The organism is Mesorhizobium sp. AR10 (genome assembly GCF_024746795.1).
Taxonomy (GTDB): Bacteria; Pseudomonadota; Alphaproteobacteria; order Rhizobiales; family Rhizobiaceae; genus Mesorhizobium.
This window is the reverse complement of record NZ_CP080524.1, coordinates 4268781-4323707: the sequence shown is the minus strand read 5'-3', so window position 1 is coordinate 4323707 and position 54927 is coordinate 4268781. Positions and strand designations below refer to the sequence as shown.

Here is a 54927-nt window from a genome sequence, read left to right as displayed (position 1 = left end):
GATGCCTTCACCCATGGCTGCCACCTCGCGGCGAACAGCCTGTCCGACCATCATGACGCGATCCTGAGCAAGGCTTTCCGGCTCGGCCAGGCGGAAGGCCACTTCCGTCATCGATTGGGCGGCGATGCGCATTTCCTGCGCGCGCCGGATCATCGCCGCGAAGGCCCAGAACAGGATGACCGGTACGATCGCGGCGACCGCCAGCCCGATCAATTCGGGGCGAGCCAGGAACTGGTCAAACGTACGGATTTTCCAGATGCTCGGCCCGAACAGCAGATTGGCCAGACCGCCTGCGCCCGCAATCCAGGCCAGCGAAACGAACGCCACGACCCAGTAGATCGTGTTGGAGGCGCGCCGATTGAGGCTGTGCAGGAGAGTCTTGTAGTCTTTTTGACGATCGTCGTTGGCTGGCGCGAAACCAGCCGGCTGCGAGCTGTTGCGTGTTTCCACAGGACGCAGCTCGGCAGGCTTGGCCTTGGCTGCGGGTTCTGCGCTCTGGCTCTGGTTGGCTGCTGGGGCTGGTCCCTGGCTGCGGCCTTCGCGCGCCAGTTCGTCCGCGGCTTGGGATATCTGCGCTTCCAGATCTTCCATCGACGCCGCGATATCGAGGTCGCCGGTGCCATCTCCACTCAGATCCAGATCAAGTGCCTTTTCGAGTTCCCTGGCTACGTCGCTGTCGAGATTTCTTGTCGTCGTTGGTTTCTTCGCCATGCCTTCGCTACCCTGTACTAGCTGCCGTGGGACTTATGATTTTGGTTGTCTTATCCCACGCAGGAGGCTGAAAATGGACCCCTCGTATCGTAATGACACACTGGGGTAAAGAAAACCTGCATTCCGCGAGATACGTAAAACTTTAAATATAAGGTTAACAAAAACGTGATTCCGCTGCCGCTGCGGCAACATTTTTCCAAGCCAGTCATTAACCGGTTGGCTACGGGAATCGCCTAGGTTTTTCGAGCGATCGAAGGTTTGGGCGATCGAGAAAAGGAGTTGTAAATTGATGCGCGGCGAAAGTGGCATTGCCTTTTCAATGCCCGGCGGCGATGTGTCGGGAACGGGCCGATCGCGGCCGGTGGATCTGGCCCATCTTGCACGTCAGACGTTGGGTGACCGGGGCCTCGAGCAGGAGGTGCTGGCGCTGTTCGTGCAGCATGCGCTTTCCGTCCGCGACAAGATAGTCGATGCCGATGTGAGGGAACGGTTGCTTCTGGCGCATGGGCTCAAGGGCTCGGCGCGCGGGGTTGGCGCCTTCGCCATAGCCGACTGCGCCACCGCGATCGAGCATCAGCCCGAAGACGCCCGCGCCCTCAAGCGTCTTGGTGTCCTGATCGAAGAAGTGCGCGAATTCATCGCCGCCATCCATCGCTAGAGCATGGTCCCGAAAAGTGGGAACCGGTTTTCGGAGAAGATCACGCCCATACAAAAAGATAGAGCCCCATCCCGATTCCATCGGGATGGAACAGCTCAAGCGCTGCTTTTCCGAAAAAACGTCACCGAGAGGCGCTTTCGCGCCGCAGTTGACTTGTCTGCCGGAGTGATTATCTCGGCTGGGACTCCCTTCAGGTGACAAATGACCAAGCTGACCTTCATTGCCCATGACGGCACTCATTTCGACGTGGATGCCGAAAACGGCTCGACCGTCATGGAAAACGCAATCCGCCATGCGGTGCCGGGGATTGAGGCTGAATGCGGCGGCGCCTGCGCCTGCGCGACCTGCCATGTCTATGTCGACGAGGCATGGACGGCTGAGGTCGGCGAGCCGGAAGCGATGGAAGAGGACATGCTGGACTTCGCCTACGAGGTCCAGCCGAATTCGCGGCTGTCCTGCCAGATCAAGGTACGCGACGCGCTTGACGGGCTGGTCGTCCGCGTCCCCGCCCGCCAGGGCTAAGCTCGGCTTTTTTCCGGCAGCCGCTTGGCAGCGGGCCTATGGTCATGCAGTGTCGCGCCATTCCGCATGAAGGCGCATGGCATGACCGATATCATCAAGACGGACGTACTGATTGTCGGGGCAGGGCCCGTCGGCCTGTTCGCCGTGTTCGAACTCGGCCTCTTCGACATGAAGTGCCATCTGATCGACATCCTCGACCGTCCTGGCGGGCAATGCGCCGAACTCTATCCGGAAAAGCCGATCTACGACATTCCGGGCTGGCCCTCGATTTCAGCCCAGGGTCTGGTCGACAAGTTGCTTGAGCAGATCGCTCCGTTCAAACCCGAATTCAGCTACAACCGCATGGTTTCGAGCCTCGAAAAGCTGGAGGACGGCAGCTTTCGCGTCACCACCGACGAGAACGAGGTGTTCGAGACCAAGGTGGTGGTGATCGCCGCCGGCGGCGGATCGTTCCAGCCGAAACGACCGCCGATCCCGGGCATCGAGCCCTATGAGGGTAAAAGCGTGTTCTATTCAGTCCGTCGCATGGAGGAATTCCGCGGCCACGACCTCGTCATCGTCGGCGGCGGCGATTCAGCGCTCGACTGGACACTGAACCTGCAGCCGGTGGCCAAGAGCGTGACGCTGGTCCACCGGCGGCCGGAATTCCGTGCCGCGCCCGACAGCGTCAACAAGATGTATGCCATGCAGGAGATGAAGGAACTGGACTTTCAGGTCGGGCAGGTGACCGGACTGACGGGCGCCGACGGCCAGCTCGCCTCAGCGATCATCAAGGGACCCGACGGTGACGTCGAGGTGCCTTGCACGCGCATGCTGCCGTTCTTCGGCCTGACCATGAAGCTCGGGCCGATCGCCGAATGGGGGCTTAACCTCCACGAAAACCTGATTCCGGTCGATACGGAGAAATTCCAGACCTCGGTGCCCGGCATCTTCGCCGTCGGTGACATCAACTGGTATCCCGGCAAGCTCAAGCTGATCCTGTCGGGCTTCCATGAGGTTGCATTGATGGCGCAGGCAGCCAAGCGCATCATCAGCCCCGGCGAGCGCATCGTGTTCCAGTACACGACCTCGTCGACCAGCCTGCAAAAGAAGCTCGGCGTCGCCGGCTGAAGGCGGGCTTTACTCAACCAGGACGGGCGCCGCATCCTCGCTGTGGCCGCGAAGTTGTTTCTCCGGCATCAGAGCGAGCGTGACAAATGCGAGCAGCAATATCGCGGCGGCAACCAGGAAGATCATCATGAATGGCACTGCCGATATGATCTGTCCGGCGGCCGGCGTGCCTTCGCCGGCAAGCGGCAGCCCGTAGCCGAGGGCGATGGCGCCGAGCATGGCGACGCCGAGCGCGCTGCCAAGCGAGCGCAGGAACGTCAGCACCCCGGTGGCGACGCCAAGATGGACGCGATCGACGGCGTTCTGCACCGATACGGTGGCAACCGGAAAGGTCGTTCCGCTGCCCAGGCCTATGCAGATGGTCAGGACTTCGACCAGCAATAGCGAAGCGTGCCCGGCGACAAGAGCGAGCAGGCCGAGGCTTACGATGGCGAACAGTACGCCGACCATCGCGATCCGCTTGTAATGGGTGAAGCGCGGTACCATGCGTCCGCTGAATGTCGCGCCGGCCACTGTGCCGAGCAGCAGCCCCAGCATGGCGATGCCCGAGTCGCTGACCGAGAGACCGACGATCGCTTGCAGGTAGACCGGCAGGTAGACCGCCAGACCTATGTTGGCGGCCTGCAGCAGGAACATCGAAAGCGTGCCGGCAAGAACGATCGGATTGCCGAGCACTTCGAGCGAGATGAGCGGTTCGGCTGCACGCATCAACCGCAGCGCAAATACAGCCCAGAAGACCGCCGAACAGGCAACCAGCCCAAGGATTTCGCGCGACATCCAGGGATAGGTGCTGCCACCCCAGTTAAGCGCCAGCAGCAAGAGCGCCGTCGCCACGACCAGAAGCACTGCGCCGAGACCGTCGATGCGATGATGCTTTGCCGCGATCGGCAGCTTCTTCAGCGGCTTGTTGATGATCGCCATGGCCGCAAGGCCGAGCGGAATGTTGATCCAAAAAATCAGCGACCAGTGCAGGTGCTCGGCAAAAGTGCCGCCGAGCAGCGGCCCGGCGATGCTGGCGACAGCCCATGTGCCGGCGATCCAGGCGGCGTAGCGCGCCCGCTCGCGGGGCGGAACGAGGTCGCCGATGACGGTCTGCGCCAGGGCAAACAGTCCGCCGCCACCGGCGCCCTGGATGGCACGGCCGATGACCAGCACCAGCATATTGGGCGCCATCGCGCTGACCAGCGATCCCAGGAGAAAGATCAGGATCGCCGCATAGACGGTCGGCCGCCGGCCGTAGACGTCGGAAATCTTGCCGTAGAGCGGCGCCATCGCGGTTGCGGTCAGGAGATAGCCGGTCACAATCCACGGAAGATAATCAGCGTGGCCGAGCAAGCGCCCAATCGTCGGCATGGCCGGCGCGACGATGGTCTGGTCAAGTGCCGCCAGCAGCATCGACAACAGCACGCCGCCGATGATGGCGTTCTTTTCGCTCTCCGTTAGCGGAGGCGCCGCTATCGGCACTATCGCTATTTCGCTGACTGGCTTGTCCATCGATCCATTCCGTCCGCCCGCTGGCGACATCATTTCGAGAGGCAGGGCCGGCCGTCTACACGCCAACTGGCGGCTGCAGGCCGGAGACAGGTGCCTCTGAATTCGGCTGTGGACCTCGTTGGGGCGACGGGGCTTCGAATCCCGCCTGGCGGGATCGCCGGACTACCGACCGGCATGCGTTTCCTGAAACAGCGGCGCGGAAATAGCAGACGATCCGGGACGTGTCGAGGCAAGGGGCCGCTCAGTGCCTAAATCGTTACCGCCTGGATCGCTCTAGCCTGTTCCATCCCGATGGAATCGGGATGGGGCTCTATCTTCTTCTTCGAGCATGATCTTTTTCCGAAAACCGGTTCCCACTTTTCGGGATCATGCTTAGCCCGGCAGCCGCCCATTCTCGATGCGCTCGATGCGGTAGCGCAGCAACCGCAGGATTCGGCTTTCGAAATTGACGCTTTCGACGCGATCGAATTGCACTTGGGCCCGGTCGTGCCTGGCCAGGATTGCCGCGGTGATCTCGGCGGCCTTCGCCTTGGCCGCCTGGCAGGTCTTCTGGGGATAGGTCGCCCTCAAGGCGTCCTCGAGGTCGCGGGCATGGTTCTTGGCGATCTCGACATGACGCTCCTCGTGGCGCTTGATGTCGGCGGACAACGTTTCCCAGAACAGCTTCACATCCGCATCGGCCTTGCGCGGACGGCGCCACTCGGGAAGGATCACCTTGACCTTGACGGTGACGATGGCGTCGGCGATCCGGCAGGTATCCGATTGTTCCGCGTAGCTGATACGGGTGGTGAACGCCATTTGGGTGGCGCCCGGATGCCTCGTCCCGGTGCTTTTCACCTGGGGTCCGTGTTTCGACAGCTGGCTCTCGATATCCTCGAGCGTCCTGCCACCGATGGCGAAATAGCTGTACGTCTTCACCAGACTGGCTGCACCCGCCGGCAAGGCGGTCAAAGCGAGCATCAGTGCGCAAAGCAGGACTCGGTTCATCATGTTGCCTCTTCAGACACCTTGCTTTACGGCCGTTCCCGGCGCAACGGAATTGATCTGCGGCAGATCGCACATGGTTGATGGACAATGACGACAAGGCGATGGCAGCTGGCGCATGGACGCCATCTCGACCTTGGCGGCAAGGCGATCGTCGTCGGCATCCTCAATGTCACGCCGGACAGTTTTTCCGACGGCGGTCTGTTCGTTGGCCCTGAACAGGCATTGGTTCAGGCGCGCCGTATGGCGGAGGAGGGGGCTTCTGTCATCGACGTCGGGGGAGAATCGACACGGCCAGGTGCATCTCCAGTGACCGCCGAGGAAGAGCAGGCCCGCATTTTGCCGGTCATCGAAGCGCTCGCCGGACTTGGCGAAGCCTTGATCTCGGTCGACACCTATCGTGCGGACACCGCCCGGCTTGCCGTCGCCGCCGGCGCGCATATCGTCAATGATGTCTGGGGCTTGCAGCGCGAACAGGGCATTGCCCGCGTCGCGGCCGAGACCGGCGCCGGGCTGGTCATCATGCATACAGGACGGGATCGCGAGAAACTGGCCGACGTCATCGCCGACCAGTTTTTCTTTCTCGGGAAATCCCTGGAGATCGCGCGTCGCAGCGGCGTTGGCGACGACCATATCGTGCTCGATGCAGGCTTCGGCTTTGCCAAGGAGACGGCGGAAGAAAACCTCGACCTGATGGCACGGTTTTCCGAACTCAATGCACTGGGCTTTCCGCTGATGGTCGGGACATCGAGAAAGCGCTTCATCGGTACTGTCACCGGTCGCGATGCCGCGGCCAGGGGCGCCGGAACCGCGGCCACCAGCGTCATCTTGAGGCTCAAAGGCGCACATCTGTTTCGCGTCCACGATGTCGCAATCAACGTGGATGCGCTCGCCCTTGCCGATGCTATGCTGGCGCGTGAAACGGACTGGGCAGGACGCTGAGCGATGTATGTCATCCGCATGAAGAACTGCGCCTTCTTTGCCCGGCATGGCGTGCTGGATGAGGAGGAGACACTCGGCCAGCGTTTTTATGTCGATGCGGCCCTCACCGTCGACCCCGGCCGCGCGCTGGTCGATGATTCCATCGACGACACCGTCAACTACGGCATCGCCTTCGCGGTGATCGAAAAGATCATCACCGGGCATCGGCGCTTTTTGATCGAGGCGCTGGCGTTGGAAGTGGCGCGGGCACTGACGGCGCGGTTCCCGCAGATCAGAAAGGCCGAGATCACCGTGCGCAAGCCGAACGCGCCGGTGCCGGGTGTGCTCGATTATGTCGAGGTGACCGTTGTCTGGCCCGAATAACACGGTCTTTCTCAGCCTTGGTGGCAATCTCGGCGATCCGGCAAAGTCGATGGCTGCGGCGCTGCGCATTCTGGACGCCGACGAGAACACGCGCGTCGTTGCCGTGTCCTCGCTCTACCGCACGCCGCCCTGGGGCAAGCTCGACCAGCCGGATTTTCTCAATGCCGCCGCTGAAATTTCGACGGCACTTGCACCGCGGCCATTGCTCGACCTCTGCCTCGACGCCGAACGCAGACTGAAGCGGGTGCGCGAGGAGCGCTGGGGGCCACGCCTGATCGACATCGACATCCTGGTGTTCGGTGACCGGATCATCCACGAGACAGGGCTGGAGGTGCCGCATCCCAGGATGCTGGAGCGTGCCTTCGTCCTGGCGCCGCTGGCCGAAATCGCGCCGGACCTTGCCGTTGGCGGCAGGAGCGTGTCGGAGCGGCTGGTCGCCGTCGACACCTCAGGCATAGAGCGATTGCCGTCAGGCCGGGACTGGTGGCAGGCCTGACAGCCACACTGCGGCGTTGGATGCTCAGCCGGAAAATCCACCCTCGTCGAGAAAAGTCCTTTCCTCCGGCGTTGTCTCGCGGCCGAGCATCCTGTTTCGATGCGGAAAGCGGCCGAAGCGCTGGATGATGTCGCGGTGCTCGACGGCATATTTCAGATAGGCTTCGGCCTTGGCGGCGGTTAGCTCCATCGATTTGAGCTGGTCGGCGAGAAACTCCGAATGCTCGAACGGCAGATAGAGAAAAAAGCGAAGGTCCTCGTCGAGCAACAGGTCGTGGCCGGCGGCGATCGCTTTTGCGGCAAAATGCCTTGCCAGCGGATCGGTGGCGTACATGTGGGCGGTGCCGCGAAAACAGTTTCGCGGAAACTGGTCGAGCAGGATCATCAGTGCGAGCGAACCTTCGGCATGGTTCGACCAGTCGTCGCATTCGCGCCGCGCGGCGGCGTAGTGCAGGTCGAGAAACCGGTCGCGGAAGTCCGCGTCGAAAGCGTCGTTCTTCTCGAACCACGCATCCTCTCCGGCCTCGCGCCAGAATTTGGTCACGGCGAGCGCGCGTTCATCCAGCCCGGTCATCAGCTTTCCCCTGCAGGTTCGGATTTGTGCAGCACGCCGGCGGTTTCTTCGTTGAGTGCCTGGCCCGGGCGCCGCGGCGGCGCAAGCGGCGTCGGAATGGGTGTGTTGATGTTGCCTTTGAGGAAGCGTCGGCCGGCGCGAACACCCTCGGCCAGCTGCTCCTCGAAACGGGCCGCGTCGCGGCGGCGGACGTCCTCGATCACTTCGGCGACATCCTCCGGGTCGACGCCCAGTGCTTCCAGGGTGGAGCCGCCGAAAACAAGCGCCGATTCGAAGGTTTCGCGCAGCTGGAACTCGACGCCGGCACGAATGAGTTGCAGCGCGGTTCCGCGATCGAAGGCGCGTGCCAGCACCGTCAGCAGCGGAAATTCGGCCTTGATGAGTTCGGCGATACGGACGGCGGCATCGGGCTTGTCTACGCAGATCAGCACCGCACGCGCCCGGCCGGCACCCGCGGCGCGCAGAATATCCAGCCGCGTGCCGTCGCCATAATAGACCTTGAAGCCGAAATCGGCCGCCGCCTGGATCATTTCGACATCATTGTCGATGATCGACACATCGATGCCGCGCAGCAGCAGCGGCTGGCTGGCGATCTGACCAAAACGGCCAAAGCCGATGACCAGAACACTGCCGGTGAGGCCGTCGGCGATGTCGACCCCTTCGAGCGACTGCTCGTCGCGCGGCGTGAGGTATCGCAGTGCTATGATGGCCAGCGGCGTCAGCACCATCGAGATGATGACGATCGCGGTCAGGGTCGCATTGGCCCGGCTGTCGATGATGCCGACCGCCGCAGCGGCTGAATAAAGAACGAAGGCGAATTCGCCGCCTTGCGCCATGAACACGGCGCGCTCGAGCGCTTCCCGATGGCCGGTCTTGAGCAGGCGGGCGACGATGTAGATGCCGATCGCCTTCATCACCATGTAGGCGATGACGTAGATGGCGACCAGCCGCCAGTTCTCAACCACGACATGCAGGTCGAGCGACATGCCGACAGCAAGGAAGAACAGCCCGAGCAGGATGCCGCGGAACGGCTCGATGTCAGCCTCCAGCTGATGGCGAAAGGTCGATTCCGACAACAGCACGCCGGCCAGGAAGGCGCCCATCGCCATCGACAGGCCGGAGAGCTGCATGGCGAGCGCCGATCCAAGCACGACCAGAAGGGCAGCTGCGGTCATCACCTCGCGGGCGCGGGCATCCGCCAGGACGCGGAAGAACGGGTTGAGCAGATAGCGACCGGCCACCACCAGCCCGACGATCGCGGCAAGGCCGATGCCGACCTCCGTCAGCCGTTCAGACAGGCTCGTATCGCCGCCGCCCGGCGCCAGGAATGCGATCAGCGCCAGCAGCGGCACGATCGCCAGATCTTCGAGCAGCAGGACGGAAACGATGCGCTGGCCCTTGGGCGCGGCCATATCGCCGCGTTCTTCCAGAAGCTGCATGACGATCGCTGTCGACGTCAGCACGAAGCCGGCGCCGGCGACGAAGGATTGCGCAATCGGAAAACCGCCCGCCAGTCCGACAACGGTCAGCAAAAGCGCGCAAACGCCGACCTGCAGCGCGCCGAGACCAAAGATTTCCCGGCGCAGGCCCCAAAGCCGTGATGGCTGCATCTCCAGTCCGATGATGAACAGGAACATGACGACGCCGAGTTCGGCGACATGGAGAATGGCTTCTGATTCGGAAAACACGCCGATGCCGAACGGGCCGATGACCACGCCTGCCGCCAGGTAGCCGAGGATGGAGCCCAGCCCCATGCGTTTGAAGATCGGTACGGCGACAACGCCGGCAGCGAGCAGCGCCACCACCTGAATGAGATCGCTGCCCGATACCTCTGCCGCCATGCCTGCCATTCCGCTCTACTGAGACCCCGGCATGTATTGCGGGGGCGAGCGGCCAAGATAGGGGCTTCGACCGGGATCGAACAGCCCGAATCCGGAACGAGGCCCGGCGATGTTGCGGGCGCGTTACACAAGTTTACACAGCGGTTGCGTTGCGTGTTGCCACAATGCAGCGCTAAGGACGCTTGGCTTCGGCCATTGGGGGAAAGCGACGATCAAGTCGCTGCCCTTTTGAGGAGATGACTGACATGAAGAAGTTTTTGCTTGTTGCCGTTGGTATCGCGGCGCTTGCCGGTTCGGCCTGTTCGAAGGCGCCGGAGTGCACCGCTGAAATGCTAACCAAGAAGGCTCAGGATGTGACGACCGCCCTGCAGGAGGCGATCACCAAGGATCCGTCCAAGGCGGCCGATCTCACGGCCAAGGTCCAGGCGGTAACCACCAAGTATTCGGGGGCCACGACGGCGGCTGAGGCCTGCAAGGCCTATGACGACGTGCTCGCCGCCATCAAGGGCTGAGCAAAGCGCTGATCTGGTTGCTTTGAAAGGAGGCGGTGGCCATTGGGCTGCCGCCTCTTTTTGCGTTCAGGGTGGGTTCTCAGTTTGGCGCGATGGAGCCGACTTCGACCGCGTCGATGCGCTTCAGGCTCATGCCGATGACCGGCACCAGTTGCTGTTCGACGCGCACGGCAATCGTCACCGTCATCGAATTGTCGTCGGGGATGCGGGCCTGCATCACCCCGCGCAACTGGTTGCGGTTGATGGTGAAGACGACCTTGCGGGCATCGACCACATTGCCGCCGATGATGTCGAGGCCGGAACCGGCCGCACCGCCCATGAAGCTGCCCTTGTAGCCGCCGCGACCCTTGTATTCGATGGTCGCCGACATTTTCTGGGTGAAGACGCCGACCCGGCAGTCGCCGTCGAGCATCATGCCGAGCTTGCCGCCAGGCGTCGTCCCATTGAAATTACAGGTGAATTTCGTGCCCTTGTACTTGCCGGCGATGATTTCACCCGGGCCGACCCATTGGCCTTCGACCGTGCGAAAGAACTGCTTGTCGGGTTCGGCTCCAGACGCTTTTCCGGCCAGGCCCAAAGGTGCTGCAATCGCGACCGTCAACGGCAGGACGCTGGACAGAATTACGCTTTTCATCGACGACACCCGGCAACAAAGAGACTGTGCTTGAAACTCCTTCGACCATGAACAAGATTGGTTAATGCTTGGTGACCGGGGGCAAGCGTTCACTTGCCGGGAGCCGGTTTTTCACTTTCCTTTTTTGTTGCAAACGATGTCAGCGCCGACAGGAAATCGCCCATGCCGGGTCGCTTTCCAGCGATGAAGGGCAAGGGCCGCGCCGTCTCCATCGCCGCTATGCCGATGCGCGCTGTCATCATGCCGTTGACGACGCCTTCGCCAAGCTTCGCCGAAAGTCGGGCTGCGAGGCCGTGGCCGACGATCTGCTGCACGAAACTGTCGCCGACGGCGATCGAGCCGGTTACCGCCAGATGGGCGAGAACGCTGCGCGCAAGCCGGAAGAATCCCAGCGTGCCGGGCCGGCCGCCATATAGCTCCGACAGCCGGCGAATCAGCCGGCCGGCTTCGAAGACGACATAGGCGACATCGACGATGGCGCGCGGGCTGACCGCCGTCACCAGCGAAACCCGCTTGGCCGCTTCAAGGATCATCACCTTGGCGCGGATATCGAGAGGCCCGAGGATCTCGGTCTCGGCCAGCCGCACCAGATTGCCGCCGTCGATGATCTCGTCGCGCAATTCGGCCAGCGAACGCCTGCCTGCCGCGGTTTCGGGCTTTGCCGCGACAAAAGCCGAAAGCTCGTCCACAACGGCCCGCGCGGCCTTCGGGTCGTCGCGAGCGACGGTATCGAGCGCCCGCCTCTGGAGTTTCTCGACCTCGGCAAGGCGGGCGATCGCCAAAAACTCGCGAAAAAGGATGACCACGAGCGCCAGCAACGCGATAGCGGCCATTCCTGCGGCGAGCCAGCCCAGCCACTCGGCACGCGCGAACAGGTCCCGAATCAGCTGGTCGGTCCACAGGCCGACGGCCAGCGAAGCCAGGACGCCGAATGCGCCGAAGAATATGCTGCCCAGCAGTGACCGCTTTCGCGGCGCAGTGGCGGGCGGCGGTTCGGCGGCGACGATGTCTGGTTCGTCGAAGACGTCGATCTCCGCCGGCACGACGACGGCGACATCGGTCTTTGCGCTACGCGGCTTTCGCGGCGACGGAGCCTCGACTTGCGTGCGATGGCTTGCCGCCTCTTGTTTGGTCGCGGTTTCCGGCTCGATCCGGAATGCCGCCGGTCTGCGGGGCGCGGTCATGCCAGATGATCTCCAATCAGGAACTGCAGGGCACGGTCGAGCCTGATATGCGGCAGCGACAGCGTGACGCCTTCAGCCGTGCGTTCGAGTTTTGGCGGCCGAAAGCGCACGAAGCGGATCGCCGGATCGTCGTTGTTCTGCCGGTGATCTGGTCCAGAGACTTCGAACACGGCATCAATTTTCTCCGGTAAGTCACCGGGAAATATGGCTGTTTCTGTGTTGCCATCAAATTTTTCGCCATTGATCCTTTCACCGCTCAACGGCGTGCCGATGATCACCGGCAGCGTTTCGCGGCCTTGTTTGACCGTGCCTTCCCGGGTCGCGCGCACCGCCGCCAGGGCAACGACATCGACGTCGGCGCCGGTGAAATTCGCCCGCGCGACGGCGCGGTCGGCAAGCCGCCGGACGATCGCTTGCAGCCGGTCGTGGCTTTCGTGATGCAGATGGTCCGCCTTGGTCGCGGCCACCAATATGCGGTCGATGCGCCGTGAAAACAGGTCGGTGAGGAAGCCGCCACGGCCGGGGCGGAAACAGGAAAGGATTTCGGTGACCGCACGCTCCAGGTCGGCCATCGCGCCCGGACCGGCGTTCAAGGCCTGCATGGCGTCGATCAGCACGATCTGGCGGTCGAGACGGGTGATGTGCTCGCGGAAGAACGGCTTTACGACATGCGTCTTGTAGGCCTCGTAGCGCCGTTCCATCATCGCCTGCAGCGATCCTGAACGCGGCCGCCGACCGTTCTGGATTTGCAAGGGCGCGAAGGTCAGCGCCGGCGAGCCTTCGAGGTCGCCGGGCATCAGGAAGCGGCCGGGAGGCAAGGTCGAAAGCGCCCGTTCGTCGAGCTTGCAGGCCTTGAGATAGGCCGCAAAGCTCTCGGCAAGGCGGCGCGCCGTCATCTCGTCGGCATCGGCATTCGGGTCGATTGTGGCGGAAAGCGCCCGCCACGCCTGCGAAAGGTCGGCACGCACCGGCAGCGTCGCCATCTCGAACGCCTCGCGTGAAAAATCGGCGAAGGATTTGCCGAGCAGCGGCAGGTCGAGCAGCCATTCGCCGGGATAGTCGACAATATCGACCGACAATTTGCCGGCCGAAAACATGCGGTTCCAGCCCGAGGCCGATTCGAATTCGATGGTGAGCCGCAGTTCGGAAATGGCCCGCGTCGAATCCGGCCAGACACGGTCGTCGACCAGGGCCGCGATGTGATCCTCGTATTGGAAGCGGGGAACGGCGTCGTCCGGCTGTTCTTCGAGGAAAGCCCGGGCGATGCGTCCCGACCTTTGCGCCTCGAACAGCGGCAGGCGCCCGCCATGGATCAGATTGTGGACAAAGGCCGAGATGAACACCGTCTTGCCCGCGCGGGAAAGTCCGGTAACCCCCAGCCGCAGCGATGGAGAAAAAAGCCCGGCAGCGCGCCCTGACAGCGTGTCCAGGGCAATTCTCGCTTCGTCGGTGAAAGTGGTCAGCGATGATGCCAAAATCTGTTCTCTCGGGCCTCGGTAGGCTCCGATATAGGCTCTGGCAGCCAGGTTTGAAATGGCGTCAGAGATCGGCGGGGGTCAGGAAGGCTTCGAGATAGCCGGTGCCTTGCGCGGCATCGGCAAGATTGCCGTTGAAGCGCACGACCGCAAGCCCGGAGGTGGGGAAACCGTGGTTCAGCATTCCCCGGGCAGCCTCCTCGCCGTCGCCCGAAACCGCCATGGCCAGGTCTTCCGTCATCGGGTTATGGCCGATGACCAGCAGCGAACCCGGTCCGCCATTCCCGCGGATGATGGCGAGGTAGCCGGCTGCATCTTCGCTGTAGAGCGTGTCGAAAAACAGCACCCGGCCGGTATCCGTATGGCCGGCCAGGCCTTCCAGCGTCTGGCGCGCCCGCTTGGCGTTGGAGCAAAGCGTGATGTCGGGAACGTAGTTGCGGACCCGCATGGCCGCGCCCATCACTTCGGCATCGGCGAGGCCGGACGCATCGAGCGGACGATCGAAATCGCGCACGCCCGGCAGGGCCCATCCTGCCTTCGCATGCCTCAACAGATAAAGTCTGCTCACCGATCCCTCGCTCGTGCCAAGCATCGAAAACCCGTCAAAGACGCTATGGGATTAGCCACGAGAAAGGCCTTGTGCACAATGGCCGCTTTCGCTCAAGCATAACAAATCATGCGCGAATTCGCTCGCGCCCTTCAAACAAAGGGTGCGGCCGAGGGCTATTCGTCGGACATTAACAATTGCGTGAAGCTGTCGCCGATTGCGCTTGTGCAGCCTTCGGTCCGCGAATATATAGGCGAAAATTTGGGGTTGTTGGGTGAGTCGAATGAACGCCATCGTTGCCGCCGATTACGTACCCTCCGAAGACGAGCCGTTCATGAACGAACGGCAGAAATCCTACTTTCGCCTGAAGCTCGTCACTTGGAAGACCGACATCTTGCGCGAAGCGCGCGAAACTCTCGAGATCCTGCAGCAGGAAAACGCCAACCATCCTGATCTCGCCGATCGCGCCTCCTCGGAAACCGACCGCGCCATCGAGCTTCGCGCCCGCGACCGCCAGCGAAAACTCATTTCAAAAATCGATTCCGCCCTGCAGCGCATCGATGAGGGCACATACGGCTACTGCGAGGAAACCGGCGAGCCGATCGCGCTGAAGCGGCTCGATGCGCGTCCGATCGCGACCTTGTCGATCGAGGCGCAGGAGCGCCATGAGCGCCGCGAGAAAGTCTACCGCGACGACTAGGTCGAGACCTGCAGCAAACGACTTGGCGACATTGGTTTTGAAAATGGCCGGTTTTCCGGCCATTTTTGTTATCAAGCCGCGCGGGTTTGGGCGGCGCTTTCCCTGGTTTGTCCGCTCACGCCTGATCGCGACAGGCTTTCTAGCTGCGTTTCTGGCTGGAGAGTTCGCCGAGAAGCTTCGTCATCTCGTCATCGAGAGAGGGCGGCGCCTTGGCTGCCGATTTGTTGGTGCTCGAATCGTCGAGCGAAACTTCAAGCTCCTGAATCAGCGCATCGTCAATGGAATCGCGTCTTGCCGGCGGCGGCGCATGTCGAACGGCATTGGCGTTGGCGGAGCCATAGGCAGGCAGCGGGGTAACGTTGGTTGACTGATAGCTTTGCACGGTCGGCTTTGGCGCCGGCGTTGCCGGACGAGGCCGAGCAGGGGTCTGGGCCACTGGATGCGGTGGCTGCGCCTGCCTGACCGGCGCTGCAGCAGCGGCTTGCGGCGCGCGCGGCCGCGGCGCCTGCTGCTGGCCGGCGTCTCCGGTCAGCGCCGGGCGGCGCGACGCCGACAGCCTGATGTCGCGCTCGACGACGACATCGGTCGGGCCACCGATCAGCAACAAATGTTCGATGTCGTCGCGACGCACCAGCACCAGCCGGCGGTGGCTGTCGACGGCGGTGGCATCCATGACGGCCAGTCGCGTCTTGCGGTTTCTGCCGCCGGCGACGAATGTTCCGAAGGTCAGATTGCGGACAAGCTTGATGATTACGAGGACGATGACCAGCAAGACAAGCGCGGCAAACGTCCACAGGATTGCCGCGGCATATCCAGGACCCGCCACGCTATCCAGCCACTGCAGCATCGGTGCCCCCAAATCGACTTTAGAAGAGACGCGACACTAGACTGTTGCGGAGGGCGACCGCAAGTTGCGTTTCACGCTTAGTGAACAGCTTGAAACACTATGAGCCGAATGGCGTCATTTTTATCGGACATTTGCCGCCGGGGCCTTTTCCGGGCACTGAGAATGTGATTCAACCGGGCACGCGCCGGAACACCGGAATTCAAGAGCAGGGGGCACATGGCCAAGGAAACGCGCGGCGATTTCTATCCGGTACCTATCGTCGACCAGAATACACGACCCGGTGCGGTTACCCGGCTCATCGTCTTCATCGTCGTTCTGACCGGGGCGGCGATCGTTTTCGGCCTTTTCCGCGAACGTCTTGGCGATCCCTTCCTGCTGGGAATGCTTGGCGTGCTGGCGATGATCGGGGTCGGCTTCCTGTTTGCCACCGCGATCGGTTTCGTGCAGATCGCACCGCGCTCGACGAGCGACGAACTGTCGAAAGCCTTCGTCGATTCGATGTCGCAGGGCCTGCTCGTCACCGACACCAAGGGCCGTGTCGTCTACGCCAACCGGGCCTATGCCGACATGACCGGTGCAGCGTCGGCGACGGACCTCAAGACGGTCGAAGGGCTGCTGTCGGACGTCCCCGAGGCCTCGGTGACCATATACCGGCTGGCGTCCGGCCTGCGCGACGGCCAGCCGGGCGATGGCGAGTTTCGGCTTGCGCAGTCCATTCGACCCGGCGCCGAACCCGGTGCGCGCTGGTATCGCGCCCGTGCTCGCGCTTTCAATGTTCCCGGCCAACGTCTGCCTTTGCTTGCCTGGCAGCTTGCCGACATCTCGCAGGAACGGGCCGAGCAGGAGCGCTTCTTTCTTGATCTGCAAAAGGCCATCGATCATCTCGACCATGCGCCGGCCGGCTTCTTTTCGGCCGACCAGGAGGGCCGCGTCACCTATATCAACGCCACGCTTGCGGAGTGGCTGGGTATAGACCTAGCCAGCTTCACGCCCGGCGCCGTCGCGTTGCCGGAGATCGTTGCCGGCGACGGCATGGCCCTCGTCCGCTCGGTCAAGGCCGATCCCGGCACCACCCGCAATGCGGTCATCGATCTCGATTTGACGACAACGAAGGGCGAGGCGCTGCCGGTGCGCTTCATGCACCGTGTTTCGGCCAGCCGCGAAGGCGTCAACGGCCCGACCCGCACCATCGTGCTCAACCGCACGCAGGGCGAGGACGCTTCCGCCGATCTTCGTGCCTCCGAGGTTCGCTTCACCCGCTTCTTCAATTCGACGCCGATGGCGATTGCCGCCGTCGACAAGAGCGGGCGCATCCTGCGCACCAACGCGCCTTTCCTGTCGCTGTTTTCCTCCGTCGTCGACGGCGACGCGGTCGACCGCCGCGTGCGGCTGGATACGGTGATCCACGAGCGCGACCGGCCGGCTTTTGCCGCGGCTTTCGAAAAGGCGCGGCAGCGGCAAGCCGACATCGAGCCGATCGACACCTTGCTGCCCGGCAATGAGGATCGGCATATACGCTTCTACGTCAATGCGGTCGCCGACGGCACCGGGGGCGAGGGCGCCGAAGAGTCGGCCATCGTCTACGCCGTCGAAACCACCGAGCAGAAGGCGCTCGAGGGCCAGATGGCGCAGAGCCAGAAGATGCAGGCGGTTGGCCAGCTTGCCGGCGGCATCGCGCATGACTTCAACAACGTGCTGACCGCCATCATCATGGCGTCGGACCTGCTGTTGACCAATCACCGTCCGTCGGACCCGTCCTTCCCGGACATCATGAACATCAAGCAGAATGCCAACCGGGCGGCTTCGCTGGTGCGGCAGCTGCTGGCTTTCTCGCGCAAGCAGACGTTGCGGCCGGAGGTGCTCAACCTGACCGACGTGCTCGCCGATCTCAGGATGCTGCTTGCCCGTCTGGTCGGCAACGACATCAAGCTGAAGGTCGATCATGGCCGCGACCTGTGGCCGGTCAAGGTCGATATCGGGCAGTTCGAGCAGGTGGTGGTCAACCTGGCCGTCAACGCGCGCGATGCGATGCCGGCCGGTGGCGACCTCACCGTGCGCACCCGCAACGTGACGGCGGACGAGTGCAAGACCTTTTCCTACCGCGAACTGGTGCCGGCGGACTATGTGGTGGTCGAGGTCGAGGATACCGGCAGCGGCATCGCGCCCGATGTGCTGAAGAAGATATTCGAGCCCTTCTTCACCACCAAGGAAGTCGGCAAGGGCACCGGCCTTGGTCTTTCCATGGTCTACGGCATCATCAAGCAGACCGGCGGCTTCATCTTCTGCGATTCCGAAGTCGACAAGGGATCCACCTTCCGCATCTTCCTGCCGCGCCACATTGCAGAAGCGAAGAAGGCCGGCGATCCCAGCGATGCGCCGGCGGCACCCGCGAAAATCGCCGACGCGGCCAAGGATTTGTCGGGATCGGCCACGGTGCTGCTCGTCGAGGATGAGGATGCCGTGCGCATGGGCGGCATGCGGGCACTGACGTCGCGCGGCTACACCGTCCATGAAGCATCCTCGGGCGTCGAGGCGCTTGAAGTGTTCGAAGCGCTCGGCGGCAAGGTCGACATCGTCGTTTCCGACGTGGTGATGCCGGAAATGGATGGGCCGACGCTGCTTGGCGAATTGCGCAAGCGCCAACCCGACATCAAGTTCGTCTTCGTTTCCGGCTATGCCGAGGACGCGTTTGCCAGAAACCTGCCGGCCGACGCGCAGTTTGGCTTCCTGCCAAAGCCGTTTTCGCTCAAGCAATTGGCCACGATCGTCAAGGATGTGCTGGAATCCTAAAGCGTGCCGCCCAAAAGTTCGAAGCGTTTCGGGGCAACGGCACGCGCAAAGCAATACCTAAAGCGCGTCGCCTGAATGTGATTGATCTCACAGACACCCATGATGGGCCGTTTACACGGGCGGTGCCGGAGAGCGAACCGTCCGACCATCTCAGTGGGGTCCGGCCACTGGAGCTTCGCAATCGCCGCTTGCGCATCGACGCGAGCTTGCCATGATTGCGGTGTTAAAACGCGGCGGGTCTTTTGGGGAGCATGCCGTGACGCCGCACAACGAGGCAGCCAAGGGTGACTATGCCGCAACCGTGTTGTTGCCGGGCGATCCACAGCGCGCCGAATGGATGGCAAAGACCTTCCTGGAGGCGCCGCGTTGCGTCAACCAGCGAAGGGGTGCGCTGGGCTTCACCGGCCTGTTTCGCGGACAGCCTGTCAGCATCCAGGCAACGGGCATCGGCGTCCCGTCATTCCTGATCTACGCGCATGAATTGCTGGATTACTACGGCGCCACCACGCTGATCCGCACCGGCACCTGTGGCGCTTTGACCGACAGCGTGAAACTGCGCAGCCTTGTCATCTCGCAATCGGTGCGGGCTGAAAGCGCCCAGAGCGGTCAGGTGTTTGGGCTCTACGACGCTGCCGCGGGGCCTGATCCCAAGCTGCTGGCCCAGGCGCTCGCGCGAGCCGCCGAACTCGGCATCGAACATCGTGCCGGGCTGACGGTCAGCAGCGACATATTCTATCATCCCGAGGGCCGCGCCCGCTTTGCCGAAGCGCAGGCGCTTGGTGCGCTCGCGGTGGATATGGAAACCAGCGCGCTCTATCGTATCTCGGCGCAGTTCGGCGCCCGGGCCCTGTCGCTCCTGAATGTCGTCGACAATGTCGTGACCGGCGAGCAAACGGAGTATTCCGAACGTCAGGCGCTTTTTACCGATATGACCCGTCTGGCGCTCGATGTTGCGGCCGACGGCTAGGCGACCTGTTCCGCGCTTTCTCGATGCGTATCAACGTTTCGTGCAGGTCGACGCGGTAAAGGCGCCGTCGGGCTGCTTCATGATGATGTCGAAGGAAGGGCTGGTCTGGCCGTCCAGTGTGGCCTGCGTCAGCGACAGGCTGTTGCCGCCAGCGGTGTAGCCACCCAGCGGCCCCAGCCAGGTCACGACGCCATTTGCATCCATCTGGTAGTTGTAGCCCTGCGGAGCGGTCCCAAACGTCACCGGCCCGCTGTAGACGTTGCCCTTGATGGTGATGTCGCCAAGGCTGAGGAACATGCCAAGCAAATAGACTTCGCAATGATAGGTCCCGTCCGGCAGCTTGCCGTCGGTGAAGTCGGCGCGTGCTCCACCGGTGGCTGCAAGCAGAAGCACAATGCTGAGAATGGAAGAAAACCTCGGTGCCATATCGTCGCTCGTTTGGGTCGAATTTGCCCTATTTTCCCGCGTGGCCGCAATGGGTGCCGTCACCGATTCACCGATGCAAGGCAGATCAAAATTTAGGCAATTGTGGTATTTGGGTGAAAATTAGGCAGGAGTGCGTAATTTTTTCTCAATCAAATTTTAACCAGCGCTTTTCGTCGCCAACCTATCTTTGGCGGCTAATATAATAACCATCTGATAATATTGGACTATCCTGGCGTTCCCGACGCAACTCCGGCGGTTGGCACAGCCGTTGCATAGTCTGTTTGCGATGCAATCAAACCAGCTTGGGAGTGCACAAATATGAGGGGTAGTTTCTCGACAATAACAAAGATGTTTTCGGCAAGCGTGGTCGCGGCGGGCCTGTTGACGTCCGTTCCGGCCAAGGCAGCTGACGACACAATCAAGGTCGGCATTCTCCATTCGCTGTCGGGGACCATGGCGATCTCGGAAACGACGCTGAAGGACGCCATGCTGATGCTCATCGACGAGCAGAACGCCAAAGGCGGCCTGCTCGGCAAGAAGCTCGAGGCGGTCGTCGTCGATCCAGCTTCCAACTGGCCGCTGTTCGCCGAAAAGGCGCGCGAGCTGATCTCCAAGGACAAGGTTGCGGCGGTATTCGGCTGCTGGACGTCGGTGTCGCGCAAATCGGTGCTGCCGGTGTTTTCCGAGCTCGACAACATCCTCTTCTATCCCGTCCAGTATGAGGGCGAGGAAAGCGAGCGCAACGTGTTCTACACCGGTGCGGCGCCGAACCAGCAGGCCATACCGGCCGTCGACTACCTAATGAGCGAGGACGGCGGCTCGGTGAAGCGCTGGGTGCTCGAAGGCACCGACTACGTCTATCCGCGCACCACCAACAAGATCCTGGAGGCCTATCTGAAGGCTAAGGGCGTCGCCGCGGAAGACATCATGGTCAACTACACGCCGTTCGGCTTCTCCGATTGGCAGACCGAGGTCTCGGCGATCAAGAAGTTCGGTTCGGCCGGCAAGAAGACCGCCGTCGTGTCGACCGTCAATGGCGACGCCAACGTGCCGTTCTACAAGGAACTCGGCAACCAGGGCATCAAGGCCGAGGACATCCCGGTCATGGCCTTCTCGGTCGGTGAGGAAGAGCTTGCCGGTCTCGACACCGCTCCGCTGGTCGGCCATCTCGCCGCCTGGAACTATTTCGAGAGCGTCGACACGCCCGAGAACAAGAAATTCATCGCCGACTGGCACAAGTTCATCAAAAACGACAAGCGCACCACCAACGACCCGATGGAAGCCCACTACATCGGCTTCAACATGTGGGTGAAAGCGGTTGAGAAGGCCGGCACCACCGATCCGGACAAGGTCATCGACGCCATGATCGGTGTCTCCGTGCCCAATTTGACCGGTGGTTATTCAACCATGATGCCGAACCACCACATCACCAAGCCGGTGCTGATCGGCGAAATCCAGGCCGACGGACAGTTCGAGACCGTCTCGCAGACGCCGGGCCTGGTCATGGGCGACGAGTGGTCCGACTTCCTGCCGGATTCGAAGGACCTGATCTCCGATTGGCGCGCGCCTCTGTCCTGCGGCAACTTCAATGTTGCCACCGGCAAGTGCGGCGGCAAGGGAACCAACTGATCCTCCCGGGTCTGACGGTCGTGGATTTTTCCACGACCAGGACCGCAAAGCGTTCCGGGCGGGCTCATCCTCCAGTCCGCCCGGACGCAAACTCAATCCCTGCGAGCTACCAGAAACCGATGAACCTGATCCGCGCGATTGGCCTTGTGCTGCTGTTCCTGCTGGCGACGCTGTTGCCGTCGAACGCTGCTGAAGCCGATCTTCGCGCCATCATCGCCAAATTCGCCACGGCCAGCAATTTCTCGGCAACCGAGGCTGTCGTGCGCGAACTCGCCGTCACCGGCGACCCCTTGGTTGAACGCCCGCTTGCGGCTCTTGCCGAAGGCGATCTTTACGTCCGCAAGGCCGATTCCCTGGTCTTCGTCGGCAAGGAGAGCGGCGACAGCATCGAGCTCTTTGACCCGCTGAGCGGCGAAAAGTCCGGCGACGCCGCCAAGGCCGACATCACCAAGATCAAGGTCAACAACACGCTGCGCCGCGTCATCCGCGATGCGCTTGGCACGCTGACGCTGCGTGCCAAGGATCCGGCCGTGCGCATTGCTGCCGCCGACACCATGTTCAAGACGCCCGACGCCGCAAACATCGAGCCGCTCGACGCCGCCATCGCCGGTGAAACCGTGGCCAGCGTCAAAGCCCTGTTCGAACAGGCCCGCTCGGCGTCCATTCTCGTCTCCGACAGGCCTGAGGCCGACAAGCTGGCGGCAATCGCTCTGATCGGCGCGCGCGGCGACCGCGATGCGCTGTCCCTGCTCACTTCGGTTGAGGCGAATTCGCAAGGGGCGGTCAAGGACGCGGCGGCGGCGGCAATGGCCAACATCAATGCGACGCTGGCATTCTGGGATGCGGGCCAGAACATCTGGTACGGAATTTCGCTCGGATCGGTGCTGCTGCTCGCCGCGATCGGCCTCGCCATCACCTTCGGCGTCATGGGCGTCATCAACATGGCGCATGGCGAGATGGTCATGCTCGGCGCCTACACCACCTTTGTCGTGCAGGAAGTGATCCGCAATTCTTTCCCCGGCCTGTTCGACTGGTCGCTGGTCATCGCGCTGCCGTTGGCGTTCCTCGTTGCGGCTCTGGTCGGTCTCATCATCGAACGCGGCGTGATCCGCTTCCTCTACGGCCGGCCGCTGGAAACGCTGCTGGCAACATGGGGCGTCTCGCTCATCCTGCAGCAGACTGTGCGCTCCATCTTCGGACCGACCAACCAGGAAGTCGGCAATCCATCGTGGATGTCCGGATCCTTCTCCATCGGCCAGCTTGCGATCACCTGGAACCGCCTGTGGATCCTGGTCTTCGCGCTCGGCGTGTTCGCGGTGCTGCTCTATGTGATGAAGCGCACCCCCTGGGGCTTGCAGATGCGCGCCGTCACCGCCAACCGCCGCATGGCCGCATCCATGGGCATCCGGACGCCATGGGTCGATGCGCTGACCTTTGCGCTGGGGTCCGGCATTGCCGGCATAGCCGGTGTCGCGCTCAGCCAGATCGACAACGTCTCGCCCAATCTCGGTCGCGGCTACATCATCGACAGCTTCATGGTCGTCGTCTTCGGCGGCGTCGGCAACCTCTGGGGCACGCTGGTCGGCGCCTTTTCGCTCGGCATCGTCAACAAGTTCCTCGAGCCCTATGCCGGCGCGGTGCTCGGCAAGATCGTCGTCCTGGTCCTCATCATCCTGTTCATCCAGAAACGCCCGCGCGGCCTGTTCGCGCTCAAGGGCAGGGCGGTGGAAGTATGATCACCGGACGCTTCTTTGCCGCCGGCGCCGACCGCCGCATCGCCATCACGATTCTCATCCTTTTGGCGGCCGCGATCATCGTGCCGTTGCTCAATCTCGTGGTCCCTCCGACAAGCGCATTCTACGTGCCGTCTTACATCGTCGCGCTGACCGGCAAGTACCTTTGCTATGCGCTGCTCGCCTTGGCGCTTGATCTCGTCTGGGGTTACTGCGGCATCCTTTCGCTTGGCCACGGCGCTTTCTTCGCGCTCGGCGGCTATGCGATGGGGATGTATCTGATGCGCCAGATCGGCTCGCGCGGCGTTTACGGCAATCCGCTGTTGCCCGACTTCATGGTGTTCCTGAACTACAAGCAGTTGCCGTGGTTCTGGTATGGTTTCGACCATTTCTGGTTTGCCGCGGTCATGGTGCTTGCCGTGCCCGGCCTGCTCGCCTTCGTCTTCGGCTGGTTCGCCTTCCGCAGCCGCGTCACCGGCGTCTATCTGTCGATCATCACCCAGGCGATGACCTATGCGCTGCTGCTTGCCTTTTTTCGCAACGACATGGGCTTCGGGGGCAACAACGGCCTGACCGATTTCAAGGATATTCTTGGCTTCAACGTGCAGGCCGACGCGACACGCTCGGCGCTGTTTGCGGCCAGCGCCGTCACGCTTGCGCTCGCCGTCTTCATCACCTGGGCAATCGTCGGCTCCAAATACGGCAAGCTGCTGATGGCGGTGCGCGACGCCGAAAGCCGCACGCGCTTCCTCGGCTGGCGGGCCGAGAACGTCAAACTGTTCGCCTTCACCGTCTCGGCGGTGATGGCCGGCATTGCCGGCGCGCTCTATGTGCCGCAGGTCGGCATCATCAACCCGGGTGAGTTCGAGCCCTCCAATTCGATCGAGGTGGTGGTCTGGGCGGCTGTCGGCGGACGCGGCACCATCGTCGGACCGATCATCGGCGCGCTTCTGGTCAATGCTGGCAAATCCTGGTTCACCGGCGTGCTGCCGGAGTTCTGGCTGTTTGCGCTGGGCGGACTGTTTGTCGCTGTCACGCTCTTCCTGCCCAAGGGTATCATCGGCATGTGGGATTCCTGGCGCGGCAACGCCAGGGCATTGCGGGCGGCCTCGATTGCCGAGGAAGCCGGCACCGATCTTGACGTCCCGCCGCCGCCGAAGACCGTTCGCACAGCAGCGAGAACGCCGGGCGACTGGTCCGCATCCAGCCCCGAGCCGCAGCCGGCGGAGTGAGCGATGTCGAAGAGCAACACCATTCTCTACCTCGACGGCGTCTCGGTTTCCTTCGACGGCTTTCGCGCCATCAACAATCTGTCGCTGGTTCTCGACAAGGGCGAGATGCGGGCCATCATCGGTCCCAACGGTGCCGGCAAGACGACGATGATGGACATCGTCACCGGCAAGACGCGTCCTGACGAGGGTGAGGTGTTCTTCGACGGCCAGGTCGACCTGACCAAGCATGACGAAGCCGAGATCGCCATGATGGGCATCGGCCGGAAGTTCCAGAAACCGACCGTCTTCGAAAGCCACACCATCGAGGAAAACCTGATGCTGGCGCTGAAGGGCCCGCGTTCGATCTTCCCGGCGCTGTTTCATCGCCGCTCGGCGGCCGAGACGCGGCAGATAGACGATATCCTCGGCATCATCCGGCTCGGTGACAAGCGTAGCGAAATCGCTGCCAATCTGAGCCACGGGCAAAAGCAATGGCTCGAGGTCGGCATGCTGCTCGCGCAGGATCCGAAGCTGCTGCTGGTCGACGAGCCGGTCGCCGGCATGACCGACGCCGAGACCGAGGAAACCGCGCGGCTACTCAAGGATATCGCGCGCGACCACTCGGTCATCGTCGTCGAGCACGACATGCATTTCGTGCGCGAGCTCGGCGTCAAGGTCACTTGCCTGCATGAGGGCTCGGTACTCTCCGAAGGCACACTCGATTTCGTGTCGGCCGACGAGCGCGTCGTCGAAGTCTATCTCGGGAGGTGACCAATGGTCTGGCGGGTTGCGTTCCATCGGTTCGACCTTTCCTTCTTCAGGCGTTGGGGAAAAGCATGCTCGAAGTGACCAATGCCACACTCCACTATGGCGCGGCCCAGGCGCTGCGCGGCGTCTCGCTCAAGGCCGGCGCGGGCAAGATCACCTGCGTGCTCGGCCGCAACGGCGTCGGAAAAACCAGTTTGATGAGATCGATCGTCGGCCACCACCGGCTGACGAGCGGAAGTGTTGCCTTCGAGGGGAAGGCGCTCGACCGGAGCGCGGCGTATGACCGCGCCCGGTCGGGCATCGCATTCGTACCGCAGGGCAGGGAGATATTTCCGCTGCTCACGGTGCGGGAAAACCTCGAATCGGGCTTTGCGCCGTTGAAGCGCGCCGACCGCAACATTCCCGGCCATGTCTTCGAGCTGTTTCCGGTGCTCAAGCAGATGCTGGGCCGCCGCGGCGGTGATCTTTCCGGCGGCCAGCAGCAGCAGCTTGCCATCGGCAGGGCGCTGGTGATGCGGCCGAAGCTGCTGGTGCTCGACGAGCCGACCGAGGGCATCCAGCCGTCGATCATCAAGGACATCGGCCGCGCCATCCGCTACCTGCGCGACCAGGCGGGCATCGCCGTGCTCTTGGTCGAACAGTATCTTGACTTCTGCCGCGAGCTCGCCGACGAGGTCAACATCATGGACCGTGGCCTCATCGTCCATACTGGCCCGGCCGAAGATCTCGATCGGGCGGATGTGCGGAAGTTCCTGACGGTCTAACCCGTTCTTCGGTCTCTCTTAAATCAGTTCATGCGCAACACTAGCCCAGCGAATATTGCGTGCTAATCTTTGCTTGGCCTTGGTGAGTCGGCCGCCTTCGTATCAGTCTGGTTTGTCGCGGATCGAGGGGAAGGCGCGGGTTCAACCGGCAAGTTCCACACAAGCAAGCACCCCTAGCTTCCCTCCTGCGACCTGTTTTTTGTTCAACGCGTTTGGGCAATCAGGGCTAGGGGACAGCCGATGGAACGTTTTGTCGAAGACTACCAGAGGCGACGGCTCACGGAGCGCGTCGACATCATCACCGCCATCAATATTCTGAAGTCGCAAGGCTACGGCCACGACGAGCTGATCAGCGAGATCACCAAGGTTTTCTACGTCGATCTCGATGCCTACAACGAGATCGTCATGGCGGCGTGAAGCCTGTCGCCGGGCCCTGCAATCGTCCACGACCGCGGGAGAAACACGCAGTCGGCCTCGCTGGCGAGCCTGGCTAACCTGTTCGCCGGAATGTCGAGGCAAAGACCCGGTTGCGACCGCCGCGCTTGGCGGCGTAGAGCGCCTTGTCTGCAGCGCTGAGCACCTTGTCGAAGCTCAAGCCTTCCTGGCTGCCGAAGGCGTATCCGGCGCTGACCGTGCATGACAGCGGACGGGTTTCGGTTTCGATCCGGCGCGCGGCCAAGGCTGCGCGTATCCGCTCAGCGGTGAATTCCACCTTCTCGGGCAAGGTTCGCTGCAGAACCAATGCGAACTCCTCGCCGCCTATGCGCGCGGCGTTATCGGCCGGGCGAATATTGTCGGTCAGGTCCTTGGCGAAAAGCTTCAGCACCTCATCGCCGGTGGCGTGGCCGAATTCGTCGTTGATCGCCTTGAAGCCGTCGAGGTCGAACACGACCACCGCCGTGAAAGCGTTGATCGGCGTGCCGCCATGCAGATCGAACAGGGCGCGGCGATTGAGCAGGCCGGTCAGCGGATCGGTCAGCGCATCCCGGCGGTGGTGTTGCGCCAGACGCCCCTGATTGAGCGCCAGCGAAAGCGCGCCGATGCCGGTCATGCAGGCGATGACGACGACGAGGCTCAAATCCTCGGCCCAGTTGCTTGGCGCATGTCCGAGCACAAGCTTGCCGTCCAGCGCCAGAACCAGGGCGCATAGGACGAAGGATATGGCGGTGATCGAGTAGAGCGCAGCTATGCCGATGATCGGGGCCGGGAACTCCTTGCGCCCTTTCCAGTATTCGAGAGCTGTCGCAAACAGCAGCAAGGCTGCGAAAGAGTTTTCGAGCATGAAGCCGAGCCCGTCATAGCCAAGCGCCATCGGCGGCAGCGCCACGGCGAGCGAAATGCTGCTGCCGACAACGATGCGCGGAAGCGGAGAGCGGCCTGTCGTAAACTGGTGGGCGGCGCCCAACATGGTCGAGAAACCAAGCAGGAGCAAGGCGAAGGTAGCGATGCCGAGCAGGCGCCCAGGCGTGTCGATATAGGCCTTGTAGGCGAAGATGTCGGCGACGACCAGCAACACGCTGACCGCCCATGTCAGCAGAAATTTTTCGGAACGCGCGGTGAGCCAGATGCCGAACAACGTCAAGCTCAGGCAGGCGGCGGAAAAACCGACAGCGAGCAGAAGTGAGTTGTAGTCGAGCGACATGCCCACGTCCTTGCTCACGACGGAGATCGGCGACTTGGCCGAACTGGATTCATGCAGCAAGGAGGTATCGATAAGGTTACGATAGCGGTGAAGAAGCCCAGATTCCGCTGCGTCAGTCCGTCACTCGCTTCATCAGCGCCATGGCGCCGAACGGTGCGCGCACCTTGCCCTCGGTGATGAAGTAGACGAATACGTCGCGCGGTTTGACCGGCGCGTCGGTCGCCGGATCGGCGCGCGGCAGGTCGGACGGCACCTTGCCTTCCGCCCAGACTTTTACCCGCGCGGCCCATTCGTCGAGGCCCTTCGGCGTGTAGCAATCGGGATTGTCGTCGCTGCCGGTCTGCAGCCGCGCATAGATGAAATCGCCGGTGATGTCGGCAACCGCTGGATACTTGGCATGGTCGGCATAGACGATCGCCACCTTGTATTTGCGCACAAGTGCTGCGAATTCCGGAACGACAAAGCTGTCGTTGCGCACCTCGACCGCGTGGCGCAGCGCAACGCCGTCCTGTTTCTCCGGCAACAGTTTCAAGAAAGCCTCGAAATCATCGGGATCGAACTTTTTTGTCGGCGCGAATTGCCACAGGATCGGCCCCAGTTTCTCGCCGAGAGCGGCAACGCCCGATCCGAGGAAGCGCGCCATCGACTCGCCGGCCTCTCCGAGCACACGACGGTTGGTGACGAAGCGATTGCCCTTCAGTGAATAGACAAAGCCGTCCGGCGCCTCGCTGGCCCATTTGACGAAGGTCGGTTCCTTGAAGCTCGAATAATAGGTGCCGTTGACCTCGATGCTCGGCACCTGCCGGGTGGCGTAGTTCAACTGCTTGGCCTTGGAGAGTTTGTCCGGATAGAACGACGTATCCCACGGCTCGAAGGTCCAGCCACCCATGCCGGCGCGGATTTTCCCCTGGTTGCTCATTGTCGTCCTCCCGAATTCTGAAATAGGTCAGGCAATTGCGCTGGTCTCGGTGCTCTTCGCCATGTCGACGAGCGTCCATCCCGGCCGGTACGGATTGGGCCGGCGACCCGTTTCGTGAAAGCCATAGGCTGCGTAAAGCGCGATGTTCCGCTCCATCCTGGCGTTGGTGTAGAGCCGCACCTCTGGCAGACACCAATGTCGCGTCTGTTCGTCCGCAAATCTAAGCAGAGCGATGCCAAAACCCTTGCCCTGAAAGACAGGCGCCACGGCGACGCTGAAAATCATGCTGTGATCTCTGTGCCGTTCCAGCACCAGCAGTCCGGCCGGCTTGCCGCCGCTTTCCAGCAGCCGCACCTCGCCCCGATCGATGCGCGGTGCATAATCCTCGGTGACCGGGATGGGCGGTGCGCCGAACAGCTCGGTGTAAGGCGCATAAGCGGCTTCGGTCAGCGAGACGACGGTTTGGAGATCATCGGCAAGCGCTCTTCGGAGTGTCATTCAAAAGCTCTCCAGGCGCCAACCGGTCCGGCCATCACTCCGCCGCTTCGCGCTTGCCTCCGGGCCTCCGCTCCAGAAGTTCCCTGAGGAACTGGCCGGTGTAGCTGCGCTTCTCGCGGACGATGTCCTCCGGCGTGCCGGAGGCCACCAGTTCGCCGCCGCCGTCACCGCCCTCGGGGCCGAGGTCGAGCACCCAGTCGGCAGTCTTGATCACCTCGAGATTGTGCTCGATGACGACCACCGTGTTGCCCTGGTCGACCAGTTCGTGCAGCACTTCGAGCAGCTTGGCGACGTCGTGGAAATGCAGGCCGGTGGTCGGCTCGTCGAGAATGTACAGCGTCTTGCCGGTCGCCTTGCGCGACAGTTCCTTGGCCAGCTTGATGCGCTGCGCCTCGCCGCCCGAAAGCGTCGTTGCCTGCTGGCCGATATGGATGTAGCCGAGCCCGACCTGCTTCAGCGTTTCCAGCTTGTCGCGCACGCCGGGCACCGCGGCAAAGAAATCGACGCCTTCCTCGACCGTCATGTCCAAAACGTCGGCGATCGACTTGCCCTTGAACAAGACATCGAGTGTTTCGCGGTTGTAGCGCCTGCCGTGGCAGACGTCGCAGGTGACGTAGACATCGGGCAGGAAATGCATCTCGATCTTGATAACGCCGTCGCCCTGGCAGGCCTCGCAGCGGCCGCCCTTGACGTTGAATGAGAAGCGCCCGGGCTGGTAGCCGCGCGCCTTGGCCTCGGGGAGGCCCGCGAACCAGTCGCGGATCGGCGTGAAGGAGCCGGTGTAGGTGGCGGGGTTGGAGCGCGGCGTCCTCCCGATAGGCGACTGGTCGATGTCGATGACCTTGTCGAGGAATTCGAGGCCCTCGATGCGGTCATGATCGGCCGGGTGCTCGCGCGAACCCATGATGCGGCGCGAGGCCGCCTTGAACAGGGTCTCGATCAGGAAGGTCGACTTGCCGCCGCCCGAGACGCCGGTGACGGCGGTGAAGGTGCCGAGCGGGATTTCGGCCGTGACGTTCTTCAGATTGTTACCACGTGCGCCGACGATCTTCAGGCGCCGGTTCTTCTTCGCCTCGCGCCGCACGCCCGGCGTCGCCACTTCGAGCGCGCCCGACAGATATTTGCCGGTGATCGAATTGGGGTTGGCCATCACCTGCTGCGGCGTACCCTGCGCGATGACATGGCCGCCATGGATACCGGCGGCAGGACCCATGTCGACGACATAATCGGCATGCAGGATGGCGTCCTCGTCATGCTCGACGACAATGACCGTGTTGCCGATGTCGCGCAGGTGCTTCAGCGTGTCGAGCAGGCGGGCATTGTCACGCTGGTGCAGGCCGATCGACGGCTCGTCGAGCACATAGAGCACGCCGGTGAGGCCGGAGCCGATCTGCGAGGCCAGCCTGATGCGCTGGCTCTCGCCGCCCGACAGCGTGCCGGAATTGCGCGACAGCGTCAGATAGTCGAGACCGACATCGTTGAGGAAGCGCAGCCGCTCGCGGATCTCCTTGAGCACACGCACCGCGATCTCGTTCTGCTTGTCGTTGAGCGAGGCGGGCAGCTCGGTGAACCACTTGTCGGCGTTCCGGATCGATTGTTCGGTGACCTCGCCGATGTGCTTGCCGGCGATCTTCACCGCCAGCGCCTCCGGCTTCAGCCGGTAGCCCTTGCAGACCGGGCAGGGAGTGGCCGACATGAAGCGCTCGATCTCTTCGCGCATCCAGGCGGATTCGGTTTCCTTCCAGCGCCGTTCGAGATTGGGGATGACGCCCTCGAAGGTTTTGGTCGTCTTGTAGGAGCGCAGTCCGTCATCATACTGGAACGTGACCTCACGCTCGCCAGTGCCGCGCAGGATGGCTTCCTTCGCCTCTTCGGTCAGATCCCTGAACTTGTCGCCGAGCTTGAAGCCATAGGCTTTGCCAAGCGCTTCCAGCGTCTGAGCATAGTAGGGCGAGGTCGACTTCGCCCACGGGCTGACGGCGCCGTCGCGCAACGAGACGTTTTCGTCGGGTACTATCAGGCTGGGATCGATGGCGCGCTGGCTGCCGAGGCCGTCGCAGGTCGGGCAGGCGCCGAACGGATTGTTGAAGGAGAACAGGCGCGGCTCGATCTCGGGTATGGTGAAACCGGACACCGGGCAGGCGAATTTTTCCGAGAACAGGATGCGCTCATGCGTCTCGTTCTTCGACTTGTTGACCGAATCCTCGCCAGTCTGGCTGGCGTCGAGCGGCTTGTCGGCAAATTCGGCTACTGCCAATCCGTCGGCCAGCTTCAGCGCCGTTTCGATGGAATCGGCAAGCCGGGTGGCTAGATCGCCGCGCACGACGATGCGGTCGACGACGACGTCGAGATCGTGCTTGTACTTCTTGTCCAGCGCCGGCACGTCGGCGATCTCATAGAAGACGCCGTCGACCTTGACGCGCTGAAAGCCCTTCTTCTGCAGCTCCAGCAATTCCTTGCGGTACTCGCCTTTGCGGCCGCGCACCATCGGCGCCAGGATGAACAGGCGGGTGCCTTCTTCGACTGCGAGCACCCGGTCGACCATCTGCGAAACCGTCTGGCTCTCGATCGGCAGGCCGGTGGCCGGCGAATAGGGGACGCCGACGCGCGCGAACAAGAGCCGCATATAGTCGTAGATCTCGGTGACGGTGCCAACCGTCGAGCGCGGGTTCTTCGAAGTGGTCTTCTGCTCGATGGAGATTGCCGGCGACAGACCGTCGATCTGGTCGACGTCGGGCTTCTGCATCATTTCGAGGAATTGCCGCGCATAGGCCGACAGGCTCTCGACATAGCGGCGCTGGCCTTCGGCATAGATGGTGTCGAAGGCGAGCGACGACTTGCCGGACCCCGACAGGCCGGTCATGACGATCAGGCTGTCACGCGGCAGGTCGAGATCGACGTTCTTCAGATTGTGTTCGCGCGCCCCGCGAATGGAAAGATATTTATGGTCGGCCATCGCCGGTCGCCGCCTCAGGTCTGGAATCTGCTGGAGTGGCGGGTTTGTCCCGACCATCCCCTATGTAGGTAATTTCGCCGCCACGTCGAGAGACGCCACAATTCTCGACCAAAGTCGTTTAACCGTCTTTCGCGCGAAGGGGCAAGCAGAAAGAACAAAGACCGAACACGCTCCTGACAAAATCTGTGTGCCACCCGGCCTCACGAACTGTCTCACGATCACTTTTTTCGGTAATCGGCTATTCAAGGTTGACGTGCTCGAGTCAGGGGAGCAGACTCCCAAAGTCAACGAAGCCGGCCGTCTTTCGATGGCCTCGCTGCCCACAGGCGGCCTGCGAGACGCCGCAGGTATTGGCGATAGGCGCTTCGGACGACAACAGTCGCAACGGACACAGGAGCGGAGCATGACGCCACCGGATAGTCCATTGAGGCTCCACATATGGCTGGAGCCGCGGCAGGCATAAGTGCCAGGGCAAAGCGTTCGCGCCGCCCGAAAAACCGTGACCTGCCGTCCCCCACAAAAATCAGAGACTGCTAGTCGGATCGTCGGCTGAATGCCGCGAAGCATCCGAAATCAAAGTCGGTATAACACTACCGTCAGATTGGATTTAAGATCCATAAAAAGCCCCGACCGTTTGCGGAAGCAACGGCGGGGCTGTTATTTTATGTGGCTGCAGTTTGGAGAGGCCGTCGATATCAATGATGGGGAGGCTTGATCGCCCCGGCACCGACATCGATGGTGATGCTGCCGGAAATCCGGACATCGGTGTCGCCGATCTTGAACGAGCCGTTCTCGCCGGCGGGCAGGGCGTCGTCGGGCTCGGGCTGCGGGGCCGGCTGGGCGATGCGATAGTCGCTGGTCACCCCGGGCAGGGCGCCTTTTTGCGCAGGCGCCAAACTGTCTTCGGCGAAGGCCGTGCCGCAGATCATCGCCAATGCGGCAACGCCGATGATCAGCCGGTTCAAATGCTTGCATGAATCCTTGTAGGGCATCATCAAACTATAATGATGCGAAGCAGGCGAAACCAGTCCGGCCGCGTGAAAATTGCCGTCGGGTCGACCGGCCCCGGGGTTCAATTCGCCGGCTCAGTTCTCACGCCGCCTGTTTGCGCGTATCAAAAACATGGTCGACGATACCCCATGCCTTGGCTTCCTCGGCAGTCATGAAATAGTCGCGGTCGAGCGTGCGTTCGACCTCTTCGGCTGTGCGGCCGCAATGCTGCGCATAAAGATCGGCCATCCGCCGCTTGGTTCGAAGAATTCCTTCGGCATGGCGCTGGATGTCGGAGGCCTGGCCCTGGAAGCCGCCGAGCGGCTGATGCAAGAGGATGCTGGCATTGGGCAGTGCGATACGCCGTCCCGGCGTACCGGCCATCAGCAGGAACGAGGCCATCGAGGCGGCAAAGCCCATGCACACGGTTGACACCGGGCAACTGATATAGCGCATGGTGTCGTAGATGGCGAAGCCGCTGGTCACCACGCCGCCGGGCGAGTTGATGTAGAGCGCGATCTCCTTGTCGGGATTGTCCGATTCCAGCGACAGCAGCTGGGCGCAGACCAGCGCCGACATGCCGTCGTCGATCGGCCCGTTGATGAAGACGATGCGCTCACGCAGCAGCCGCGAAAAAATGTCGAAGGCGCGTTCGCCGCGGCTCGACTGCTCGATCACCATCGGCACCAGATTGGCAAGGCCGCTCATTTGTTTCTCTCCGTTGGTTGTTTCGATCAGGCCGCGCGCAGGCGAGGCGCGTTCGCGGCGATTGGTTGCCTGTATGCGCTGAGCGAAAGCCGGCAACCGGCGCCGGCAAGGGCGACCGCTGGCATCGCTGTTTTGGCAAATCCGTCGTGGACGATGCGCAGATGCGTGCCGCCGGAAACGGTGCGGGCGAGCGTGAAGGTGACGATGCTGTCCAATGGGCTGCCCAGTGGGCTGTCGAGCCGATCCCGTGCATCGCCAGGCTGCGGCCGCTCCCGCCAGGAATAGCGCAGCAGGCGTCCGGGTTCGGCATCGAGGATTTCGCAGTCGATCGGCGCATCCGGCCCGGTAAAGGCAAAGCGGCTGCCGATTTCCGGTTCGATGTCGTTCGGCATCATCCAGGCCGCCAACAGTTCCGGCACCGTCAGTGCCCGCCACACCTTTTCCGGCGGTTCCGCAAGCTCGCACTCGAAGGCGAGCGTGTCTTCCCTGTGCTTTTCGTTCGTCATTGGTCCATGTCCTTCAAAACGGCCTTCAGCCTTTCGATGCGCTCGGGCCAGAACGCCCGATAGCGTTCGATCCAGCCGAGCAAGGGGCCAAGCCCCTGCGGATCAGCGCGATAATAGGCGTTGCGGCCGGCCCGCCGCTCGACCACCAGCCCGGCGCCGCGCAGCACCGCCAGATGCTGGGAGACCGCCGGCTGCGACACGCTCATGCCATTGCGCAGTTCCGATACGCTCATCTCGCCGGCGGCGAGCCGCTCATAGACGGCGCGTCGCGTCGGATCGGCCAGTGCGCGAAAAATCTCAGCTTCGATCATGGCCAAAGCATAAGTCGATACTTATTGATTTGGCAAGCGCTGTTTTATACGATCGTGGGAAGCCAGCGCCTCACCATCTCCGGGGATCCGTCGAACGTCGCCTCGAAGATCGGTGACGCGAGCACGGCCTGTATGTGAAGCATTTCGGAGCCGACGTTTCGAAAGCCGTGTTTCCTGTGCGCGGGAACGACGAGCGACTGTCCCGGTGTCAAGACGCCACGATCCTCGTCGATCCACATCTCGGCCTTCCCGGCTATCACGGTAAGCACTTCCTCAACCGGGTGCCAATGTGTCGGGGCACCAACGGCAGGCTCCACCCATTGTTCAAAAATACAAAGTTGGGCTGCACCGTTGCCGGCAGAAACATGCATCCGGGTTTCTACCCCTGCTCGCCACCTCTCGCATGGCTGATTGGTATGGGAAACGACTTTCATTGGGGTCGCCCTTTCGATCTCCGGCCCGAGACGCATCGTATTGTGCTGTGGACCCATGCTGTTGCGCAAGCGTTCGGGCTGTTATGCTGAGCGGTGGATTTCGGGGGCAGTCCAATGAGCACGAAGGACTTGATGCCGAGCGAGGCGGTCATTGCCGCCATCCAGAAGGATTTCGAACTCTACGAGAGCGAGCGGCTCCGCGCAGCCGGCAAGGTCAGGTGGCAGCTGCCGCTGTTCTTCGGCCTGCTGATTGTCGTCGCGGTGCTGCTGACGCTCCTGTTCAACGAGCTTGCCGCCGAACAATGGTTCTCGCAGCCGCACATCGTTCTCTACTGTGCAACGATGGCCGGAGCGTTCCTTGCCTATAAACTTGGAATGAAGCCCGCCACCGACCTGCAACAGTCGTTTCGCGCGCATCTTCTGCCTGTCATCCTCGGTTTCGTGACCGACGTGACCTATCGGCATGGTGTGCGGCCAATCTCGTTCGCCCGGCTGCCGACGGAAGCGACCGGAAGCTTCGATCGCGAATATTTCGACGATGTAATCTCCGGGACATATGAGGGGTTCCCGTTCGAGCTTTACGAGACGCATCTGACGCAGAAACGGACCGACACCGAAACGCTGTTCAAAGGCGTCATTCTGGCGTTCCAACAAGCCAGACCATTCCCTGGCCTGTTGGTCGCCACGCGCAGGGCCGGCCCGGTGTCGCAATTCTTCCGTGACGTCTTTGGCGGCAAGCTGCTGGAGATCCAATCCGGCATGCCTGTTCTCGACGGCCGCTACGAATTCCGCACCGACCATGTCGATGCGGCGCGGCCCCTGGTCAGCGGCGATCTTGCCCGGGCCTTGCAATTGCTGGGCGAGACCTGGCGGGACGAACCGGTGCGCGTGGCGCTGCACGGCGATGACGGGTTTTTGCTTTTGCCGTCCTCGAAGAATTTCTTCGAACTTCCCGACATCTCGGCGCCGCTCGACCACGGGAAATATATCGAAAAGACCGTCGCCGAAATGGCGGCGCTGCTGGCGACGGCAGCACTTGTCCGCAAAGCTGGCACGGCAGAATCTTCGGACACCGATGCCGGCGTGAAAAGCGCGGAGTGACAGGCCCGGCCGAGGCCATTGCCGACATTCCTTGACAACAGGCGTTGGTGGACCTAGAACGAAAAGAGAACAAAAAACCTTGTGGGAAAAGGCAGCCACAGCAGGCGGGGATTGTCCGCAGCCTGTAAGGTGCGGCGACAAAAATTTGGTTCGGATGAGCGCGGAGAAGTATCATGGCGGGTAGCATCAACAAGGTCATTCTGGTGGGCAACCTCGGGGCGGACCCTGAAATCCGCCGCCTGAATTCGGGTGAACCGGTCGTCAACATCCGCATCGCCACGTCGGAAAGCTGGCGCGACAAGAATTCCGGCGAGCGCAAGGAAAAGACCGAGTGGCACAATGTCGTCATCTTCAACGACCAGATCGCCAAGGTGGCCGAGCAGTACCTGAAGAAGGGCATGAAGGTCTATGTCGAGGGCCAGTTGCAGACGCGCAAATGGCAGGACCAGACCGGCAATGAACGCTACACGACCGAGGTCGTTCTGCAGAAATTCCGCGGCGAGCTGCAGATGCTTGACGCACGCGGGCAGGGCGAGGGCGGTCAGGTCGGCGGCTATTCCGGCGCCGGCGGTGGTGCTGCCCGCGGTTCCGATTTCGGCCAGTCCGGTCCAGGCGAGGGCTTCAGTCGCGGTGGCGGCGGTGCCAAGAGCGGTGGTGGCGGCGGTTCGTCGCGCGAGCTGGACGACGAAATCCCGTTCTGAGCCCATCAACGACCGGAGAGGCGACAATGTCGCTGGGACCGCTGCTTGCCGCACCCCCTCCAATCCCGTGGCATGCCTTTGCGGCCTTTGCCGCCCTGGTGACCGGCGCCACTCAGCTGGCGCTGCCCAAGGGCACGACGCGTCATCGCGTCGTCGGCTATGTCTGGGCGACGCTGATGCTGGCTATCGCCATTTCGAGTTTCTGGATCCAGCAGATACGCCTTGTTGGCCCTTTCAGCCCGATTCATCTGCTGTCGATCCTGGTGCTGGTCACCGTGCCGCTGGCGGTTTGGTATGCGCACAGCCATAAAGTCACCGCGCATCGAGGCGCCATGATCAAGCTCTATGTTTTCGCGCTGATCGGCGCCGGCGTGTTCACGCTGCTGCCCGGCCGGATCATGCACGCGGTCGTGTTCGGCCAGTAGGGCGGCGCAGCCTCGCAAGGAAGAATTCAGTGAAAGCACGCGTCAAGTGGGTCGAGGAACGCACCTTTGTCGGCGAGTCCGGCAGCGGCCATAAGGTCGTACTCGGAACCGCGTTCGGCCCGGAAGGCAGGACGCCGGGGCCGAGCCCGATGGAGCTGGTGCTGATCGGCACCGGCGGCTGCTCGGCCTATGATGTGGTCCACATCCTGGAAAAGGGCCGCGAGGCGGTCGAGGATTGCGTCGTCGAACTCGACGCCGACCGGGCGGAAACCGAACCCAGGGTGTTCACCCGCATCCATATGCATTTCATCGTCAAGGGCCGGGCGCTCTCGCACGACAAGGTGAAGCGGGCGATCGATCTCTCGATCGAGAAATACTGCTCGGCGACGGCCATGATGGCCAAGACAGCGACCGTCACGCACGATTTCGAGGTGATCGACACGGCGGCGAAGTAAGACTGCGCGCCGGTCCAGGGGGCGAGGCCGGTTCATTTCACAAGAAAAGCGTCCTACCCCGCCATCAGCGCCTTGATGCCGTCCGCCACGAACTGCACCGCCAGCGCCGCCAGGATGACGCCGAGCAGGCGGGTCAGGATCGAGCGGCCGGTCTGACCGAGGATGCGGTCGATGCGCTCGGACGCCACGAACACCAGATAGGTAATGGCGAGGCAGACGAAGATGATGCCGACCAATGCCGCCTGCGCGGCAAAACCCTGAAACGAGCCGGAGAGTAGGACGGTCGCCGAAATGGCGCCTGGCCCGGCGATCAGCGGGATCGCCAGCGGAAAGGCGGCGATGTTGTGGATCATGTCCTTGGTGATGGCGACGTCGCCGATCTTCTCCTTGCGGTCCTGCCGGCGCTCGAACACCATTTCGAAGGCGATGAAGAACAGCAGAAAGCCGCCGGCGACGCGGAAGGCCGGCAGCGTGATGCCGAACACCGACAGGATCGACGCGCCGGCGACCGCAAACAGCGCCATCACCAGGAAACCCATGATCGAGGCCCGGATGGAGACTTGCTGACGCTCCTCCCGGTTCATGCCGCGTGTCACGGCGAGGAAGAGGGGGGCGAGGCCGGGCGGGTCGATGGTCACCAGAATGGTGACGAAGGCATTGAACAGGCTGTCGAAGCTCGGCATCTCTGACCCTCCCCGCCGGGCCAAGCCCGAATACTGGCATTGCCCGAATACTGGCATTGCCCGAATACTGGCATTGCCCGAACACTGGCATTGGTAGAGCAAAGCAGGGTCAGAGGAAACCGTTTGAGCCGCGGGAATTCGGCCGACTAGCCGGCCGCGCCGCAATAGGCCTCGATGCGATAGCCATCCGGGTCGACGACAAAGGCGGCATAGTAGTTTTCGCCATAGCTGGCGCGCAGGCCCGGCGCGCCATTGTCGCTGCCGCCTTCACGCAGCGCTGCCGCGTGGAACGCGTCGACGCTGGAGCGCGTCGGTGCGGCGAAGCAGAAGTGCAGGCCGGACTCCGCGTCGGCTGAAACCGGGCGCGGAGCTTCGTTCACCCACAGTGCCACCGCCTCCGCGCCATAGCCGAGCGAGCCCGGTGACTGGCTGAGACAGGTGTAGCCGAGCGGCTTTAGCGCGGCATCGTAGAAGCGCTTCGAGACGTTGGTGTCACGGACACCGATAGAGACATGGTCAAGCATCGTTTTTCTCCATGTTTGCAATGTGTTGGTTGATCAGGCTGGAGTCACGCGGCGCGCCAGGAACTCGACTTCGAGGCGCCAGTCCGTGCTGCCGTCATGCGAACACTCGCCCAGCCAGCGAAACGAGTTTTCGGTGATCCGGAAAAAGCTCCAGCGCACAGAGGAGCCGCGAGCGTCGACACCTTGCTGGACGATCGTGTCGCCTTCGGCGCGGCCAAGCTGGCGGCTGAAATACTGGTTGCGCGGATCGCTCCAGAAAATGTGCCAGGCATCGACGCCAGGATCGTAAACGCGCAAAGTCGTGCCATAGAACGTCCACGTGCCGAGCGAAGGTTGGGGACCAGTGTTCCGCGCGGGCAGGATCCACACATCCTGTATTGCCTTGCCTTCCAGAACCCAGCCGAAATGCACCTCGCCACGCCCGGTCAGCACCGTGCCGTCTTCGAGATGGCGTGTGGCATCGAATGTCCAGGCGCCGACGAAGCGGCCGTAAAGATCCAGCTTTTCAGCCAGGCCGGGGTTGGGTCCGTCGTTGTGCAAGGCTTCGGTAAAGGACGATGAATCTGTCATAGTTGCTGCCTTCGTGCTGTCAGGAGACTGCAAGCGATAGGCCTGGGCGGGGTTCTGCGCTTGGGAAAAATTGCTATCTTTCGAACCATGACGACGAGCGAGCAAAACCTTGCATCGGGGCAGGGCTGGCATGTGTGCGACGTGGTGTGCACGGCCGGCGCCGGCGACAGCCCGTTCGAGGAAGAACACCGCACTTTCTGTGTTGCGGCGGTGACCAGCGGCACCTTCCGCTACCGGGCGCAGCAAGGCACCGCGATGCTGGCGCCGGGTGCGCTGCTGCTCGGCAATCCCGGCACATGTTACGAATGCGGACATGAGCATGGCGCCGGCGACCGTTGCCTCTCCTTCCATTTCGAGCCAGCCTATATGGAACGGATCGCGGCCAACGTGCCGGGCGTGAAAAAGCTGACTTTCGAAACACCGCGCCTGCCGCCGTTGCCGGCGCTCGCGTCACTGCTGGCCGAGGCCGAAACCGCGCGCGAGACGGCCGACGTCGACGCGTTAGAGGAACTTGGTTTGCGGATCGCTGGCGCCGCTATGGCAGCCGCCAGCGGCGCGACGCCCGCCCGTCGCGCGCCGAGCCGCCGCGACCAGAAACGTGTGGCCGAGGCGGTGCGGCGCATCGAGCTCGATGCCGACGGAGCGATCTCGCTTGCCGGGCTTGCCGGTGAGACAGCAACCAGTCCGTTTCACTTCCTGCGCACGTTCCGGCAGGTGGCCGGCATGACGCCTTACCAGTTCCTGCTGAAAACCCGGCTGCACCGGGCCGCGGTGCAGTTGCGCCTGTCGGATGAGCCCGTCTCGACGATCGCCTTCGCGGCGGGGTTCAACGATCTGTCGACCTTCAACCGTCGTTTCCGGCGGGTGATGGGGGAGGCGCCCGGCGATTATCGGGCTCGCCCGCGGGGCGATGAACTGCCGGACACATCTGCCGTTCCGGCCTCATGAAGCAAAAGTCGGTCCGAAAATGACCTTGGCTGCGATGGTCTTGAAAAGCGCATCGGCCATATCGTCGCAATCAGCGGTATCCATTTGAAATTACCACTAAAATGGACACTGGAAAACTGTCGCGGGCATTGGAGTTTCGCCCCCGCTTCCTATATAAGCGGCAAGTGATTCCTGATTAGATTGTGATCCGATTTGACCGACCAGAAGACACCGCGCGGCGCCGACGGCGGCCCCACCGGCATCGAGCCGATATCCATCATCGAGGAGATGCAGCGTTCCTATCTCGATTACGCCATGAGCGTGATCGTCAGCCGTGCGCTGCCAGATGTGCGCGACGGCCTGAAGCCGGTGCATCGCCGCATTCTCTACGCCGCCCATGAGAGCGGCTACCACTGGAACCGCAAATATGTGAAGTCAGCGCGCCCGGTCGCCGACGTGATGGGTAAATACCATCCGCATGGCGACGCTTCCATCTATGACGCCTTGGTGCGCATGGCGCAGGATTGGTCGCTGCGCGTGCCGCTGATCGACGGGCAGGGCAATTTCGGCTCGATCGATGGCGATCCGCCCGCGGCGATGCGTTACACCGAGTCGCGGCTGACCAAGGTCGCGCATGAGTTGCTGGAGGACATCGACAAGGAAACCGTCGATTTTCAGGACACCTACGATGCCTCCGACACCGAGCCGAAGGTGCTGCCGGCTCGCTTCCCCAACCTATTGGTCAACGGTTCGGGCGGCATCGCCGTCGGCATGGCCACCAACATCCCGCCGCACAATCTCGCAGAAGTCTGCAACGGCGCCATCGCCATCATCGACAATCCGGCGATCGACCTGCCGGCGCTGATGGAGATCATCCCGGGGCCTGACTTCCCGACCGGCGGCATTGTGCTCGGCCGTTCCGGCATCTACAGCGCCTATTCGACCGGCCGTGGCTCCATCGTCATGCGCGGTAAGGTCAATATCGAGCAGCGCGGCAACGACCGTGAATCGATCATCATCACCGAGGTACCCTACCAGGTGAACAAATCGTCGATGATCGAGAAGATGGCCGAACTGGTGCGCGACAAGCGCATCGAGGGCATTTCCGACATCCGCGACGAGAGCGACCGTCAGGGCTACCGCGTCGTCATCGAACTGAAGCGCGACGCCGTCGCCGACGTCATCCTCAACCAGCTCTATCGCTTCACGCCGCTGCAGACCTCCTTCGGCGCCAATATGGTGGCGCTGAACGGCGGCAAGCCGGAAGTGATGACGCTGACCGACATGCTGAAGGCGTTCGTCGGCTTCCGCGAAGAGGTAATCAGCCGGCGCACGAAATTCCTGCTGCGCAAGGCGCGCGACCGCGCCCACGTGCTGGTCGGTCTGGCCATCGCCGTCGCCAACATCGACGAGGTGATCAAGCTGATCCGCACTGCGCCGGATCCGCAGACGGCGCGCGAACAGTTGATGGAGCGGCGATGGCCCTCCGGCGACGTCGAGTCGTTGATCCTTCTGATCGACGATCCGCGCCATCGCATCAACGAGGACGGCACCTACAATCTGTCCGAGGAACAGGCCCGCGCCATCCTCGAACTGCGCCTGCAGCGCCTGACGGCGCTTGGTCGCGACGAAATCGCCGACGAATTGAACACCATCGGCGACGAGATCAAGGACTACCTCGACATCCTGTCGTCCCGCGCCCGCATCCAGCAGATCGTCAAGGATGAGCTTGCCGCCGTGCGCGACGAGTTCGGCACGCCGCGTCGCACCGAACTCGCCGAGGGCGGGGCCGACATGGAAGACGAGGACCTGATCCAGCGCGAGGACATGGTCGTGACGGTGAGCCATTCCGGCTACATCAAGCGCGTGCCGCTGTCGCTCTACCGGGCGCAGCGCCGCGGCGGCAAGGGCCGCTCCGGCATGTCGACCAAGGAAGAGGATTTCGTCACCCGGCTGTTCGTCGCCAACACGCACACGCCGGTGCTGTTCTTCTCCTCGCGCGGCATCGTCTACAAGGAAAAGGTCTGGCGGCTGCCGATCGGCAACCCGCAATCGCGCGGCAAGGCGCTGATCAACATGCTGCCGCTGGAGCAAGGCGAGCGCATCACCACCATCATGCCGCTGCCCGAGGACGAGACCAGCTGGGGCGAACTCGACGTGATGTTCGCCACCACGCGCGGCACCGTGCGCCGCAACAAGCTTTCCGACTTCGTCCAGGTCAACCGCAATGGCAAGATCGCCATGAAACTGGAGGAGGAAGGCGACGAGATCCTCGGCGTCGAGACCTGCACCGACAATGACGACGTACTTTTGACCGCAAGTTCGGGCCAATGCATCCGCTTTTCGGTCAGCGATGTGCGCGTCTTCCAGAGCCGCAATTCGGTCGGCGTGCGCGGTATCGCCATGGCCGATACCGACAGGGTCATTTCCATGGCGGTCATCGAGCATGTCGATGCGCCTCCGGCCGAGCGTGCCGCCTATCTCAAGCGGGTGGTGGCCGAACGGCGGCTGGCCGCCGGCATCGCGGCTGGTGAAGAGGAAGAAATCGCGCTGACCAATGAGGAGGTCGGCGAAGAGACCGAGCTTTCCGACGAGCGCTACGAATTCCTCAAGGCGCATGAGCAGTTCGTGCTGACGGTGACGGAATATGGCTACGGCAAGCGCTCGTCGTCCTACGACTTCCGCCTGACCGGGCGCGGCGGCAAGGGCATCCGCGCCACCGACGTCTCGAAGGCGGCCGAGATCGGCAGGCTTGTGGCGACCTTCCCGGTCGGCAATGACGATCAGATCATGCTGGTTTCAGATGGTGGCACCGTCATCCGGGTGCCGGTCAACGGTATCAGGTTCGCCAGCCGCGCCACCAAGGGCGTCACCATCTTCAACACGGCCGAAGGCGAAAAGGTCGTCTCGGTGGAGCGGATTTCGGAACCGCAATCGGACGAGGAAGCCGAAGAGAACGGCGAGGGCGATGCTGAGGCCAGCCATGATGCCGGTGCTGAAGATGCTGGTCCGGAAAACGCCGAATAGGCTTTGACAAGGCAACGCCGGCGCAATCAACAAATTCTGGCGAAATCAGTAGTGGCGGTAAGGCTTGCGGATTCCGAAACCTTCGAACCGCTTGGTCTTGACGCGGACGCGCTCGGCTTCCTGACGCAGCCCGAATGCGGTGGCGATCAGCATGGCGACGGTCATTGCGGTGGCGAGCATGTAGATCAGCATGTGCGTGTTCTCCTGCTTCAACAACGATTTTGGTTCGGTTTGGTTTCACCGTCTGTGAAACCACTTACATGGCAGCCGTTGAATTCTTCGTGAGCGGCTCGTTCATCTGTCGTTCATGCCGGCCAAAAGGTTCATGAGCGGATTTGCCTTTGCGACCGAGGCTCGCTAGAAGCACCTGCCATGACCGAACGCATCGCTCTTTATGCTGGCTCCTTCGACCCGCTGACCAACGGCCATCTCGACGTGCTGAAGGCGTCGCTGGCAGTGGCCGACATCGTTTATGCGGCGATCGGGATCCATCCCGGCAAGAAGCCGTTGTTTTCCTTCGAGGAACGGGTGAAGCTGATCGAGATCGCCACCAAAGCGGAATTCGGTAGTGACGGCGCCCGCATCAAGGTCGTCGCCTTCGACGGACTGGTCATCGACTCGGCCAGGAAGCATGGCGCCTCGATCATGATCCGCGGCCTGCGCGACGGCACCGACCTGGATTACGAGATGCAGATGGCCGGGATGAACGAGACCATGGCGCCAGAACTGCAGACGGTTTTTCTGCCCGCCAGCCCCTCGGTGCGAACCATTACCGCCACACTTGTCCGCCAGATAGCCTCGATGGGTGGCGACATCCGCCCCTTCGTGCCGGCGGCTGTTGCCGGCGCGCTCACCGCCAAATTCGCGAAATAACGAGTCCGGAGAAAGTACCATGCAGCTCAAAAGGCTTGCCTCGTTCCTCATTGTGTTCGCCGGTCTTGTGACCGCATCGGCTTCGGCCTTCGCCGCCGATCCTGAGAACACCATGATCATCACGCTGAAGGACGGCGATGTGACCGTTGCACTGCGGCCCGATCTCGCACCGAAACATGTCGAGCAGATCAAGAAGCTGGTGCGTGAGGGCGCCTACAACAATGTCGCCTTCCACCGCGTCATCGGTGGTTTCATGGCGCAGACCGGCGACGTGAAGTTCGGCAACATGGAAAAGGGCTTCAATCCCGACGCTGTCGGCACCGGCGGTTCCGATCTTCCCGACCTCCCGGCCGAATTCTCGCAGACCGAGCACTACAAGCGCGGCGTGGTCGGCATGGCCCGCTCGCAGGATCCGAATTCCGCCAATTCGCAGTTCTTCATCATGTTCGCACCGGCTCCGCCACTCGATGGCCAGTACACCATTGTCGGCAACGTCGTCAGCGGCATGGAACTGGTCGACCACATCAAGAAGGGTGCCGAAGCGGACAACGGCACGGTCGCCGACCCGGACCGGATGATCAAGGTGCGCATCGCCGCCGACAAATAACTCTGTTTTCTCAAAAGGATATCTGACATGGCTGAGATCAAGGACCGCGAGAACGCGCTCATCTTGGAAACGACCAAGGGCACGGTCGTCATCGAACTTTTCCCCGACCTGGCGCCCGGCCATGTCGCCCGCATCAAGGAACTGGCGCGCGAAGGCGCATATGACGGCGTGGTGTTCCACCGCGTCATCGACGGTTTCATGGCGCAGACCGGCGACGTGAAATTCGGCAATTCCAGCAAGCCCTCTTTCGCGCCGTCCCGCGCCGGCATGGGCGGCTCCGACAAGCCCGACCTGAAGGCCGAGTTTTCCAACGCCAACCACGGCCGCGGCACTTGCTCGATGGCGCGTTCACAGAACCCGAATTCGGCCAACTCGCAGTTCTTCATCTGCTTCGACGATGCCGCCTTCCTCAACCGCCAGTACACGGTCTGGGGCCAGGTCATCGAAGGCATGGACAATGTCGACAAGATCAAGCGCGGCGAGCCGGTGCAGGATCCCGACAAGATCGTGTCGCTGAAGGTAGCGGCCGACGTCAAGTAAGGCGAAACGACAATGATGGGCGTGGTCTGGTCGCTGCTCGGCATCCTGTCCGGCGCCTTCATCGCCATTCAGGCGCCGATCAACGCGCAGCTGGCGCGCGACCTCGGGCTCCCGGTCGCCGCCGCGGCGTTCTCGTTCCTGTCGGGCGCGATCGTGCTGGGCATCATCGCGTTCGCAGTGGTGAAGCTGCAAGGCATTTCGCTCGACTGGAAGGCTCCGGCACCCTGGCTGTTTGTCGCCGGCGGCATGCTTGGCGGCTTCTACGTCACGCTTTCGACGATTCTCACGCCGCGCATCGGCGCTGCCGCGCTGATGGCGTTCCTCGTCGCTGGCCAGTTGCTGGCCGGCATGCTCATCGACCGCGTCGGCTTCCTCGGCGTGGCGGTGCGCGAGATTTCGCTTGGCCGTGTCACTGGTGCGGTGCTGCTGCTGGCCGGAGCGCTGCTCGTCCGGCTCTACTGATGCGCGTCGATCTCTTCGACTTTGACCTGCCCGAGGAGCGCATCGCGCTTCGCCCGGCCGAACCGCGCGACAGCGCCAAAATGCTTGTCGTCAAGCCGGGCGGGGGGCTTGAGGATCGGACGGTGGGCGAGCTGCCGTCCTTGCTTCGGGCTGGCGATGTGCTGGTCTTCAACGACACCAAGGTCATTCCCGCACAGCTGAAAGGCATCAGGCGGCGCGGCGAGGCGGCAGCGCAGGTTGAAGCCACGCTGCATATGCGCATGGCGCCGGACCGCTGGCTGGCCTTCATGCGGCCGGGCAAGCGCGTTGCCGCTGGCGACCGCATCCATTTCGGCCATGACGGCAATTCCTGCTTTCTCGGCCGGCTCGATGCCACGGTGATCGAGAAGGGCGAGGGCGGCGAGGTACTGCTGGGCTTCGACCTGTCCGGCGCATTTCTCGACGAGGCGCTGCACGCCGTCGGCCACATTCCGCTGCCGCCCTACATCGCCTCGAAGCGCGCCGACGATGAGCGCGACCGCAGCGACTACCAGACCATCTATGCCAGGGAGGAGGGCGCCGTGGCCGCCCCGACGGCCGGCCTGCATTTCACGCCGGAGCTTATTGCCGCGCTTGATGCAAAGGGCGTCGAGCGCCGCTTCGTCACCTTGCATGTCGGCGCCGGCACGTTCCTGCCAGTGAAGGTTGACGACACAACCGACCACAAGATGCATGCCGAGACCGGCTCGGTCACCCAGGAAACCGCCGACGCGCTCAATGCAGCGAAAGCGAGGGGCGGGCGCATCGTTGCCGTCGGCACGACGTCGCTGCGGCTGCTGGAGAGTGCAGCACGCGCCGACGGCAGGCTGGCCGCTTGGTCCGGCCCGACCGACATCTTCATCACGCCCGGCTACCGCTTCAAGACCGCCGACATGCTGATGACCAATTTCCATCTGCCGCGCTCGACGCTGTTCATGCTGGTTGCCGCCTTTTGCGGCCTGGAAACGATGCGTGCCGCCTATGCGCATGCCATCGACGTCAGCTACAGATTCTACTCCTACGGCGACGCCAGTCTTCTGTTCAGGGAGGTGAACGATGGACGATGATCTCGATGGTCTGGACCGCGATGCCTTGATCGCGGAGGTGAAGAGACTGCGCACCGGCATTCGCGGCCACCGCGACTCCACCGGTCATGATCTGTGCTGGCATCACCCAGATCTGTGGGCGCTTCTGCCGGAGAAGACCGAACCGGCGATCGCCGTGCCGCCCTGGCCAAAATTCATGCGCGGCTGCATCCACTACCGGCAGTCGCTCGACGAGCAGGCGCCGGGCGCGCCGGTATTCGACAAGGAATTCAATGGCTGAGGCGTTCACCTTCAAGGTCTTGGCGACCGACGGCAAGGCGCGGCGTGGCGCGATCACCATGCCGCGCGGCGAAATCCGCACGCCGGCCTTCATGCCAGTCGGCACCGGCGGCACCGTCAAGACCATGTATATGGACCAGGTGCGCGGCCTCGGCGCCGACATCATCCTGGGCAACACCTATCATCTGATGCTGCGGCCCGGCGCCGAACGCGTCGCACGGCTAGGCGGCCTGCATGAATTCGCCCGCTGGCCGCACCCGATCCTGACCGACAGCGGCGGCTTCCAGGTCATGTCGCTGTCGAAGCTGCGGAAACTGACGGAAAAGGGCGTCACCTTCCGCTCGCATATCGATGGCGCCGCCTATGAGATGTCGCCGGAGCGCTCGATCGAGATCCAGGGGCTGCTCGATTCCGACATACAGATGCAGCTCGACGAATGCACCGCATTACCGGCAGAGCGCAAGGAAATCGAGCGCGCCATGGAACTGTCGCTACGCTGGGCCGAGCGCTGCAAGACGGCGTTCGGCAACCAGGCAGGGAAGGCGATGTTCGGCATCGTCCAGGGCGGCGATGTGCCGGACTTGCGGCTGCGCTCGGCGCAGGCGCTGAGATCAATGGAGTTGAAGGGCTATGCGGTCGGTGGGCTGGCCGTCGGCGAGCCGCAAGCGGTGATGCTGGATATGCTTGATATCACCTGCCCGGAACTGCCGGAGGACAGACCCCGCTATCTCATGGGCGTCGGCACGCCGGATGACATCGTGAAATCGGTGGCGCGCGGCATCGACATGTTCGACTGCGTGATGCCGACGCGCGCCGGCCGCCACGGCCTTGCCTACACGCGGCGCGGCAAGGTCAATCTGCGCAACGCCCGCCATGCCGACGATCCGCGCCCGCTGGACGAGGAAAGCGACTGCCCGGCCGCCAGGGACTATTCGCGCGCCTATCTCCACCACCTTGTGCGCTCGCAAGAGGCGCTAGGCGCAATGCTTCTGACCTGGAACAACCTGTCCTACTATCAAAGACTGATGCAGGACATTCGTGCCGCGATCGAAGCCGGCAGCTTCGAGGCGCGCACAGCGGAGATCTCGGAAGGCTGGGCGAGGGGCGATATTCCGCTCCTGTGATCGCTCAGGTGCTCAGCGAGTTCGAAGCGCGCAAGCTACAGCCGGTGATCTGGAAGCTTCCGTCGGGCTGCTGCTCCAGCGTATAGACAGCCTCGTAATCCTTGCCGTCGGGTCCGACGATCAGCACCTGCTGGATAACAGAGGTCGGGCTCGTCTCCTGCACCTTGCCAAAGGAATAGGCTTGCGGCTTGCGCACCGGCGGATAGCCGTTGGTGACCATGTTCATGAACGTGTCGACGGTCGGGAAGATGCGCTTCACGTTCGGTGCGGCAAAGCTGTAGGCCGTCGCTCCGTCATTGGCGATGAAGGCTTTCAGCTGACCGTCGATGACCGTCTGCGCTGCCCTGACTTCATTGTCCCCGGCCAATGCCGAAGACGCGAAAAGGAATGGAATGACTGCGAATGCGAATAATTTGCGGCGCATGGCCTGCCTCCGTTGTCCCCGGGGAGTCGCTATCCGAAGACATCATACCATACGCTTTGCGGTGCTTGACGGTTTCAGCAAACGCCAAACATTCGCCTCACAACCGCGCTTGAGCCTCCTTCAAGGCGGGGCGCGCCCGCGCTGGTGACGCAGCCGGTTGTTCCGGCGCGACATGCCAGTGTCTGAACTGAGACAAGCCGTCACCAAGGTACGCACCGGCTGTCCTGATGCTTGAAAGCCGGACGGCAGTCTGCCACAAGGGCCGCTTATGCGTGAAAGCTTGAGCAGGACCGGGCAATGAAGGCGTTTTTTGTGCAGATAAAGTGCGATCTGGGCAAGGCCTATGACGTTGCCAGCGCCTTGGCCGACGCCGAGATCGCCTCGGAAATCTACTCGACCGCGGGCAATTACGATCTGCTCGCCAAATTCTATGTCGACGACGAAGAAGACATCGGCCACTTCGTCAACGAGAAGGTGCAGATTCTCCCCGGCATCAAGGACACGTTTACCGTCGTCACCTTCCGCGCCTTTTAGCGGCTATCCGGCACCTGCCCGGGCACGAGGCAAAGCCTGATTACAGTCATATTTCGGCTGCCTTAATTTTGGGCAGTTGTGACATACTGATCGCCGGCGTTCCCCAAATTACCGATTGCGCTTGATTTTCTCCGGCGACGCCAGTGAAATGGCGTCACAGGGGAGTATGCGATTGGCAGCGTTCGATGAGATGCTTCCGGAAGTTTCCGGGTTGAGAAAACCGTATACGGCTTATGACCGCTGGCTGAAGGAGCAGGATCCGGCCAGGCTTACCGAGAAGATGCAGGACGCCGAACGCGTTTTTCGCAAGACCGGTATTACCTTTGCCGTCTATGGCGAGCAGGAAGCGTCCGAGCGACTGATCCCCTTCGACATCGTTCCCCGCATCATATCCGGCAATGAATGGCGGCGGCTGACACAAGGCATCGAGCAGCGCGTGCAGGCGCTGAATGCCTTCCTCGACGACATCTATCATCGCCAGGAAATCTTGCGCGCCGGGCGCGTCCCCAAGGAACTGATCGCCAAGAACGAGGCGTTTCTGCCCGAAATGATCGGCGTGCGGCCGCCTGCCGGCGTCTACACCCATATCATTGGCGTCGACATCGTTCGCATCAGCGAGAATGAGTTCTACGTGCTGGAGGACAATGCGCGCACGCCGTCCGGCGTCTCCTACATGCTGGAGAACCGCGAGACGATGATGCAGCTCTTTCCTGAGCTGTTCCAGCAGATCAAGGTGCGGCCGGTGGAAAACTATCCGCAGCTTCTGCGCCAGTCCTTGGCGGCGGTGCGGCCGCAAAGCACCAAGGGCACCCCGACCATTGCCGTGCTGACCCCGGGCAGCTTCAACTCCGCCTATTTCGAACACGCCTTCCTTGCCGACCAGATGGGCGTGCAGCTCGTCGAAGGGCAGGATCTGCGCGTCGTCGACGGCCATGTCGCCATGCGCACGACCGAAGGCTACAAGCAGATCGATGTGCTGTACCGCCGCGTGGACGATTCGTTCCTTGATCCGCTGACCTTCCGTGCGGACTCCGCCCTTGGCGTGCCGGGCATCATGGATGTCTACCGCGCCGGCAACATCACCATCGCCAATGCGCCTGGAACCGGCATCGCCGACGACAAAGCGATCTATTCCTACATGCCTGAAATCGTTGAATTCTACACCGGCCGCAAGGCGATCCTCGGCAACATTCCGACCTGGCGCTGTTCGGAGCCGGACAGCCTGAAATACGTGCTCGAGCACATCGACGAGCTGGTGATCAAGGAAGTCCACGGTTCCGGTGGCTACGGCATGCTGGTCGGGCCGGCGGCAACCAAGAAGGAATGCGAGGATTTTTCCAAGAAACTCGCGGCAAAACCGTCGAACTACATCGCCCAGCCGACGCTGGCCCTATCGACTTGTCCGATCCTGACGGACAAGGGGCTGGCACCGCGGCATGTCGATCTAAGACCCTATGTGCTGGTTTCCGACCGCATCCAGATCGTACCCGGCGGGCTGACGCGCGTCGCCCTCAAGGAAGGTTCGCTCGTCGTCAATTCCTCGCAAGGCGGCGGCACGAAAGACACCTGGGTGCTGGATGACTAGAGCGAATTGAGTGAGTAGTGAGTAGGTAGAAGGACCAAGGCAATGCCATCACTAAGCGAAATCCGGTCGCTCAAGAATCACTACTCACTGCTCACTACTCACTGTCGGACCGCCTGACATGCTTCTCGGCCGCACCGCCAATGGGCTTTACTGGATGAACCGCTACATCGAGCGGGCGGAAAACATGGCGCGCTTGGTTGATGCCGGCCTGCGCATGGCGTTGACCCGTACGCAAAGCGCCTCGGAGGAGTGGAATTCGGTGCTGCTCAGCGCCGGGGCGGACGTCGCTTTTACCCAGAAATACCAAGACTACACCGCCGCCAACGTCGCCGACTTCCTTTTGCGCGACACCTCGAACCCGTCGAGCACGATGGCGTCGATCGAGACGGCCCGCAACAATGCCCGCATGGTGCGCACGGCGCTGACGCGCGAGACCTGGGAGAGCATCAATGAAGCCTGGATGTCGCTGAAGCGGATGCTGGCCAAACCGATCGACGAGCGCGATCTGCCGAGCGTGCTCGACGCCATCAAACGCGAGACGGCGCTGATCCGCGGGTCGTTCTACGGCACGATGCTGCGCAACGAGATCTTCGATTTCTCCCAGCTCGGCACCTATGTTGAGCGCGCCGACAACACGGCGCGCATCCTCGACGTGAAGTACTACGTGCTGTTGCCGTCGATTTCCTGGGTCGGCTCGACGCTCGACAACTATCAGTGGGAATCGATCCTGCGCTCCGTGTCAGCGCATCGTTCCTATCGCTGGGTCTACGAGGCCGACTACAAGCCGACCAACATCGCCGACTATCTGATCCTCAATGTCCGCATGCCGCGCTCGCTGATGTTCTGCTATCGTTTTCTGGCCGAGCATCTGAAATTCCTGGGTGACGATTATGGCGAATGCCATGCCTGCCATGCGACAGCCGAAAAGACACAGGCCATGCTGAGGGCAGGGTCGATCAAGGACATATTCGACGCCGGCCTGCACGAATTCCTGGCCAATTTCATTCGCGACAATACCAAGCTCGGCGACGAGATCGCTCAGGATTATCGGTTCAACTGATATGCGTTTGAAAATCACCCACCGGACCGAGTACCGCTACGACGCGCCGGTGCAATATCTGTTGCAGCGGTTGCGGCTGCTTCCGGTCAGCGGATCGACACAGACCGTTTTGTCCTGGGCGCTGAAGACCGAAGGCGCGCGCGAAGAGGTTCGCTTTATCGATCATTTCGGCAATGACACCAGGCTGCTGAGCGTCGAAGGCGAGCGCGACTTCATCACCGTCGAGGCGTCAGGCGAAGTGGTGACACGCGACACGGCAGGCGTGTCCGGGCCGCATCAGGGTTTTACGCCGCTTTGGCTGTATGGCCATGAAACGCCGTTGACGGTCATCGGCAGCGGCATTCGAGAACTCGCCGCATCGGTCGGCAAGGGAACCGACATCGAAAGGCTGCACCGGCTGATGGCCATCATCTCCGAGCGCGTTGCCTACACTCCGGGCACCACCAATGCGGCGACGCCGGCCGAGGAGGCCTTGGCGCTCAAGACCGGCGTATGCCAGGATCATAGCCACATCTTTGCCGCCGCTGCGCGCGCCATGGGTTTTCCGGCCCGCTATATCAGCGGTTATCTGATGATGGACGCGGCCGTCGAGCAGGCGGCAAGCCATGCCTGGACCGAGGCGCATGTCTCCGGCCTCGGTTGGGTCGCCTTCGATGTCGCCAACGGCATTTCGCCTGACGAACGTTATGTAAAGGTGGCAACCGGCCGCGATTATCGAGATGCGACGCCGGTGTCGGGAATTCGTCTGGGACAGGCGGAAGAACAGCTTGCGGTCACCGTCACGGTAGAGCAGTAATTCCCGGCAAGATTGCTGCCAAAAGAGATTCCATGACCTATTGTGTCGGCCTGAAGATCGATCGCGGGCTCGTGTTCATGTCGGACACGCGCACCAATGCCGGCATGGATTCGATTTCGACCTTCAAGAAAATGCATATCTGGGAGGAACCCGGCGAGCGCGTCATCGTGCTGATGTCGGCCGGCAACCTGGCGACGACGCAAGCCGTGGTCAGCCTGCTCGACGAGCGCACCAAGGCGGTGGCGGATCGCCATGCCACGCTCTTGGAAACGCCCTCCATGTACCAGACGGTGCGGCTGGTCGGCGACACCGTCAAGGAAGTCATCGCCAGTTCGTCGCCGGCGGGTGAGAAGGCGGATTCCTATTTCAACGCCTCCTTCATCCTGGGTGGCCAGATCAAGGGCAGTGCGCCGCGCCTGTTCATGATCTACCCCGAAGGCAATTTCATCGAATCGACCGATGACACGCCGTTTTTCCAGATCGGCGAGACCAAATATGGCAAGCCGATCATCATCCGCGCCTATGAAAAGACGATGAGCCTGGCCGAGACGGTGAAACTGCTGCTGGTCTCGTTCGACTCGACGCTGAAGTCGAACCTGTCGGTCGGCCTGCCGCTCGACCTGTTGTTCTACGAGAAGGACGCCTTCAAGATCAGCCTGAAGAAGCGGATTGGCCAGGACGACCAATACTACCGCACCATCTCGGAGGGCTGGTCGAGCGCATTGAAAGCAGCCTTTGCCAGCCTGCCCGATTTTCCGGGCTAGACGGCCCCTGTCGCTGCGGACAGTCGCGGGTGATCGATGGCGCTCGAGCAGGTTGCGGGAGACGCAATGAACAACGATGATTTTCGGCAATGGTCGAGGCGCGCCGCCGACTGGGGCGTCGACTATCGCAACACATTGCGCGAAAGACCGGTGCGGCCATTGGTCGAGCCGGGAGACATCCTTGCGGGTATAGAGGCTTCGCCGCCTGAAGCGGCGGAGCCGATGGACACAATCTTCGCCGATTTCGAAAAGAAAATCCTCCCGGGCATGACGCACTGGCAGCATCCGCGCTTCTTCGCCTATTTTCCGGCCAATGCGGCACCCGTGTCGGTGGTGGCCGAATATCTGGTCTCGGCAATGGCGGCGCAATGCATGCTATGGCAGACCTCGCCAGCCGCGACCGAACTCGAAACGCGCACCGTCGACTGGATGCGCCAGGCGCTCGGTTTGCCCCAGGGGTTTTCCGGCGTCATCCAGGATTCGGCTTCGTCGGCAACGCTGGCTGCCGCGCTGACCATGCGCGAGCGCGCGCTCGACTGGCAGGGAAACAGACAAGGTCTGAGCGGGCAGGCGAGGCTGCGTATCTATTGCTCCGATCAGGTTCACACCTCGATCGATCGGGCGATCTGGGTGTCCGGTATCGGCGAGGACAACCTTGTCCGCATTCCGGTTGCCGGCCGCTTTCGCGCCATGGATACGGCAGCCCTTGAAGCGGCAGTCGTCGCCGACTGGGAAGCCGGCATGTTGCCGGCCGGTATCATCGCCAGCGTCGGCGGCACCAGCACCGGCGGCACGGACGACATTGCCGGCGTCGCCGCGGTGGCCAAGCGGCATGGGCTCTATCTGCATGTCGATGCCGCCTGGGCCGGGTCGGCGATGATCTGTCCGGAATACCGGCATTTCTGGGCCGGTGTCGAGCAGGCGGATTCCATCGTCTTCAACCCGCACAAATGGCTGGGCGCGCAGTTCGACTGCTCGATGCATTTTATTCGGCAGCCCGAGGATCTCGTTCGCACATTGGCGATCAAACCCGAATTCCTGAAGACGCACGGCCGCGACGGCATCATCAATTATTCCGAATGGTCGGTGCCGCTCGGCCGGCGCTTTCGCGCCCTGAAACTGTGGTTCCTGTTGCGCGCCCATGGGCTGGAAAGCCTGCGCGGGATGATCCGCAACCATGTTGCGTGGAGCGAAGGTCTCGCCACACGGCTGGCAAGCGAGGCAGATTTCGAAATCGTCACGGAGCCGATGCTGTCCTTGTTTTCGTTCCGGCATCTGGCTGAAGCGGGTGTCGATCTCGACGAACACAACCTTCGCCTGGTCAACGCGATCAACGACGATGGCCGCATCTACCTGACGCAGACACGGGTGGAGGGGCGGGTCGCGATCCGCTTCCAGGTCGGCCAGTTCGAGACGACCGCGGCCGACGTCGATGCGGCCTTCGATGTCGTCACCGAAATTGCCCGCGGCCTCGTCTAGCTTGGCCTTGCCGAGGTAGCGCTCGGGTTTGTCTTCGCAATCATATGATTTTCATTAGCCGGCTTACGCCTTTTCATC

General features: G+C 62.3%; 60 protein-coding genes (1 of these 60 cut by a window edge). 35 read left to right on the top strand and 25 right to left on the bottom strand.

The annotated features are described in order from the left end of the window. Positions 1-711 carry the start of a kinesin gene (locus LHFGNBLO_RS24520; protein ID WP_258601889.1) on the bottom strand. The gene continues 5259 nt to the left of window position 1, outside the view, so only the first 711 of its 5970 coding nucleotides appear in the window; the start codon lies at positions 709-711; its stop codon lies off the left edge, out of view. 289 nt (positions 712-1000) lie between these two features. Between LHFGNBLO_RS24520 and LHFGNBLO_RS24515 the strand changes: the two genes are divergently transcribed. From LHFGNBLO_RS24515 to LHFGNBLO_RS24505, 3 genes are all read left to right on the top strand, one after another. Next, positions 1001-1369, top strand: coding sequence for an Hpt domain-containing protein (locus tag LHFGNBLO_RS24515; protein ID WP_258601888.1), 369 nt, complete (start codon positions 1001-1003; stop codon positions 1367-1369). Between the two features lie 201 nt (positions 1370-1570). Then, positions 1571-1891 carry a (2Fe-2S)-binding protein gene (locus LHFGNBLO_RS24510; RefSeq protein WP_258601887.1) on the top strand — a complete coding sequence of 107 codons (321 nt, stop codon included), beginning with the start codon at positions 1571-1573 and terminating at the stop codon, positions 1889-1891. Positions 1892-1972: 81 nt separating this feature from the next. After that, the gene (locus LHFGNBLO_RS24505; protein ID WP_258601886.1) at positions 1973-3001 is read left to right on the top strand and encodes an NAD(P)/FAD-dependent oxidoreductase; all 1029 of its coding nucleotides are present in this window, start codon (positions 1973-1975) and stop codon (positions 2999-3001) included. Between the two features lie 9 nt (positions 3002-3010). Here the strand turns inward: LHFGNBLO_RS24505 and LHFGNBLO_RS24500 are convergent, their stop codons facing one another. Next, positions 3011-4495 (bottom strand): MDR family MFS transporter, encoded by a 1485-nt coding sequence (locus tag LHFGNBLO_RS24500; protein ID WP_258601885.1) that lies wholly within the window; start codon positions 4493-4495, stop codon positions 3011-3013. A gap of 372 nt (positions 4496-4867) precedes the next feature. Beyond that, positions 4868-5485, bottom strand: coding sequence for a DUF922 domain-containing Zn-dependent protease (locus tag LHFGNBLO_RS24495; protein WP_258601884.1), 618 nt, complete (start codon positions 5483-5485; stop codon positions 4868-4870). An 84-nt stretch (positions 5486-5569) separates the two neighbouring features. Between LHFGNBLO_RS24495 and folP the strand changes: the two genes are divergently transcribed. Genes folP through folK form a run of 3 tightly spaced genes read left to right on the top strand, consistent with a single transcriptional unit; the run spans position 5570 to position 7280 of the window. Next, on the top strand, positions 5570-6421 hold the full coding sequence (folP, locus tag LHFGNBLO_RS24490) for a dihydropteroate synthase (RefSeq protein WP_258601883.1): 852 nt from the start codon (positions 5570-5572) through the stop codon (positions 6419-6421). 3 nt (positions 6422-6424) lie between these two features. Beyond that, complete coding sequence (gene folB / locus LHFGNBLO_RS24485) at positions 6425-6784, top strand: dihydroneopterin aldolase (RefSeq protein ID WP_258601882.1); 360 nt, start codon at positions 6425-6427, stop codon at positions 6782-6784. Continuing rightward, the gene (gene folK / locus LHFGNBLO_RS24480; protein ID WP_258601881.1) at positions 6768-7280 is read left to right on the top strand and encodes a 2-amino-4-hydroxy-6-hydroxymethyldihydropteridine diphosphokinase; all 513 of its coding nucleotides are present in this window, start codon (positions 6768-6770) and stop codon (positions 7278-7280) included. The genes folB and folK overlap by 17 nt, the downstream gene beginning before the upstream one ends. A gap of 24 nt (positions 7281-7304) precedes the next feature. Here the strand turns inward: folK and LHFGNBLO_RS24475 are convergent, their stop codons facing one another. Then, positions 7305-7853 (bottom strand): DUF924 family protein, encoded by a 549-nt coding sequence (locus LHFGNBLO_RS24475; protein WP_258601880.1) that lies wholly within the window; start codon positions 7851-7853, stop codon positions 7305-7307. Beyond that, positions 7853-9694, bottom strand: a complete 1842-nt coding sequence (locus LHFGNBLO_RS24470; RefSeq protein WP_258601879.1) for a monovalent cation:proton antiporter-2 (CPA2) family protein — start codon at positions 9692-9694, stop codon at positions 7853-7855. The genes LHFGNBLO_RS24475 and LHFGNBLO_RS24470 overlap by 1 nt, the downstream gene beginning before the upstream one ends. Before the next feature lie 245 nt (positions 9695-9939). Between LHFGNBLO_RS24470 and LHFGNBLO_RS24465 the strand changes: the two genes are divergently transcribed. Further along, entirely contained in the window at positions 9940-10206 is a 267-nt protein-coding gene (locus LHFGNBLO_RS24465; RefSeq protein ID WP_258601878.1) for a hypothetical protein, read from the top strand. Positions 10207-10285: 79 nt separating this feature from the next. On the opposite strand, the gene LHFGNBLO_RS24460 is transcribed toward LHFGNBLO_RS24465, so the two are convergent. The 4 genes from LHFGNBLO_RS24460 to LHFGNBLO_RS24445 form a co-directional block, all read right to left on the bottom strand. Then, complete coding sequence (locus LHFGNBLO_RS24460; RefSeq protein ID WP_258601877.1) at positions 10286-10840, bottom strand: hypothetical protein; 555 nt, start codon at positions 10838-10840, stop codon at positions 10286-10288. An 89-nt stretch (positions 10841-10929) separates the two neighbouring features. After that, positions 10930-12024: a YcjF family protein gene (locus LHFGNBLO_RS24455; protein ID WP_258601876.1), complete on the bottom strand. Its 1095-nt coding sequence runs from the start codon at positions 12022-12024 to the stop codon at positions 10930-10932. Then, positions 12021-13499 carry a YcjX family protein gene (locus tag LHFGNBLO_RS24450; protein WP_258601875.1) on the bottom strand — a complete coding sequence of 493 codons (1479 nt, stop codon included), beginning with the start codon at positions 13497-13499 and terminating at the stop codon, positions 12021-12023. The genes LHFGNBLO_RS24455 and LHFGNBLO_RS24450 overlap by 4 nt, the downstream gene beginning before the upstream one ends. 64 nt (positions 13500-13563) lie before the next feature. Next, positions 13564-14067: a SixA phosphatase family protein gene (locus tag LHFGNBLO_RS24445; RefSeq protein ID WP_258601874.1), complete on the bottom strand. Its 504-nt coding sequence runs from the start codon at positions 14065-14067 to the stop codon at positions 13564-13566. Positions 14068-14329: 262 nt separating this feature from the next. On the opposite strand from LHFGNBLO_RS24445, the gene dksA reads away from it, so the two are divergent. After that, entirely contained in the window at positions 14330-14746 is a 417-nt protein-coding gene (gene dksA, locus LHFGNBLO_RS24440) for an RNA polymerase-binding protein DksA (RefSeq protein ID WP_258601873.1), read from the top strand. A gap of 139 nt (positions 14747-14885) precedes the next feature. Here the strand turns inward: dksA and LHFGNBLO_RS24435 are convergent, their stop codons facing one another. After that, positions 14886-15593, bottom strand: coding sequence for a flagellar biosynthetic protein FliO (locus LHFGNBLO_RS24435; RefSeq protein ID WP_258601872.1), 708 nt, complete (start codon positions 15591-15593; stop codon positions 14886-14888). 216 nt (positions 15594-15809) lie between these two features. On the opposite strand from LHFGNBLO_RS24435, the gene cckA reads away from it, so the two are divergent. Both cckA and LHFGNBLO_RS24425 read left to right on the top strand, forming a co-directional pair. Further along, positions 15810-18383 (top strand): cell cycle histidine kinase CckA, encoded by a 2574-nt coding sequence (cckA, locus tag LHFGNBLO_RS24430; RefSeq protein ID WP_258601871.1) that lies wholly within the window; start codon positions 15810-15812, stop codon positions 18381-18383. A gap of 256 nt (positions 18384-18639) precedes the next feature. After that, positions 18640-19350, top strand: coding sequence for a DeoD-type purine-nucleoside phosphorylase (locus LHFGNBLO_RS24425; protein WP_258601870.1), 711 nt, complete (start codon positions 18640-18642; stop codon positions 19348-19350). Positions 19351-19380: 30 nt separating this feature from the next. On the opposite strand, the gene LHFGNBLO_RS24420 is transcribed toward LHFGNBLO_RS24425, so the two are convergent. Next, on the bottom strand, positions 19381-19776 hold the full coding sequence (locus tag LHFGNBLO_RS24420) for a hypothetical protein (protein ID WP_258601869.1): 396 nt from the start codon (positions 19774-19776) through the stop codon (positions 19381-19383). 318 nt (positions 19777-20094) lie between these two features. Here LHFGNBLO_RS24420 and urtA point away from each other — a divergent pair, with 318 nt between their 5' ends. From urtA to LHFGNBLO_RS24390, 6 genes are all read left to right on the top strand, one after another. Next, positions 20095-21405, top strand: coding sequence for an urea ABC transporter substrate-binding protein (gene urtA / locus LHFGNBLO_RS24415; RefSeq protein WP_258601868.1), 1311 nt, complete (start codon positions 20095-20097; stop codon positions 21403-21405). Positions 21406-21524: 119 nt separating this feature from the next. Continuing rightward, positions 21525-23141, top strand: coding sequence for an urea ABC transporter permease subunit UrtB (urtB, locus tag LHFGNBLO_RS24410; protein WP_258601867.1), 1617 nt, complete (start codon positions 21525-21527; stop codon positions 23139-23141). Then, positions 23138-24370, top strand: a complete 1233-nt coding sequence (urtC, locus tag LHFGNBLO_RS24405) for an urea ABC transporter permease subunit UrtC (protein ID WP_258601866.1) — start codon at positions 23138-23140, stop codon at positions 24368-24370. Before urtB ends, urtC begins: the two co-directional genes overlap by 4 nt. A 3-nt stretch (positions 24371-24373) precedes the next feature. Beyond that, entirely contained in the window at positions 24374-25120 is a 747-nt protein-coding gene (gene urtD / locus LHFGNBLO_RS24400) for an urea ABC transporter ATP-binding protein UrtD (protein ID WP_258601865.1), read from the top strand. Positions 25121-25185: 65 nt separating this feature from the next. Continuing rightward, a complete protein-coding gene (gene urtE, locus LHFGNBLO_RS24395) occupies positions 25186-25881 on the top strand; it encodes an urea ABC transporter ATP-binding subunit UrtE (RefSeq protein ID WP_258601864.1) in 696 nt (231 codons plus the stop codon). A 240-nt stretch (positions 25882-26121) separates the two neighbouring features. Further along, positions 26122-26298: a hypothetical protein gene (locus LHFGNBLO_RS24390; protein WP_258601863.1), complete on the top strand. Its 177-nt coding sequence runs from the start codon at positions 26122-26124 to the stop codon at positions 26296-26298. Positions 26299-26371: 73 nt separating this feature from the next. Here the strand turns inward: LHFGNBLO_RS24390 and LHFGNBLO_RS24385 are convergent, their stop codons facing one another. The 9 genes from LHFGNBLO_RS24385 to LHFGNBLO_RS24345 form a co-directional block, all read right to left on the bottom strand. After that, complete coding sequence (locus tag LHFGNBLO_RS24385; RefSeq protein ID WP_258609873.1) at positions 26372-27523, bottom strand: GGDEF domain-containing protein; 1152 nt, start codon at positions 27521-27523, stop codon at positions 26372-26374. A gap of 112 nt (positions 27524-27635) precedes the next feature. Next, the gene (locus tag LHFGNBLO_RS24380; RefSeq protein WP_258601862.1) at positions 27636-28442 is read right to left on the bottom strand and encodes a DUF72 domain-containing protein; all 807 of its coding nucleotides are present in this window, start codon (positions 28440-28442) and stop codon (positions 27636-27638) included. A gap of 27 nt (positions 28443-28469) precedes the next feature. Further along, on the bottom strand, positions 28470-28940 hold the full coding sequence (locus LHFGNBLO_RS24375) for a GNAT family N-acetyltransferase (protein ID WP_258601861.1): 471 nt from the start codon (positions 28938-28940) through the stop codon (positions 28470-28472). Between the two features lie 34 nt (positions 28941-28974). After that, positions 28975-31896: an excinuclease ABC subunit UvrA gene (uvrA, locus tag LHFGNBLO_RS24370; protein ID WP_258601860.1), complete on the bottom strand. Its 2922-nt coding sequence runs from the start codon at positions 31894-31896 to the stop codon at positions 28975-28977. Positions 31897-32591: 695 nt separating this feature from the next. Continuing rightward, on the bottom strand, positions 32592-32825 hold the full coding sequence (locus LHFGNBLO_RS24365; RefSeq protein WP_258609871.1) for a hypothetical protein: 234 nt from the start codon (positions 32823-32825) through the stop codon (positions 32592-32594). A gap of 163 nt (positions 32826-32988) precedes the next feature. Continuing rightward, entirely contained in the window at positions 32989-33594 is a 606-nt protein-coding gene (locus tag LHFGNBLO_RS24360) for an ATP-dependent Clp protease proteolytic subunit (RefSeq protein WP_258601859.1), read from the bottom strand. A 26-nt stretch (positions 33595-33620) separates the two neighbouring features. Further along, on the bottom strand, positions 33621-34100 hold the full coding sequence (locus tag LHFGNBLO_RS24355; protein WP_258601858.1) for an SRPBCC family protein: 480 nt from the start codon (positions 34098-34100) through the stop codon (positions 33621-33623). After that, positions 34097-34411 (bottom strand): ArsR/SmtB family transcription factor, encoded by a 315-nt coding sequence (locus tag LHFGNBLO_RS24350; RefSeq protein WP_258601857.1) that lies wholly within the window; start codon positions 34409-34411, stop codon positions 34097-34099. The genes LHFGNBLO_RS24355 and LHFGNBLO_RS24350 overlap by 4 nt, the downstream gene beginning before the upstream one ends. 44 nt (positions 34412-34455) lie before the next feature. Beyond that, positions 34456-34845 carry a cupin domain-containing protein gene (locus LHFGNBLO_RS24345; RefSeq protein WP_258601856.1) on the bottom strand — a complete coding sequence of 130 codons (390 nt, stop codon included), beginning with the start codon at positions 34843-34845 and terminating at the stop codon, positions 34456-34458. Between the two features lie 114 nt (positions 34846-34959). Between LHFGNBLO_RS24345 and LHFGNBLO_RS24340 the strand changes: the two genes are divergently transcribed. From LHFGNBLO_RS24340 to LHFGNBLO_RS24325, 4 genes are all read left to right on the top strand, one after another. Beyond that, on the top strand, positions 34960-35946 hold the full coding sequence (locus LHFGNBLO_RS24340; protein ID WP_258601855.1) for a hypothetical protein: 987 nt from the start codon (positions 34960-34962) through the stop codon (positions 35944-35946). A 173-nt stretch (positions 35947-36119) separates the two neighbouring features. Further along, positions 36120-36647, top strand: a complete 528-nt coding sequence (ssb, locus tag LHFGNBLO_RS24335) for a single-stranded DNA-binding protein (protein ID WP_319944175.1) — start codon at positions 36120-36122, stop codon at positions 36645-36647. Between the two features lie 26 nt (positions 36648-36673). Next, on the top strand, positions 36674-37072 hold the full coding sequence (locus LHFGNBLO_RS24330) for a DUF2306 domain-containing protein (RefSeq protein ID WP_258601854.1): 399 nt from the start codon (positions 36674-36676) through the stop codon (positions 37070-37072). Between the two features lie 29 nt (positions 37073-37101). Then, positions 37102-37527, top strand: coding sequence for an OsmC family protein (locus tag LHFGNBLO_RS24325; RefSeq protein ID WP_258601853.1), 426 nt, complete (start codon positions 37102-37104; stop codon positions 37525-37527). 53 nt (positions 37528-37580) lie between these two features. Here the strand turns inward: LHFGNBLO_RS24325 and LHFGNBLO_RS24320 are convergent, their stop codons facing one another. The 3 genes from LHFGNBLO_RS24320 to LHFGNBLO_RS24310 all read right to left on the bottom strand — a co-directional run bounded on the left by LHFGNBLO_RS24320 (position 37581) and on the right by LHFGNBLO_RS24310 (position 39304). Further along, complete coding sequence (locus LHFGNBLO_RS24320; protein ID WP_258601852.1) at positions 37581-38210, bottom strand: MarC family protein; 630 nt, start codon at positions 38208-38210, stop codon at positions 37581-37583. Between the two features lie 146 nt (positions 38211-38356). After that, on the bottom strand, positions 38357-38734 hold the full coding sequence (locus LHFGNBLO_RS24315) for a VOC family protein (protein WP_258601851.1): 378 nt from the start codon (positions 38732-38734) through the stop codon (positions 38357-38359). A gap of 33 nt (positions 38735-38767) precedes the next feature. Continuing rightward, entirely contained in the window at positions 38768-39304 is a 537-nt protein-coding gene (locus LHFGNBLO_RS24310; protein ID WP_258601850.1) for a hypothetical protein, read from the bottom strand. An 87-nt stretch (positions 39305-39391) separates the two neighbouring features. Here LHFGNBLO_RS24310 and LHFGNBLO_RS24305 point away from each other — a divergent pair, with 87 nt between their 5' ends. Continuing rightward, positions 39392-40252, top strand: a complete 861-nt coding sequence (locus LHFGNBLO_RS24305) for a helix-turn-helix transcriptional regulator (RefSeq protein WP_258601849.1) — start codon at positions 39392-39394, stop codon at positions 40250-40252. A 192-nt stretch (positions 40253-40444) separates the two neighbouring features. Further along, the gene (gene gyrA / locus LHFGNBLO_RS24300) at positions 40445-43258 is read left to right on the top strand and encodes a DNA gyrase subunit A (protein ID WP_258601848.1); all 2814 of its coding nucleotides are present in this window, start codon (positions 40445-40447) and stop codon (positions 43256-43258) included. Between the two features lie 45 nt (positions 43259-43303). Here gyrA and LHFGNBLO_RS24295 read toward each other — a convergent pair whose 3' ends face one another. Then, positions 43304-43450, bottom strand: a complete 147-nt coding sequence (locus LHFGNBLO_RS24295) for a hypothetical protein (RefSeq protein ID WP_258601847.1) — start codon at positions 43448-43450, stop codon at positions 43304-43306. A 180-nt stretch (positions 43451-43630) separates the two neighbouring features. On the opposite strand from LHFGNBLO_RS24295, the gene coaD reads away from it, so the two are divergent. The 7 genes from coaD to tgt all read left to right on the top strand — a co-directional run bounded on the left by coaD (position 43631) and on the right by tgt (position 48207). Then, complete coding sequence (gene coaD, locus LHFGNBLO_RS24290) at positions 43631-44131, top strand: pantetheine-phosphate adenylyltransferase (protein ID WP_258601846.1); 501 nt, start codon at positions 43631-43633, stop codon at positions 44129-44131. Between the two features lie 112 nt (positions 44132-44243). After that, positions 44244-44738 carry a peptidylprolyl isomerase gene (locus LHFGNBLO_RS24285; protein ID WP_258609868.1) on the top strand — a complete coding sequence of 165 codons (495 nt, stop codon included), beginning with the start codon at positions 44244-44246 and terminating at the stop codon, positions 44736-44738. A gap of 27 nt (positions 44739-44765) precedes the next feature. Further along, the gene (locus tag LHFGNBLO_RS24280; RefSeq protein ID WP_258601845.1) at positions 44766-45278 is read left to right on the top strand and encodes a peptidylprolyl isomerase; all 513 of its coding nucleotides are present in this window, start codon (positions 44766-44768) and stop codon (positions 45276-45278) included. Between the two features lie 12 nt (positions 45279-45290). After that, a complete protein-coding gene (locus tag LHFGNBLO_RS24275) occupies positions 45291-45740 on the top strand; it encodes a DMT family transporter (protein ID WP_258601844.1) in 450 nt (149 codons plus the stop codon). Then, positions 45740-46825 (top strand): tRNA preQ1(34) S-adenosylmethionine ribosyltransferase-isomerase QueA, encoded by a 1086-nt coding sequence (queA, locus tag LHFGNBLO_RS24270; protein WP_258601843.1) that lies wholly within the window; start codon positions 45740-45742, stop codon positions 46823-46825. The genes LHFGNBLO_RS24275 and queA overlap by 1 nt, the downstream gene beginning before the upstream one ends. Next, entirely contained in the window at positions 46815-47084 is a 270-nt protein-coding gene (locus LHFGNBLO_RS24265) for a hypothetical protein (RefSeq protein WP_258601842.1), read from the top strand. Before queA ends, LHFGNBLO_RS24265 begins: the two co-directional genes overlap by 11 nt. Next, positions 47077-48207, top strand: coding sequence for a tRNA guanosine(34) transglycosylase Tgt (tgt, locus tag LHFGNBLO_RS24260; RefSeq protein ID WP_258601841.1), 1131 nt, complete (start codon positions 47077-47079; stop codon positions 48205-48207). Before LHFGNBLO_RS24265 ends, tgt begins: the two co-directional genes overlap by 8 nt. A 4-nt stretch (positions 48208-48211) precedes the next feature. On the opposite strand, the gene LHFGNBLO_RS24255 is transcribed toward tgt, so the two are convergent. Then, a complete protein-coding gene (locus LHFGNBLO_RS24255) occupies positions 48212-48631 on the bottom strand; it encodes a DUF4864 domain-containing protein (RefSeq protein WP_258601840.1) in 420 nt (139 codons plus the stop codon). Positions 48632-48928: 297 nt separating this feature from the next. Here LHFGNBLO_RS24255 and LHFGNBLO_RS24250 point away from each other — a divergent pair, with 297 nt between their 5' ends. The 6 genes from LHFGNBLO_RS24250 to LHFGNBLO_RS24225 all read left to right on the top strand — a co-directional run bounded on the left by LHFGNBLO_RS24250 (position 48929) and on the right by LHFGNBLO_RS24225 (position 54849). Next, positions 48929-49165 carry an Lrp/AsnC ligand binding domain-containing protein gene (locus LHFGNBLO_RS24250; RefSeq protein ID WP_023674883.1) on the top strand — a complete coding sequence of 79 codons (237 nt, stop codon included), beginning with the start codon at positions 48929-48931 and terminating at the stop codon, positions 49163-49165. 172 nt (positions 49166-49337) lie between these two features. After that, positions 49338-50750, top strand: coding sequence for a circularly permuted type 2 ATP-grasp protein (locus tag LHFGNBLO_RS24245; protein WP_258601839.1), 1413 nt, complete (start codon positions 49338-49340; stop codon positions 50748-50750). A gap of 118 nt (positions 50751-50868) precedes the next feature. Beyond that, on the top strand, positions 50869-51810 hold the full coding sequence (locus LHFGNBLO_RS24240) for an alpha-E domain-containing protein (RefSeq protein ID WP_258601838.1): 942 nt from the start codon (positions 50869-50871) through the stop codon (positions 51808-51810). A gap of 1 nt (position 51811) precedes the next feature. Next, on the top strand, positions 51812-52606 hold the full coding sequence (locus LHFGNBLO_RS24235; protein WP_258601837.1) for a transglutaminase family protein: 795 nt from the start codon (positions 51812-51814) through the stop codon (positions 52604-52606). A gap of 32 nt (positions 52607-52638) precedes the next feature. Further along, on the top strand, positions 52639-53370 hold the full coding sequence (locus tag LHFGNBLO_RS24230; RefSeq protein WP_258601836.1) for a peptidase: 732 nt from the start codon (positions 52639-52641) through the stop codon (positions 53368-53370). 66 nt (positions 53371-53436) lie between these two features. After that, positions 53437-54849, top strand: a complete 1413-nt coding sequence (locus LHFGNBLO_RS24225; RefSeq protein ID WP_258601835.1) for a pyridoxal phosphate-dependent decarboxylase family protein — start codon at positions 53437-53439, stop codon at positions 54847-54849. Positions 54850-54927: the final 78 nt, after the last annotated feature.

Coding starts and splice junctions, on each gene's coding strand:
- LHFGNBLO_RS24515 (WP_258601888.1), top strand. CDS start 1,001: ATGCGCGGCGAAAGTGGCATTGCCTTTTCAATGCCCGGCGGCGATGTG.
- LHFGNBLO_RS24510 (WP_258601887.1), top strand. CDS start 1,571: ATGACCAAGCTGACCTTCATTGCCCATGACGGCACTCATTTCGACGTG.
- LHFGNBLO_RS24505 (WP_258601886.1), top strand. CDS start 1,973: ATGACCGATATCATCAAGACGGACGTACTGATTGTCGGGGCAGGGCCC.
- LHFGNBLO_RS24500 (WP_258601885.1), bottom strand. CDS start 4,495: ATGGACAAGCCAGTCAGCGAAATAGCGATAGTGCCGATAGCGGCGCCT.
- LHFGNBLO_RS24495 (WP_258601884.1), bottom strand. CDS start 5,485: ATGATGAACCGAGTCCTGCTTTGCGCACTGATGCTCGCTTTGACCGCC.
- folP (WP_258601883.1), top strand. CDS start 5,570: ATGACGACAAGGCGATGGCAGCTGGCGCATGGACGCCATCTCGACCTT.
- folB (WP_258601882.1), top strand. CDS start 6,425: ATGTATGTCATCCGCATGAAGAACTGCGCCTTCTTTGCCCGGCATGGC.
- LHFGNBLO_RS24475 (WP_258601880.1), bottom strand. CDS start 7,853: ATGACCGGGCTGGATGAACGCGCGCTCGCCGTGACCAAATTCTGGCGC.
- LHFGNBLO_RS24470 (WP_258601879.1), bottom strand. CDS start 9,694: ATGGCGGCAGAGGTATCGGGCAGCGATCTCATTCAGGTGGTGGCGCTG.
- LHFGNBLO_RS24465 (WP_258601878.1), top strand. CDS start 9,940: ATGAAGAAGTTTTTGCTTGTTGCCGTTGGTATCGCGGCGCTTGCCGGT.
- LHFGNBLO_RS24460 (WP_258601877.1), bottom strand. CDS start 10,840: ATGAAAAGCGTAATTCTGTCCAGCGTCCTGCCGTTGACGGTCGCGATT.
- LHFGNBLO_RS24455 (WP_258601876.1), bottom strand. CDS start 12,024: ATGACCGCGCCCCGCAGACCGGCGGCATTCCGGATCGAGCCGGAAACC.
- dksA (WP_258601873.1), top strand. CDS start 14,330: ATGAACGCCATCGTTGCCGCCGATTACGTACCCTCCGAAGACGAGCCG.
- LHFGNBLO_RS24435 (WP_258601872.1), bottom strand. CDS start 15,593: ATGCTGCAGTGGCTGGATAGCGTGGCGGGTCCTGGATATGCCGCGGCA.
- cckA (WP_258601871.1), top strand. CDS start 15,810: ATGGCCAAGGAAACGCGCGGCGATTTCTATCCGGTACCTATCGTCGAC.
- LHFGNBLO_RS24420 (WP_258601869.1), bottom strand. CDS start 19,776: ATGGCACCGAGGTTTTCTTCCATTCTCAGCATTGTGCTTCTGCTTGCA.
- urtA (WP_258601868.1), top strand. CDS start 20,095: ATGAGGGGTAGTTTCTCGACAATAACAAAGATGTTTTCGGCAAGCGTG.
- urtB (WP_258601867.1), top strand. CDS start 21,525: ATGAACCTGATCCGCGCGATTGGCCTTGTGCTGCTGTTCCTGCTGGCG.
- urtC (WP_258601866.1), top strand. CDS start 23,138: ATGATCACCGGACGCTTCTTTGCCGCCGGCGCCGACCGCCGCATCGCC.
- urtD (WP_258601865.1), top strand. CDS start 24,374: ATGTCGAAGAGCAACACCATTCTCTACCTCGACGGCGTCTCGGTTTCC.
- urtE (WP_258601864.1), top strand. CDS start 25,186: ATGCTCGAAGTGACCAATGCCACACTCCACTATGGCGCGGCCCAGGCG.
- LHFGNBLO_RS24390 (WP_258601863.1), top strand. CDS start 26,122: ATGGAACGTTTTGTCGAAGACTACCAGAGGCGACGGCTCACGGAGCGC.
- LHFGNBLO_RS24385 (WP_258609873.1), bottom strand. CDS start 27,523: ATGTCGCTCGACTACAACTCACTTCTGCTCGCTGTCGGTTTTTCCGCC.
- LHFGNBLO_RS24380 (WP_258601862.1), bottom strand. CDS start 28,442: ATGAGCAACCAGGGGAAAATCCGCGCCGGCATGGGTGGCTGGACCTTC.
- LHFGNBLO_RS24375 (WP_258601861.1), bottom strand. CDS start 28,940: ATGACACTCCGAAGAGCGCTTGCCGATGATCTCCAAACCGTCGTCTCG.
- uvrA (WP_258601860.1), bottom strand. CDS start 31,896: ATGGCCGACCATAAATATCTTTCCATTCGCGGGGCGCGCGAACACAAT.
- LHFGNBLO_RS24365 (WP_258609871.1), bottom strand. CDS start 32,825: ATGATCTGCGGCACGGCCTTCGCCGAAGACAGTTTGGCGCCTGCGCAA.
- LHFGNBLO_RS24360 (WP_258601859.1), bottom strand. CDS start 33,594: ATGAGCGGCCTTGCCAATCTGGTGCCGATGGTGATCGAGCAGTCGAGC.
- LHFGNBLO_RS24355 (WP_258601858.1), bottom strand. CDS start 34,100: ATGACGAACGAAAAGCACAGGGAAGACACGCTCGCCTTCGAGTGCGAG.
- LHFGNBLO_RS24350 (WP_258601857.1), bottom strand. CDS start 34,411: ATGATCGAAGCTGAGATTTTTCGCGCACTGGCCGATCCGACGCGACGC.
- LHFGNBLO_RS24345 (WP_258601856.1), bottom strand. CDS start 34,845: ATGAAAGTCGTTTCCCATACCAATCAGCCATGCGAGAGGTGGCGAGCA.
- LHFGNBLO_RS24340 (WP_258601855.1), top strand. CDS start 34,960: ATGAGCACGAAGGACTTGATGCCGAGCGAGGCGGTCATTGCCGCCATC.
- ssb (WP_319944175.1), top strand. CDS start 36,120: ATGGCGGGTAGCATCAACAAGGTCATTCTGGTGGGCAACCTCGGGGCG.
- LHFGNBLO_RS24330 (WP_258601854.1), top strand. CDS start 36,674: ATGTCGCTGGGACCGCTGCTTGCCGCACCCCCTCCAATCCCGTGGCAT.
- LHFGNBLO_RS24320 (WP_258601852.1), bottom strand. CDS start 38,210: ATGCCGAGCTTCGACAGCCTGTTCAATGCCTTCGTCACCATTCTGGTG.
- LHFGNBLO_RS24315 (WP_258601851.1), bottom strand. CDS start 38,734: ATGCTTGACCATGTCTCTATCGGTGTCCGTGACACCAACGTCTCGAAG.
- LHFGNBLO_RS24310 (WP_258601850.1), bottom strand. CDS start 39,304: ATGACAGATTCATCGTCCTTTACCGAAGCCTTGCACAACGACGGACCC.
- LHFGNBLO_RS24305 (WP_258601849.1), top strand. CDS start 39,392: ATGACGACGAGCGAGCAAAACCTTGCATCGGGGCAGGGCTGGCATGTG.
- LHFGNBLO_RS24295 (WP_258601847.1), bottom strand. CDS start 43,450: ATGCTGATCTACATGCTCGCCACCGCAATGACCGTCGCCATGCTGATC.
- coaD (WP_258601846.1), top strand. CDS start 43,631: ATGACCGAACGCATCGCTCTTTATGCTGGCTCCTTCGACCCGCTGACC.
- LHFGNBLO_RS24285 (WP_258609868.1), top strand. CDS start 44,244: ATGATCATCACGCTGAAGGACGGCGATGTGACCGTTGCACTGCGGCCC.
- LHFGNBLO_RS24280 (WP_258601845.1), top strand. CDS start 44,766: ATGGCTGAGATCAAGGACCGCGAGAACGCGCTCATCTTGGAAACGACC.
- LHFGNBLO_RS24275 (WP_258601844.1), top strand. CDS start 45,291: ATGATGGGCGTGGTCTGGTCGCTGCTCGGCATCCTGTCCGGCGCCTTC.
- queA (WP_258601843.1), top strand. CDS start 45,740: ATGCGCGTCGATCTCTTCGACTTTGACCTGCCCGAGGAGCGCATCGCG.
- LHFGNBLO_RS24265 (WP_258601842.1), top strand. CDS start 46,815: ATGGACGATGATCTCGATGGTCTGGACCGCGATGCCTTGATCGCGGAG.
- tgt (WP_258601841.1), top strand. CDS start 47,077: ATGGCTGAGGCGTTCACCTTCAAGGTCTTGGCGACCGACGGCAAGGCG.
- LHFGNBLO_RS24255 (WP_258601840.1), bottom strand. CDS start 48,631: ATGCGCCGCAAATTATTCGCATTCGCAGTCATTCCATTCCTTTTCGCG.
- LHFGNBLO_RS24250 (WP_023674883.1), top strand. CDS start 48,929: ATGAAGGCGTTTTTTGTGCAGATAAAGTGCGATCTGGGCAAGGCCTAT.
- LHFGNBLO_RS24240 (WP_258601838.1), top strand. CDS start 50,869: ATGCTTCTCGGCCGCACCGCCAATGGGCTTTACTGGATGAACCGCTAC.
- LHFGNBLO_RS24235 (WP_258601837.1), top strand. CDS start 51,812: ATGCGTTTGAAAATCACCCACCGGACCGAGTACCGCTACGACGCGCCG.
- LHFGNBLO_RS24230 (WP_258601836.1), top strand. CDS start 52,639: ATGACCTATTGTGTCGGCCTGAAGATCGATCGCGGGCTCGTGTTCATG.
- LHFGNBLO_RS24225 (WP_258601835.1), top strand. CDS start 53,437: ATGAACAACGATGATTTTCGGCAATGGTCGAGGCGCGCCGCCGACTGG.